The organism is Amycolatopsis sp. NBC_00345, from assembly GCF_036116635.1.
GTDB lineage: Bacteria > Actinomycetota > Actinomycetes > Mycobacteriales > Pseudonocardiaceae > Amycolatopsis.
On the sequence record NZ_CP107995.1, the window covers coordinates 9020024 to 9077694 of the forward strand.

Below are 57671 nucleotides of genomic sequence, written 5' to 3' on the forward strand. Positions count from 1 at the left end.
GAGCGCCTTGGCGCGGACGTGCGCGGGGCTGTGGCGGAACTCCTTCGCCACTCCGGCCGCCGCGGCCACTGCGCGTTCCACTTGTTCCGGGCCGGGGACGGCGACGGTCGCGACCTCGCTGCCGTCGTACGGGTGGTGCACCGTCAGCGTGGCGACGCCCTGCTCGGGCCGCCCGGCGATCCACGACGGCCGCGGTTCCGGGGTGATCATGTCCATACGTACCAAGGTATTCGGGCCGGGGCCCGGCCGGGCGGACCCCCACCCGTCCGGGGCAACGCGCGCGTCGCCCCGGACGCCGGGTTCATGGCTTGACGAGCACTTTCAACGCCTCGCGGTCGGCCATCGCCTGGTAGCCCGCGGGCACGTCGGACAGGCCGATCGTGCGGTCGAAGACCCGGCCGGGCTGGTAGCGGCCCGACAGCACGTCGGGCAGCAGCTCCGGGATGTAGCGCCGCGCGGGGGCGACGCCGCCGGTGATGGTGACGTTGTTTATGAAGACCGGCCGGCCGATCGGGCCCTCCGGGTACTGCGGCACGCCGACGCGGCTCAGCGCGCCGCCCGCGCGCACCACGCCGAGGCCCATCTCGAACGCCGGCTTCGTGCCGACGCACTCCAGCACGGTGTGCGTGCCGCGGCCGCCGGTCAGCTCGCGGACCAGCGCGATGCCCTCCTCGCCGCGCTCGGCGACCACGTCCGTCGCGCCGAACTCGCGGCCCAGCGCGGTGCGCTGCTCGTGGCGTCCCATGAGGACGATCCGCTCGGCGCCCAGGCGGTGCGCGGCCAGCACCGCGGACAGGCCCACGGCACCGTCGCCGACCACCGTGACGGTCTTGCCCTTCGTCACACCCGCGGTGACGGCGGCGTGGTGGCCGGTGGAGAAGACGTCCGAGAGCGTCAACATCGACGCCAGCAGGTCTTCGTCCTCGGTGTGCGGCAGCTGCACGAGCGTGCCGTCGGCCTGCGGCACCCGCACGGCCTCGCCCTGTCCGCCATCGACGCCGGGCTCGCCCCAGTTGCCGCCGTTCAGGCACGAGGTCTGCAGGCCCTCCCGGCAGAACTCACAGGTGTTGTCGGAGTACTTGAACGGCGCGACGACGAGGTCGCCCTTGCGCACGCTTGTCACCTCCGCGCCGGTCTCCTCGACGACGCCGAGGAACTCGTGGCCGATCGGCCGGCCCTGCTCCTGCGCCGGCATGCTGCCGTACGGCCAGAGGTCGCTGCCGCAGATGCACGACCGGACGACGCGGACCAGGGCGTCGGTCGGCTCGACCAGCTTCGGGTCCGGCACCGTCTCCACACGGACGTCGCCGGCGCCGTAGATGAGAGTCGCTCGCATGAAGATCCTTTCCCGGGGGTTCGGCTTCACCCTGTTGAGAGTCGATTCGGCCCCGATTCATTCCACGTGACGCATGCCGTGGGCGACTGGTGACAAATGTCGGGGGTACTCCGCGGCGGCCGGACCTACCTTTCAGAGCATGAGCACTTCGGTGATGTCGCGCTGGCACGGGAACCCGATCGTGGCCGTCTTCGACCGGATCGGCACCGGTCGCAAGCCGGTGCTCACCGGGGTCGTGGCCGTGGTCACCGCCGCGGTGCTCGTCGCGCAGCTCGTGCACCCCGCCCTGTTCGGCCAGTTCCGCCGCGACGGCGCGGCCATCGACGCCGGCGAGTGGTGGCGCCTGGTCACCGGCATGTTCTTCCAGGACGGCAAGCTGCTCGGCGGGCTCTTCAACCTGGTGGCCCTGGTCGTGGTCGGCACGCTGGCCGAGGGTTATTTCGGCCGGGCGCGGTGGTTCGTCCTGTACTTCGGCTGCGGCCTGTTCGGGCAGTTCCTGAGCTATGTCTGGCTGCAGCCGGTCGGGGCGGGCAACTCGATGTGCGTCGCGGGCCTGATCGGGGCGCTCGCCGTCGCGCTGTACCGGGCGCCGGCGCGTCACGGGGTGCAGCTGCCGTCGCCGGCCTTCGTCGCGCCGCTGCTGGTTCTTTCGCTCGCGCTGCTCGACACGCTGCTGCACGACAACCACGGGATGCCGGCGCTGCTGGGGATGGCGCTGGGGTTCGCGCTCCTGCCGAAGGCGTCCGTTAAGGCCTCCTTACCCGCGTCCGACGCGGGTAAGGAGGCCTTAACGGACTAAGGGGGACGCTGGGGGTAGGGCGGTCCGGTCCGTTCGCCGAGGGGGCGAGCGGACCGGACCGCCTTGTTACGTCAGTGCCCGGGCCGGTTGCGGTAGAGGTCGCGCAGCAGCAGGACCTCCGCGCCGTGGTGGATCGCCTCGCGGGTGATGTGCAGGACCAGCGTGGCCATCGGCGATTCCGCGTACGGGCCCTCCGCCGGCCCGACCGGGCGCGCCAGTGCTTCGGCGTCCAGGTCGCGGACGCCCGCGATCCAGGAGGCGTAGGCGTCGTCCAGCTGCTTGACCGCCTCGGCCGCGGTGCCGGCGTACGGGAACGATTCGTAGCTCATCGGCGGGCCGCCGAAGTGCGACGCCGCGCGCATGCCGAACACGCCGACGGTGACGTGGGCCATCCGCCAGGCGATCGTCGTCACCGGGGGCGGCTCCGGCTCGGGGAAGCTGAAGTCGATCGTGAAGTCCCCGGAGCCCGGCCCGTCCGGCCGCTCCGCCCGCGGGCGCACGGTCCAGCAGCCGTCGACGGGCTGCCACAGGTACTCGTCGTCGGTCAGCCCGTCCAGGCGCGGGCGCACGTGGTTCGACCAGTGCCAGTCGAGCTGTTCGTGCAGTTCGGTGGTCCAAGCGACAGTCATGAGGGGACCGTAAGCCCCATCGAGGACAGCCCGCGTCCTCGTTCGTGGGGCAGCGGCGGCGTGACGGGGCCCACCTGGGACGATGGGGGCACAAAGCGCTCACCGCCTGGAGGTCTTAGGTGCCCAGTCCCACCGGTCCGGTACTCGTCATGGACTTCGGGGCGCAGTACGCGCAGCTGATCGCCCGCCGCGTGCGGGAGGCCCAGGTCTACTCCGAGGTGGTGCCGTCGAGCGCGACCGCGGAGGAGCTGCTGGCCAAGAACCCGTCCGCGATCATCCTGTCCGGCGGCCCGTCGAGCGTCTACGCCGAGGGCGCGCCCGGCATGGACCCGAAGCTCGTCGAGGCGGGCGTGCCGATCCTCGGCATCTGCTACGGCCACCAGCTGCTCGCGCGGGCGCTGGGCGGGGTCGTGGAGCCCACCGGCGTCCGCGAGTTCGGCCGCACCGACGTGCGGATGGTCGGCGAGGGCGGCGTGCTCCACACCGGCCTGCCTTCGCACCAGACGGCGTGGATGAGCCACAACGACAGCGTCACCAAGGCGCCCGAGGGCTCCGTGGTCACCGCGTCCTCCGACGGCGCGGCGGTGGCCGGCTTCGAGGACGTCGAGCGGCGCTTCGCCGGCGTGCAGTACCACCCGGAGGTGGCGCACTCGCCGCACGGGCAGGAGGTGCTGCGCCGGTTCCTGCACGACATCGCGGGCATCCGTCCCCAGTGGACGACTTTGTCCATTGTGGACGAGCAGGTGCAGCGGATCGCGGCTCAGGTCGGCGACGGGCGGGCGATCTGCGGCCTGTCCGGCGGCGTGGACTCGGCCGTCGCCGCGGCGCTGGTGCAGCGCGCGATCGGGGACCGGCTGACCTGTGTGTTCGTCGACCACGGCCTGCTGCGCGCCGGTGAGCGGACGCAGGTGGAGCGCGACTTCGTCAACGCCACGGGCGTCAAGCTCGTCACCGTCGACGCGCGCGACCGGTTCCTCGACGCGCTCGCCGGGGTCACCGACCCCGAGCAGAAGCGCAAGATCATCGGCCGTGAGTTCATCCGCGTGTTCGAGCAGGCGGAGCGCGACCTCAAGGCGCAGGGCGACTTCAAGTTCCTCGTGCAGGGCACGCTGTACCCGGACGTCGTCGAGTCCGGCGGCGGCGAGGGCACGGCGAACATCAAGAGCCACCACAACGTCGGCGGCCTGCCTGACGACCTGCAGTTCGAGCTGGTCGAGCCGCTGCGCCTGCTGTTCAAGGACGAGGTGCGGCGCGTGGGCCTGGAGCTGGGCCTGCCGGAGACGATCGTGCAGCGCCAGCCGTTCCCCGGCCCGGGCCTGGGCATCCGGATCATCGGCGCGGTCGACGCGTCGCGGCTCGAAACGCTGCGCGCGGCTGACGCCATCGCCCGCGAGGAGCTGACGGCCGCGGGCCTCGACCAGGAGATCTGGCAGTGCCCCGTGGTGCTGCTGGCGGACGTGCGCAGCGTCGGCGTGCAGGGTGACGGCCGGACCTACGGTCACCCCATCGTGCTGCGCCCGGTGTCGTCGGAGGACGCGATGACCGCCGACTGGACCCGCCTGCCGTACGAGGTGCTGGAGCGGATCTCGACGCGCATCACCAACGAGGTCGCGGAGGTCAACCGCGTGGTGCTCGACGTGACGAGCAAGCCGCCGGGCACCATCGAGTGGGAGTGACGGATGTGGGTCCTGGGGGTCCTGCTGGTCGTCGCGGCCGTGGCGGGTTTCGTCTGGATGCGGGCGACCAAGAGCGAGCTGCACGCGATGATCGGCACGGAGACGTTGAGTTTCCCGGAGCTGGAGGAACTGCGCCGGGTCTCCGATGAGCTGGGCGGGCGCGGCGGGTTCCGCAAGGTCACCGAGGTGGTCGGCGCCGCGCACCCGAGGCCGGAGGGGCCGCTGATCGCGGAGGTCAGCAAGACCCCGTGCGTCTGGTACCGCTACCAGGTCGAGCGCGAGTACGAGCACGTTGTGTACCGCGATGGCCGGCGCCGCCGGTCCAAGCGCACCGAGAAGGTCGCCGACCACACCTCGAACGAGGGCTACGCGCTGATCGACGAGCAGGGCCGCACCATCGGGGTCGCGCCGGACGGGACCCGGCCCGAGGCCGTCGAGCAGACGGTGGACCGGTTCGAGCCCTACCAGGGTGGCGACCAGTCGTTCGAACTGTTCGGCCTCCGGCTGCCGGCCCTGCTCGGGGGCAGCCGGGATTCGACCCTCGGCTACCGCTACCGGGAATGGCTCATCCGGCCGGGCACGCGCCTGTACGTCCTGGGCGAGGCGCACGACAACGCCGGCCCGCTGGTGATCGGGAAACCCCGGGAGCGCGGGCATTTCCTCATCGCGGCCAAAACCGAAGAGGAGCTGCGGGCCGACCGGACCCGCCGCCACAAGCTCCTCGCGGCCGGTGTGCTGATCGCGTTCTTCGGCGGAATCGCGCTGACCGTGGTCGGGATCGTCCGGTAGGGCGCGTCTGTTCGAACTGGACATGAAGAAGGCCCCGGACATCGCGTCCGGGGCCTTCTTCGTTGGTATGAGTGGGTTTTCCCGTGGTTACGGCCGCCGCTTGCGGAACGACGCGCCCAGCAGCAGCACCCCGACGAACACCGCGCCGCCCGCGAGGATCCAGCGGAAGTCGAAGGTCGGCATCCAGCTGGCGCCGTCGGAGAGGACGTACGCGGACACCAGCAGGGTCACCAGGCCGACGATCAGGCTGAACACGTCCACGCCGCGTCGCGCCGGGCGGGTCTGCTGCTGCTCGGATTCCGGGTAGGCGTAAGGGTTTTCAGCCACGTCGCACCTCCAAATTGCCCACGCCGTTCGAGACGTGCAGGGTGATCTTCTGTCCGCCGGGGCCGTCGTCGCCGAGGTCGGTGCCGGTGATGGGGGACTGGCCGACGCCGTCGGCGGAGCGGTTGAAACAGGTCACGTTGCCCGCGGTGTTCTTGCAGTCGAACGTGACGTCGGCGTTCGCGGGGACCGTCACGACGGTGTTGCCGGCGCCGTTGGACACCGTGGTGGTGATCGGGCCGGTGAGCGGCAGCTGGGTCAGGTCGACCCGGAGGTCGCCCGCCGCGTGCTGGTAGACCGGCTGCAGCTCCGCGGCCGAACGCGGGGTGGCGTTCAGGTCGCCGACGCCGCCGCGCAGGTCGAGGCCGGAGAACGGGCTCGTGGTGAGGACCATCCCGACGATCGCCAGCGGCACCGCCAGCCCGATCAGGCCGCGTGAGCCGCGGACGAACGCGCCCGCCACCAGCCCGACACCCAGCACGCCGAGCACCATGCCGACGATGTGCCGCACCGAGAACCAGTCGACGCCGTTGAGGTTCAGCATCACGCCGATGCCGGCCACGAGCACGGCCGCCCAGAACGTCATCGAGCCGATCTTCGACCGCGGCTGACGGGGCTGGGGCTGGTAGGAGCGCGGTTCCTCGGAGTAGGACGGGGCAGGCGGTGGTGGCGGCGCCGCCGGGTCGGGCAGGTCCCAGCCCCCGGGCGCGGCCGCGAGCGGGTCCCAGCCGGGAGCGGCCGTGCCCGCCGCGGTGGTGTTATCGGTCATCGTGAAGGCTCCGGTTCCGGACGAGGCCTGCGCCGCCGCGTAGGAGGCGACGGGTGCCGGGCGGTTGTACTGACCGCGGCTGCGGTGCAGGAGGTAGAGGCCGATGGAGAGGAGCGCGAAGCCGATCAGGCCGCCGCCGTCGAACAAGCCGCCGTCGAACCAGCCACCGCCGAACGTCCAGGCGACGGCCGGGATCAGGGCCACGCACAGCACCACGGTGAACGCCGTCGTCATCGACGAGCGGCCCCGGCCGACCATCGACTCGAAGCCCGACACGTCGTCACCCTCGCTCGGGAACAGCAGCCAGCCCAGCAGGTAGAACACCAGCCCGAAGCCGCCGAACACGGTCGCCGCCACCAGCGCGACCCGGATGACCACGGGGTCGACCCCGTACCGGTCGCCCAGCCCCGCCGCGACCCCGGCCACCTTCCGGTTGGCGTGCGGCCGCCGGGGCCTGCTGACCCAGAAGTCCTTGACCGTCTCCTCGAACCCGTTGAGGGGATTCGTCTTCGGAGCCCGCGCCTCATTCGCACCACTCATACCGAAAAGCATGCGGGACGAGCGGGGCCGCCACATCGGGGATGGTCCCTGATGTTTCGGCTCAGGGTCAGGCCCACTCCTACCGGGCCGAACTGTCCTTACGGTGCACGGCCTCGATGCCGGCCAGGATGAGGTCGATGCCGGCGAGGAACTGCTCGCGGTCATCGTGTTCGCGCAGTTGAGTCCTGGCCCGGTGCACGGACGGGTACCTGGCGGGGTCGAGCTGCGCCCACCGTGCGGCGACGGAGGCGAGGAAGGCCGACCGGTCCATCTTGCTGTTGGCGAGCGCGCGGACGTTGGCGGCGTTCTGCCCGGCGACGCCGAGGATGTAGTTCACGAGCACACCCGCGGAATCGGACAACGCCCGCTGGGGCACGTCGAGTGCTTGCAGCTGCCGGCTGATGCTCTCGTAGATGTCCAGCAGCGCCGGCCGCCAGGGCTCCTTGGTGAGCTGGGCGCCGACCCAGGGGTGGGCGTCGATCGCATCGAACAGGCCGAGCGCGACGGCACGCAGCGTTTGCCGGGGCCCGGCGCCGGCGGCGAGGTCGGTCACGATGCCGGCGATGACGTGGTCGGTGGCCGCCGCGAGCAGGTCGTCCCGGTCCGTGACGTGGTGGTAGATCGCCCCGTACCCGGTGGCCAGGCGCACGGTGAGCGCCCGCAAGGTCAGCGCGTCCTCGCCGTCGGCATCGAGCATTTCGGTGGCGGCCTTGACGATCACGTCCCTGGACAGCGCCTCCTTGCGTCGGGGGGCCCGTGCGGGCTTGGTCGCCATGGGCCTCATCCTGCCATAAATGGATCGCCGCTCCAAACTTCTGCTAACGTCGTTGGAGCGACAATCCAATGAGTTTCGGAGGAGCACGATGACTACCCCGATCACCATCGTCGGAGCCGGCCTCGGCGGCCTCGTCCTGGCCCGCGTCCTGCACGTACACGGCATCCCGGTCACGGTCTACGAAGCGGAGGCCTCGGCGGCCGCGCGCACCCAGGGCGGGCTGCTCGACATCCACCCCTGGAACGGCCAGCCGGCGCTCGAGGCCGCCGGCTTGATCGAGAAGTTCCGCGGCCTCGTCCTGCCCGGGCGTGAGTCCTATCGGGTGCTGGACCAGGTCGGGACGGTTCTGCTCGACCGGCCCGACGACGGCACCGGCGAGCGTCCCGAAGTGTCACGCGGCGAGCTGCGGCAACTGCTGCTGGACTCGCTTCCGGACGGCATCGTGCGATGGGGACGCAAGGTCAGCGGCGTGCAGGCCCTCGGCGACGGCCGCCATGAGTTGCGTTTCACCGACGGCGCCACCGTTCCCACGAGCGTGCTGATCGGGGCGGACGGGGCGTGGTCGCGGATCCGTCCGCTGCTGTCCGACGCCACCCCGGAGTACGTGGGCGTCACGTCCGTCGAGTACTTCATGTTCGACGGGGACACCCGCCATCGCGCCACGGCGGAGGCGGTCGGCGCCGGGTCGTTGTTCGCGCTCGCGCCGGGCAAGGGATTCCTGGTTTACCGGGAAAGAGGCGGCACTCTGCACACGTACGTCCAGATCAAGGCGCCACGGGGCTGGCTCGCCGGCACCGACGATGGCGCAGCCGTGTCGACGCGGATCGTCGCCGAGTTCGACGGGTGGGCGCCCGAGCTCACCGCGCTGATCACCGACAGTGACACCGCGCCGGTCATCCGCCCGCTCCACACCCTGCCGGCCGGGCACCGCTGGGCTCGCGTGCCGGGGGTGACCCTGATCGGCGACGCCGCCCACCTCGCGCCCCCGAACGGCGAAGGCGCGAACACGGCCATGCAGGACGGAGCCGAACTCGGCCGGGCCATCGCCGCGCACCCCGACGACGTCGAGGCCGCGCTGGCCCAGTACGAGCAGGCCATGTTCCCGCGCGTCGCCGCCGAGGCGGGAGGCGAGGACATCTACGACCTCATGCTCGGCGACGACGCGCCCCACAGCTGGATCGCCATGATGAGCGCCGACGCCCCTCCGGCACCAAGTCGTAGCGGAAAGTAGCCGGTCGGATACCCGCACGCCGGATTCGCTCGATCGTGGAAGGTGGCAGGATCGACGGCCCTCCACGTCATGGAAGGTGGTGCCGCGATGGCACTCGGTATCGACATCTACCGGTCGTTCCAGACGGTGACGAGCTGGCCCGCAGTACAGGGCGCCGGGGTCGAGTTCGTTTACGTGAAGCTGTCCGACGGTGGTGGCATGCCGGTCGGCGGCACCGGGGACAACGAGGTGAACGGCGCCAGGTCCGTCGGCATCCCGGTCGGCGGTTACCACTTCGTCCAGCTGAACCCGGCCCCGGAGACACAGGCGGACATCCTGCTCGGCGAGGTCGCCCGGCTCGGCGCCACGGGCTGCGTCCCGATGCTGGACCTCGAGGACAACCCGGCGTCCTCAAGCCTGCCGAACATCCCGAACGACCAGAAGGCCGCGTTCGGCACGGCGTTCTGCAACCGCCTCGCGGCGCAGGGGTATCGGCCGGGCGTGTACCTGAACAACGCCCTCGCGAAGATCATCCGCCCCGACACGTGGGCCGTGCCGGACCTGGTCATCTGGATCGCCCGCTACGGCGCGCGCCCCGACGCGGCGGCCGGCCGCTACGACATCCACCAGTACAGCTCGAGCGGCTCCATCGCCGGCATCAACGCGCAGGGAGTCGACCTCGACTGGAGTTACACCGACGCCTACCTCACCACCACCCACGTCTCGGAGGACGACATGCCCGATCGCGAACTGCTGCCCACGGACGGCGCACGGACCCGATCCGTCACGCTGGTCGTGCCGAAGACCGCGGCCGAGCTGGTGATCACCGTCGGCTGGGTCAGCATGTATGTGGCGAAGGTGGCGCTCTTCGGCCCGACGCCCGACACCGGGACCAACACGCTCCAGACCCTCGACTACACCGAGGACCCGTTCCCAGTCGATGCCGGCCGCCCCTGGCAGATTCCCTTGCAGGGCGCCCGCGGCGCAGGCGATCTGGTGTCGGCGGAGATCACGTACTCGATGGCCCCGGCCCCGGCGGACAAGCCCGAAGTGATCGCGACGGCCGGCTTCCGCTGACCCCGCGCCCGGGCGCTGCCGCGAACTCGCGCGGCCGAATATGTATCACCACCACCCTTCGCGGGCTCCTTCCTGCGAAAGGTGGTGCAGCCATGAGGACTTCCCAGAACGGCTACAGCGCTCCGATCGGCCCCGTCAGCCGCAACCTGCCCGGTGGCACCGTCCCGCTCCGGGCGGGTGTGACCGGTGACCTGCTGGCGTGGGTCGGCGAGCAGTTCCACAGCCGGGTCGAGGCACTGGAGTGGCCGGGTTGCTGGGGCTACGCGTTCCGGGACGTGGCCGGCGGCCACGACCTGTCCAACCACGCCAGCGGCACCGCGATCGACCTGAACGCGCCCCGGCACCCGCTCGGCACCGCGCCGTCGGCGAACTACAGCGCGGCGCAGATCGCCGAGATCCACGCCCTGCTCGCCGAGGTCGCGGGCTGCGTGCGCTGGGGCGGCGATTACGTCGGCCGCAAGGACTGCATGCACTTCGAGATCGTCGCGACCGAGGCCAGGTGCGCAGCCGCGCTCGGCGACCTCGGGGCGCGGTTCAGCCCACCCGAACAGGAGAACGACATGCCAGGCCCACAGGACCACGAGTACCCGCCGAGCGGGGATCGGCAGTTCCACCATCGCACCATCGAGACGCGCAAGACGTCGCAGATCGTCGGCGACGTCTGGTTCGCCCTCAGCGCCGGTTATCAGGACATGGCCGACCTGCACCTGTACTTCAACCACGAGCACGAGCCGATCGCGCTGGCGAGCGTCCCCAAGGACACCCGCAAGTGGTGGCCGGTGCCGGATGGCTGCGAGTCGATCAGCTGGGACTACGTCTGCCCCGGCCCGTCGTCGTCGAGCCTGGTCTACGGGCCGCGCTGACCGGCTCGGGGTTGTGGATCAGGGGCTTCCCCGATGCCACGGGACGTCGTGCCGTGTGACCATGGACGGCGTGCAGGACTCCCTCGACAACGGCACCGCCGAACCGGTGGCGGAGCCGGCCGCGACTGACCCGGCCGTGACCGGGCCGACCGCGTCCGCCACCGCCGGGCCGCCTACTGGCGAGCCCGCTGCTGTGCCGCGGACCGGCGAGGCCACGGCTGTGCCGCCCGCCGGTAAGCCCGCTGCTGTGCCGCCCACCGGCGTGCCGACCGCTGTACTGCCCACGGCCGTGGGCGTGCCCGAGGCCGTGACGCGGCCGAAGATGTACCGGCGCCGGTCCGGTCGCGCGGTCGCCGGCGTCGCCGGTGGGCTCGCGGACCACCTCGGCGTGCCGGTGGTGTGGGTCCGCACCGCGTTCGCCCTGCTCGCGGCCCTCAACGGCGCCGGGATGCTCGCGTACGGCCTCCTGTGGGTCTTCGTGCAGCAGCGCGCCGAGGAGGGCGAAACCCCGAAGGTCAACCCGAAGGACCGTCAGCAGGCGTACGGCCTGATCGCCCTCGGCATCGGCCTCGCCATCGCGTTCAGCACGCTCACCGGCGCCATCCGCGGCTGGGTCGCCGTGCCGTTGGCCGTGGTGATGCTCGGTGCGGCGGTGGTCTGGCGGGAGGCCGACGAGTCGCAGCGCCGCCGCTGGCGGGCCGGCGCGAAGGACGGCGTCACCGGCGCGCTGGTCGGCGGGGGCGGCCGGCGCTCGGCGATCATCCGGATCCTGGCGGGCGTCGCGCTGGTGGCCACCGGCATCGGCGTGGTCGTGTTCCAGAGCGGCAGCTTCGACCAGGTCCGGTTCGCCCTGATCGCGGTGCTGGCGACGCTGTTCGGCGTCGCGGTGCTGACGGTCCCGTTCTGGCTGCGCCTGGTCCGCGACCTCGGCGACGAGCGCCGCGCGCGCATCCGCACCGACGAGCGCGCCGAGATCGCCGCCCACCTGCACGACTCCGTGCTGCAGACGCTGGCGTTGATCCAGAAGCATTCCGACCAGCCGCGTGAGGTCGCGCGGCTGGCCCGCGGCCAGGAGCGCGAGCTGCGCGGCTGGCTGTACGGGCCCACCGGCTACGGCAAGCCCAGCGAGAAGAAGCCCGAGGAACAGGACGAGGGCGGACGTCAGCTGTCCGAGGCGCTCGCCGCCGCCTGCGGGGAGGTCGAGGACCAGTTCGCGATCTCCGTCGGCCAGGTCGTGGTCGGCGAGGCGGAGCTGAACGAGCCGTTGACGGCGCTGGTCCAGGCCGCGCGCGAGGCGATCGTCAACGCGGCCAAGCACGCCGGCGTCGACGAGGTCAGCGTGTACGCCGAGGTGGAGCCGACGTCGGTCACCGTGTTCGTCCGCGACCGGGGCAAGGGCTTCGACCCGGACGTCGTCCCGGCCGACCGCCACGGGCTCGCCGACTCGATCCGCGGCCGCATGGAGCGCCACGGCGGCACGTGCAAACTGCGCACCGCGCCGGGCGAGGGCACCGAGGTCCAGCTGGCCATGCCGGTCAAAACCGGTAAGGGGGCGGCGTGACCTCGCTATGCTCTGACGGGAGTACCCAGAGCGAGGGAGTGGTGTCGTGACGGAGAGCCAGCGGGAGCCGGTCAAGGTCTTCCTCGTGGACGACCACGCGCTCTTCCGCGCCGGGGTCCGCACCGAGCTCGATTCCATCACCGACGAGGTGCGGGTGGTCGGCGAGGCGGGCTCGGTGGCGGACGCCGTCGCGGGCATCGTGCGCACCAAACCGCAGGTGGTGCTGCTCGACGTCCACATGCCCGACGGCGGTGGCGCCGAAGTGCTCCGCCGGGTGCGCCCGGACCTGCCGGACGTGGTGTTCCTCGCGCTATCGGTCTCGGACGCGGCCGAGGACGTGATCGCCGTGATCCGCTCCGGCGCGCGCGGCTACGTCACCAAGACGATCTCCTCGAAGGAACTGGTCCGCGCGGTGGTCCGCGTGGCCGACGGCGACGCCGTGTTTTCCCCGCGCCTGGCCGGTTTCGTGCTCGACGCGTTCGCCGACCGCCCCGGCTCCGCGCCGATCAGCGACCCCGAGCTGGACCTGCTGACCCCGCGTGAGCGCGACGTCCTCCGCCTCCTAGCGCGCGGCTACGCGTACAAGGAGATCGCGTCGGAGCTGTTCATCTCGGTGAAGACGGTGGAGACGCACGTTTCGAGCGTCCTGCGCAAGACGCAGCTGTCGAACCGCTATGAGCTGTCTCGCTGGGCTTCGGACCGCCGCCTCGTTTAGACCCGCTCCGGCGCCGCCGTCGCGGTGGTGGATTCGAGCGTGGGCAAGGCTTTGCGCTTCAACCGCGTCAACGCGACGCCCGCGAGCACCACCAGCATGCCCACGATCACGCCCACGTTCAGCTGCTCGTGCAGGAACACCGCGCCCAGCAGCACCGAGACGACCGGCAGCAGGTAGCCGACCACGGACGCGGCCACGGCGCCCTCGCTGGCCAGCAGCTGGTAGTTGAGCGCGAACGCGATCCCGGTGGAGCCGGCGCCCAGCACCACGATCGCGATCACCGGCAGCGGGCTCAGGTGCACCGGGGTCAGTCCGCCGAACGGCATCGCCAGCAGCAGGAAACCGGTGGCCAGCAGCATTTGCCCGCCGGACAGCGCGTACGGCGAGTACCCCGTGTCCGACAGGTAGCGGCCCTCGTAGACGAACGCGAAGCCGTAGCTCGCCGCCGCCGCGAGGCAGCCCAGCGCGCCCCAGCTCAGCAGGCCCGAGGCCTGCCACGGGGCGAAGATCAGCAGGATCCCGGCGAGCCCCAGCACCAGGCCGGCCACCCGCGTCGCCGTCATGCGGTTCGGCACGCCCAGGAACGGCGCCACCACGAGCACCCACAGCGGCGTCGTCGAGTTCAGCACGCCGGTGATGCCGGAGTCCACAGTGGTCTCGCCGATCGCGAAGAGCAGGAACGGCAACGCATTGTGGAAGAACGCGGCCACCAGCAGGTGTCCCCAGGTGCGCTTGTCCGACGGCATCCGGTGCCCGTAGAGCCGGCACAGCGCCAGCAGCACCACCGCGCCGAGCACCAGCCGCGCCAGCACGAGCTGTACCGGCGACAGCGCCTCCAGGCCCAGCTTGATCCAGAAGAAGCTCGAACCCCACATGAGCGCCAACGCGGCGATCCTGAGCAGGGTTTTCGTCTCGCCCACCAGTGTCCTCCTTACGATCAAGCGCCAGCTTCGTCGTGCCAAGACGTAAGGACAAGCGAGATTAGCTGCACGAACACTTAAGCTCAGCTGTAGAATCGGGGCCATGCTCGACGTGCGGCGAATGCAGGTGCTGCGCGCGGTGGTCACCAGTGGGTCGATCACCGCCGCGGCCAGGAACCTCGGGTACACCCCATCGGCGATCAGCCAGCAGCTCTCGACGCTGGAACGTGAGGCGGGCACCGAATTGCTGGAGCGCGTCGGCCGCGGGGTCCGGCCCACCCCGGCCGGCACGCTGCTGTGCGAACACGCCGAGGCGCTCAGCGTGGAGCTGGCGCGGGCCGAAACCGCGCTCACCGAGCTGAAGGAGGGGCGCACCGGCAAGCTGGCCGTCCGGTACTTCGCCACCGCCGGCGCGTCGGTCGTGCCGCACGCCGTGGCCGCCGTCCGCCGCGAGCACCCCGGCGTGTGGATCGACCTCAAGCTGGTGGAGCCCGAGGACCCGCTGCCCGAGGTCGAGACGGGCCGCGCCGACGTGGCCATCGTCGTCTTCCCGCGGTCGAACCCACCCGCCAAGGGGATCGAGCTGCTGCACCTGCTCGACGACCCGTACCGCGCGGTGCTGCCCCGCGCCCACCCGCTCGCGCGCAAGCGGGTGCTGGCCCTGGCGGAGCTCGCCGACGAGCCGTGGGTGGGCGTCGACCCGATGCCCGGCATGTGCCGGGAGATCCTCGACAGCGCCTGCGCGTCCGCGGGCTTTACCCCGAACATCGTGGTCGAGTCCGAGGACTACCAGACCGCGCAGGGGTTCATCGCCGCCGGGCTGGGCGTCGGCCTGGTGCCGGAGCTGGGCCTCGGCGCGCCGCACCCGGGTGTTGTCGTGCGCCGGATCCGCAATCCGGAGCCGTGCCGGATGATCTACGCCGCCGTCACCGCGCGGGCGGCGGGCAGCCCGGCCGTGCGCACACTCGTGACGGCCATGCGCGAGGCGGTCGGGAAGGCCCGCTGACCAGGCTCAGACGAACAGCAGCTGTGAGACGCCGATGCCGATCAGCACGGCGCACAGGATCGCGGCCACGGTCATGATCAGCTTCCGCCGCGCCGCCGCCTTCTGCGCGGCGGCCTCCGCCGAAGCCGCCTGCTGCGCGGCCGAGGGGACGAACCGGGCCGTCGGCGACTGCGGCGGCATGGGCTGCTGCTGCGGCGGGATCTGCTGCGGTGGAATCTGCTGCGGTGAAATCTGCTGGGTGGGCTGCTGGGCCATCGGCTGCGGCGGCGCCGGCGCGTAAGGCACCTGCTGCACCGGGACCTGCATCAACGGCGCCTGCTGCGTCGGCTGCTCGGAGAACGGCTGCTGCTGCGGACCGGACGGCGGTCCCTGCTGCTGAAGCCCCTGCTGCGGGCCCGCGGGCTGAGCCGGCAGCGGCCACGACGCGGGCATGGTCGGCATCGCGGGCGCCGTCGGCGGCACGAACGCGGTCTGCTCGCGGCCCTCGGTGATGGCGCTGAGCGCGCTCACGGTGTCGGCCATCGTCGGCCGGGTCGTCGGGTCCATCCGCAGCATCTTGCGCAGCGCGCCGTTGAGCACGCCCGCGTTCTGCGCCGGCCGCTCGGACGAGTCGCCGTCGTCGCCGAACGGCGGCACTCCCTCGACGGCCGTGTACAGCGTGGCGCCCAGCGAGAACACGTCCGCGGCCGGCGACGGCGCACCGCCGCGAGTCACCTCGGGTGCGCGGTAGGCGGCGTGCGGTCCGCCGCCGGTGATGCCGATGTCGGTGAGCTTCACCCCGCCGTCGTCGGCGAGCAGCACGGTGCCCGGCTCCAGCGTCCGGTGGATGATGCCGGCCCCGTGGATCGCCGCCATCGCGTCGCCCAGCAGGATGCCCAGCGACGCGGCCTGCTCGGGCGTCAGCCGGCCGTGCTCGGAGAGGAACGTCGACATCCCGCGCGACGGGATGTACTCCATCACCAGCCACACGTCCTGGCCGTCGGGCAGCACGTCGAACACGGTGATCGCGCACGGGTGCTCGATCCGCGCCGCGTCCTTGCCCTCCTGCATCGCCATCGCGCGCGCCTGCTCCGCCCGGTCGGGCGGCAGGCCCACGGGCAGGTACATGCGCTTCATCGCGACCGTGCGGAACAGCCGGGTGTCGAACGCGAGCCACACGATGCCCGCGCGCCCACGGCCGATCGGCTGGTCCAGCCGGTACCGGCCGCCGACGATGCTGCCTTCAGAACTCAAATCTATTCCTGGATCAGTTGTTCGGCGGTGCGGACGAGGAAGACGGCGGCTTGTTGGAAGACGGCGGCTTGTCCGGAGTCGTCTGCTCTTCGGATGAGGCGTCCGAAGTCTTCGGCGGCTTCGTCGGGCTGTCGCGCGTCGGGGTGTCCCGAGGCTCCGATCGCCGCGAGCTGGCCCGTCCAGAGGTCGACGCCTGTGCATTGGACGTCTGGTCGGAGCTGCTGGTTGCGTCGCTCGTGGAGGGGAACGTGTCCGTGGTCGGGACCACCATCGAGGAGGACGGCGCCGGGGCCGGCTGCTGGGAGGCGTCCGGCGGGTTGTTGGAGCTGAGCAGCCACACACCGAGCGCGACCAGGCCCACCACCACGATGCCGCCGATGATGGCCGGCTTCTTCCAGGCGCCGGGGCGTTCCTCGTCCTCGTCGTGCGGGCTCGTGTGGGCTCGCGTGGGCGGGGGCTCGTCGTCGTAGTCGTCGTACGGCTCGTCGTAGCCGTCGTGCCCACCAGCACCGGCGCCACCGCCGACCGGGACGGCGCGGGTGGCGGCCAGCCCGTTGCGGCTCGGGTCGCCGTAGAGCGGCGGCTCCTGCTGGTACTGGTCGTACCCGTCGTAGTCGTTCTCCGGGTAACCGGTGCCCGCGGGGTACTCGTCCTCGTCGTAGTACTGCTGCGCCGGGCCGGGCTCGCCGAGCAGGGTGCCGGAGTGCCCGGCGGGCATCTCCTCCTCGCCCAGCATCCGGGTGGCGCCCGCGCCCGCGACCGCCGCGGCGCCCAGCGTGCCCGCCATCGGCGTCATCACGGTCTCGTCCGCGGACCCGCCGAGCGGGGTCTCGCCGCGCGCGACGGCGGAGAGCAGCTCCTCGCACTCGTCGGCGGTCGGCCGGTGCTTGACGTCGGGGTGCAGCAGCACGGCGAGCACGCTGGCGAGCGGGCCCGACTGCCGCGGCGGGTTGATCTGCCCGGCCGCGACCGCGTGGAGCAGGCTCAGCGTGTTCTCCGACAGCCCGAACGGCGGCTGGCCCTCGCAGGCGGCGTACAGCGTGGAGCCGAGCGAGAAGACGTCGGACTCGGGGCCGGGGTCGCCGCCGATGGCCACCTCGGGCGCGAGGTACGCGGGGGTGCCGGCGATCATCCCGGTCTTGGTGACCGTGACGTCGTCCTTGGCGCGTGAGATGCCGAAGTCGGTGATCTTCACGGTGCCGTTGTCGGCGAGCAGGATGTTGCCCGGCTTGATGTCGCGGTGCACGATCCCGACCGCGTGCGCCTCGCGCAGCGCCGCCGCGATCTGCGCGCCGATCGCCGCGACCTCCAGCGGCGGCAGCGTGCCGTGCTCCTGCAGCACCTCCGCCAGGCTGGTGGACTTGAGGTACTCCATGATCAGGCAGGGCTGGCCGTTGTCGTCGGTGACGACGTCGAAGACCGAGATCGCGTTGGGGTGGTGCAGGCGCGCCGCGATGCGGCCCTCGCGCATGGTGCGCTGCCGCGCGTCCTCGGCGGCGTTCTCGTCGAGGCCCGGCTGCAGCAGCAGCTGCTTGATGGCGACCGTGCGGCCAAGGACATCGTCGTGCGCCTGCCAGACGGCGCCCATCGCGCCCGAGCCGATCTTGCCCATGACGCGGTAGCGGCCGGCGACCAGACGACCCTCGTCGCTCACGCGACCTCCCTTTGGGGCTCCGACTTCCCGGGGCGGGACCTGCCCACCCCGAGGGGGCGGCCAATCCGCCGCAGCACCGGAGCGTAGGCACCTGTCGTGGGCCGTGTGCCGGTTTTTCCGAGACCGGCCCGTGACAAGGCTAGGCGTTCACTCTGTGCACACACACTCGGCACGCTCTGGTCGCCTTCCCGGCACGTGATATGCGCAGGTCACGCGAAGGCGACGGCCGACAGTACCCGGGCTTCCGAGATGACGTCGTGCCCGGTGACGCCGAACAGCTGCGTGACCCGCACCAACGTCCCGTCGGCCTGGTGCAGCACGGCGACGGCGAGCACGGTGCCGTCGTCCTGGACACGCACGTCCTGGACGTCGATGGCGTTCATCGCGCTCCACGCGCGGACCAGGCTGCCCGCCTCACCGCCGGCGAGGGCGGGAGTGAGCAGCGAGAGCGCCGTGTTCGGGCTCTGCTCGATCGCCGCGTAGAACTTCTTCACGGCCGCGAGCTTGTTCCCGGCCGTGGTCGGGGTGGTGCTCGCGGACTCGCCACTGTTTTGCGACGAGGTGGCGTCCGACGAGGTGGACGAGCTGGGCCCGGTGCTCTCACGGGTGAGGCCGCCGGTGTCCGGCGTGGTGACGGTGGTGTCGCCGCCCGCCGCGGACGGCGTGCCCTCGCGGTGGCCGGGGGTGGTGCCGCCGGAGCCGTGGTGCTGCTCCGGCACGGCCGCGCCGCCGAGCGCGGCGGCGCCGCTGAACCCGACGGGGACGGAGTCCTCGGCCGTGACCGGCGCGGTCGGGCGCGGACCGCCGCTGAGCAGCGACGCGGTGACCACAGCGCCCGCGACGAGCGCTCCGGCGCCGACGAGGCCCACCAGCTTGGCGCGGCGCGCGAACCGGCTCTCGGGCTCCTCGGCCGGCTCTTCCGGACGCTTGGCCATGGCCGCTCGCCGCGACCGCGGCGGCAGGTATTTCTGCGGCTCGCGGAAGACCTGCTCGAGGTAGTCACGATCCTCGTCGCCGACGCCGTCGAGCAGGTCGGGAGGGATCACGTCCTCGACGCGTACGGCGTCTGGTTCACGCCGTGTGCGCTGCCGATCAAGCACGAAGTTCCTCGCTCTGGGGTTCCGGGGGACGGCGATGCGGCCGTTCGGCCGTATGCCGTTGGTCCGGACCGCCGATTCATGGTCGGCTGCCGGACCCGCTGTCGTCAGATAACCCTGCGACGACCGGCACCCGCCAGGCTCTGTCGCCGGAATGCCGTCGCCATACGACGAGCGGCAGCTTATGTCACCCAGCCGGGCCATGGACAACCGCTTACCGCACCGCACGTGCATCGGAACGGGAACCCTGCACTTGCATGAAACGCAGGGTCTGACCTGGGCGATCACGCGGTTTTCAGGCGCCGTCGTCGGTGATCTTCTCGTCGTCGCCGAAGGTGAGCGTGCGCTGCTCCGTGGTCTTGCTGCCGTCGGTGTGGGTCACCTCGACGGTGTTCACCGTGACGTCGCGGTCCGGGTCGATGGTCACCTTCTTGACCTCGAAGTACGCGACGTCGGAGTACCGCTCGCGCAGGCCCTTGGCGCCCTGGTCGTGCAGCTGGCCGGTGGTGACGGCCGACGCCTGGCTCGGGTCGGTGGTCACGGTGTTGAAGAACTTCTCCGAGTTGTCGCCCATCTTCTTGGGGTCCACCGCGGTCGAGTAGAAGGGGTCCTGCGGCTCGGTCTCGCGAGGGGCGGGCGTGACCGGCGGCTTCCGCGGTGGGCGCGAGGACGAGCCGGTGGTGACCGGGCCGGACGAGGAGCCGCCGCGCACTGGGTCGGAGGACGTCACGTCGTCGCTCGTGGAGCCGCCGTAGCCGGCCGCCTCCGGGTGCGTGCGCGGGTCGTCCGTGGCGGAGTCCCGGCTGCTGCTGGCGCCGCCGGTGGCGCTGTGGTGCGTCTCGCCGGCCGTGCCGCCGTGGTGACCGGTGGGGGAGTCGGGGATGAGCAGCGGGTTGCCGCCGTTCTGCCGTCCGGGCCAGCCCCCGCCGAGCGCGTCGGTGGTGGTCGTGGTGGTCGGCCCGCCGACGAGGAACGTCCCGGCGAACAGCAGCCCCACGACCACCGCGCCGGACGCCCCGGTGGCGAACCACGCCGCCTTGCGCCACGACTTCGGCGGGGTCACCGACGCCGGCACCGAGCCGAGGTCGAACGTCCCCAGCCCGTCGACGGCCGGGGCGGCGTACACACGCACCTCGTCGTCTTCTTCGCGCTGGCACAGCCGTGTGGTGGGCGTCCGCAAGGTGACGCGCTGCCGCTGCGGGGGCTCGGCGGGGTCCTGGGCCGCGTCGGCCTCGTCGGTCTCGCCGTCGAAGGGCAGGAGGTCTTCGTCGTTCTCGGCCCACTGGGACTGAGGCTGGGACGTCTGCTCGTCGTCGGCCCGGCGCTGCAGCGAAGCAGAGGTCGCGGCGACCCGCTCCCGCCGGCTTCGCGGCGCGGGCTCACCCGGCAGCCGGCCGGACACCGGCGCCGACCCGAAGTCGACCCGCTCCCGCCGCGGCTGGAACCCGGTGTCCTCCGGCTCCGCGAGCCGCTGCGGCTGGGGCAGTTCGAACGCCCCGGACCGCTGCGGCGGCCGGAACGCCGCGTCATCCGGGCCCGTGCCCAGTTGCCCGCGCGCCGCCACGGCCGTACCGGCCTGGTGCTGCTGGGGGAAACGCTGCGGCTGCGCACCGGCGTCGGCCCGCTCGGGGGCCGGCGGCCGGAAGGCCTCGTCACCGCGCCCGCGCGAGTGCTGCGAAGGGAAGGTGTTGTCACCGCGCTCGCACGGCTGCTGCGGCTGGAAGGCCTCGCCGACGTGCCCGTGCTGGAAAGTCGTGTCGCCCTGCGCCGGGTGCTGCGGCCGGAAAGCCTGGTCAGCCTGCGGTAGTGCACCGGCATCGCGGCGCGAGGCCGGCGGCCGGAAGGCGTCGTCGGACGGTGTTGTCCGGGACGGGCTCTGGGGTTGCGGCAGCGGGGCCGCCAGGAAGTCGGGCCGTCCCTGCGGGGCCGGCAGCGTCCCGCGCGCCGAGGGGAAGGCCGCCCGCGCGTCCGGCTGCTCGCCGCGCGGAGGCGGGAACGCCCCGACGGCCGACGGGTCGATCTTGTCCGGTCCGGGGCGGTGCCGGTGGTTCCCGCCGGTCCGGCGCGGCACGGCGGGCGTCCAGGCGTCCGGCCCGTGCGGCCGGTGGCGGCCCGGCATCGTGACCTCGGCAGCTGCCATCGTGTCCGGGTGACTTGACCCGCCCATCGCGTTTCCGGTCATGCCCGTCCGACCCCTCCCCGGTGTGGTCGTGACGGAGTCCGTGCCTCGGTTAAGCCGAACGGAGCAGGCGCGCCTGCGGAGTCACTTGCTTCCACACTTGCGGACTCCTGAGCATCTGCACGCGCATCCGACAGTGGGCGCACGGCGCCGCAGCTGCCGCGCGTCCGACGGCCGTATCCCGACCCAGACGCAAGGGTCCTCACGGGCCCAACAGTAAAAGACCCACCGGGCGAAAGTCTCGGGGCAAACTGCAACTTGCACAGGTTTCACCCTGTCGGGCGCGCCCAAACGGGCGCGGCTCACGCTACGCAGTGCTATCAGCGCAGGTCGCGCTGCTTACCCTCCGCTGCGGTACTTCGTCTGGGTCGACTGAAGGGACTTCATGGCCACCGCACCACTACCTACGGCAACGATGATGGCGATGATGTCGAGGCCGGTTCCCCCACTCGTGAAGAGCCAGGCCAGCAGTGATGCCGCAGTGGTACCACCGGCGACCGCCCAGCGGCTCCGGACGTACTGCGCGACCGGCGCACCACCGGCGCGCTTACCCGCCGCGTTGTTCAGCAGCGCGAGGTAGCCGACATGGCCCAGTGCCGCCAGCACGCTCGCGATGGCGATGATGATGGCGATGACGTTAATCATGGGTCCAGTCTGCCTGGTTCCGCCGCCGCGTGAATCGGGGAAGTCCCCGATGCCACCCGAAATTCACCGGCCCAGCCGCCCACGGCCCAGATTGAGCAGCGCCATCGCCAGCTGCCGGCCTTCCGGGCCGAGCTCGCGGTAGCGGGCCAGCACGTCCATCTCGCGGTTGTAGACGATCCTCGTGCCGCCGGCGGCCATCCGGGCGGCGCCGACCGTCTTCGACACCTCGACGCGGCGTTTGACGAGCCGCAGGATCTCGGCGTCGAGCCAGTCGATCTCCTTGCGGAGCGAGGCGATGTCCTCGCCCGCGGTGGTGTTCTCGGCGGGCTGTCCATCGGCGTTCTGCGTCTGCGCGTTCATCGGGACCTCTCTGAAGTCCGGACTCCCAGCGGGCCCCTGGGACGGCGAAAGCCCCGGGTCCGTGGACTCCGGGGCTGCGGGTGATGGCGGGTGTGGCACTACGCGATCACGGGAGCCGGAGTCCGGGTCCCGTAAAAAATCGCTCACTGCAGTGCCGCACCCGGTCAGTATGGCACAGGCTCGCCGCTCCGCCGCCGAACTGCGCCCCGCAAAGAACGCACGCGCGCGTGTGCGAGGACGCTCATGAAGAGCCAGAACATCGGGATCGCCGGCCAGAAGAATTCGGCGCCGGACACCGCCCACCGCACGATCAGCAACACCGCGATCGCCACCACGATCCCGAGGTGGACGCGCAGCGCCGGGTGCCGCAGCGCGTCGCGGACGAACGGCCGGCGCTCGGGCTGCGGCCGGGGCAGGTCGGTGGTGAGCTCGCCGAGCTCGTCGGTGAAGCGGGTCGCGTAAACCGTGCTCAGCCGGTCTTCGACCTCTGCCAGGGTGAGCCGTCCTTCGGCGCCGGCAGCCTGGATCGTCGCGGCGACGCGCTCTCGGTCGTCGTCGGAAGCCCTGAGGCGGGCGGGAATCTTGTCGTCCATACCGTTTGATGCTCCGCCGCGCGCCGCCTCCGCGCGTCGGTCGCCAGGCGGCACCGCGGCGTACGTTCACAAGCGCAGCCGGCCGCTGTGTCTGTCGAATAGCCGTCTGTCGAATAGCCGCTGTGGCTGTTGAATACCTGTCGTACCCCAGGGGTAGCGTGGACAGACGATGGACACCCTCTTCGATCTCCCCGCCGAACTCCCCGACGAAAAGCGCGTGCCCGCCCGGAACGGGGTGGCCGACCTGCTCGAGGACCTCAATCCCGCGCAGCGCGAGGCCGTCAGCCACGCGGGCGGGCCGCTGCTCGTCGTCGCCGGCGCGGGCTCGGGCAAGACCCGGGTGCTGACCCGCCGGATCGCTTACCTGCTGGGGCAGCGGGGCGTGCACCCCGGCGAGATCATGGCGATCACGTTCACCAACAAGGCCGCGGCCGAGATGCGCGAGCGCGTCGCGGCGCTCGTGGGCCGCCGGGCCAACGCGATGTGGGTGTCCACCTTCCACTCCATGTGCGTGCGGATCCTGCGCCGCGAGGCGAAGACGCTGGACATGTCGTCGAGCTTCTCCATCTACGACTCCGACGACACGAAGCGGCTGATCACGCTCGTCGCGCGGGACCTCGACATCGACCCGAAGAAGTACGCCGCGCGCACGCTCGCGGTGAACATCTCGAACCTGAAGAACGAGCTGATCGGCCCGGAGGACGCGGCGGCGAACGCGGCGAACGACCTCGAGCGCCGCGTGGCCGAGGTGTACGGCGAGTACCAGCGCCGGCTCGACCAGGCCAACGCGTTCGACTTCGACGACCTGATCATGCGCACGGTGTCGCTGCTGCAGACGTTCCCGGACGTCGCCGAGTACTACCGGCGCCGGTTCCGCCACGTACTCGTCGACGAGTACCAGGACACGAACCACGCGCAGTACACCCTGGTGCGTGTGCTGGCGGGCACCGAGCCGAGCGACTCCGGCATCGCGCCGGCCGAACTGTGCGTGGTGGGTGACGCGGACCAGTCGATCTACGCCTTCCGCGGCGCCACGATCCGCAACATCGAGGAGTTCGAGCGCGACTTCCCCAACGCGCACACGATCCTGCTGGAGCAGAACTACCGGTCCACGCAGACGATCCTGTCGGCGGCGAACGCGGTGATCGCGCGAAACCCGAACCGGCGCGCGAAGCGGCTGTGGACCGATTCCGGCGACGGCGAGAAGATCGTCGGCTACGTCTCGGACAACGACCACGACGAGGCGGCTTTCGTCGCGGGCGAGATCGACGCGCTGGCGGAGAAGGGCGAGGCGGACTACTCCGATGTCGCCGTCTTCTACCGCACCAACAACCAGTCGCGGGTGTTCGAGGAGATCTTCATCCGGCTCGGCCTGCCGTACAAGGTCGTCGGCGGCGTGCGGTTCTACGAGCGGCGCGAGGTCCGGGACATGCTGGCGTACCTGAGGGTGCTGGCGAACCCGGAGGACACGGTCAGCCTGCGCCGCATCCTGAACGTCCCGAAGCGCGGCATCGGCGACCGCGCCGAGGCCGTCGTCGCGACGCACGCGGAGCGCGAGCGGATCTCCTTCGCGGCCGCGCTGCGCGACGCCGTCGAGGGCAAGGTGCCACTGCTGAACCCGCGCTCGGCCAAGGCGATCACCGGTTTCGTGTCGCTGCTCGACGACCTCGGCGAGGTGGCCGCGTCCGGCGCGGAGGTGCACGACCTGCTGGAGTCCGTGCTGGAGCGCACGGGTTACCGCGCGGAGCTCGAAGAGTCCGACGACCCGCAGGACGCTTCGCGGGTGGAGAACCTGACGGAGCTCGTCACGGTGGCGCGGGAGTTCACCGAGTTCACCGCCGAGGTCACCCAGGACGAGAACGCCGAGCTGGTGCTGGACGACGGCGTGCCGGCGCCCGGTTCGCTGCCGGCGTTCCTGGAGCGCGTGTCGCTGGTCGCGGACGCCGATTCGATCCCGGCCGCGGACGGCGGCGAGGAGGGCGACGGCGGTGCGGGCGTGGTCACGCTGATGACCGTGCACACCGCGAAGGGCCTGGAGTACCCGGTGGTGTTCTGCACCGGCTGGGAGGACGGCGTCTTCCCGCACATGCGCGCGCTCGGCGACCCGGCGGAGCTGGCCGAAGAGCGGCGGCTCGCGTACGTCGCGATCACGCGGGCGCGGCAACGGCTGTACGTCTCGCGCGCCCTGGTGCGGTCGGCGTGGGGGCAGCCGCAGATGAACCCGGCTTCGCGGTTCCTCGACGAGCTCCCGCCGGACCTGGTCGACTGGCGGCGGCTGGAGCCGTCGTCGGCGGGCTTCGGAAACTTCGGGTCGTCCTCCGGATCCTCGTCCTCGGGCCCGCGGGCGGCGACCACGTGGGGCCGGCGGTCCCCGTCTTCGTCCACCTCGTCGACGTCGCCGTTCGGCAAGGCGTGGAAGGACACGGTGGCCCTGAAGCTGGACGTCGGCGACCGCGTGAGCCACGACAAGTACGGCCTCGGCACAGTGGTGTCCTGCGACGGCGTCGGCCCCCGCTCGACGGCGACCATCGACTTCGGCGCGTCGGGCAAGGTCCGGCTGATGCTGATCGGCAGCGTCCCCATGGTGAAGCTCTGAGGCTCGTCTGTGGCGTTTTTGTCGGACCCCTTCGCTAACCTCAACTCAGTCGAACACAAGTTCGATTTGATGGGGTAGGCTGGTGCTCGCGCCGGTGCCCCTGGGGAAGGGGGAGGACGAGGGGTGTGGACGCGATCTTGTTTGGTGTCCTGGCCGGTGGGGTACAGGAGTACTTGCAGGGAGTCGTGGGGACGACTAAGGGCCAGGGCCAGGGCCGGGGTGGCGCTGGCCCAGGGGAAGCACCAAGGCTGGCCGCCGCCTGGCGGGCGCTGCTCCGGCAGCACGAGCTGGGCGCGGATGGCCGCTGCCTGGCTTGTGGCCGGGGCCGGTGGACGACGAGGTCGGTTTCGGCCCGCTCATCGTTGGCCCACCGCGATCCAGGCCTGGCTGACTGTGGCTCGGGCCGGTCCGGCTGGTGGCCGGGCTGGCCGAATCGGTTCGGCTGGTGGCCGACGCGGCGGCAGAGTGGACTGTGCACCGTCTGGCAGGTGGCTGTCGCGTACTTCATCCGACGGCTGCCGAACGGCGAGCGCTAGCGAGTGTCCGAGCCCAGGCAAGTGGCGGACCGGGGCGCTGTGGCCGTCTCAGTCAGTTTTCGCATGGCCTGGTGAAGGCGCGTCGCCACGGAATCGGGGCCGTGGACTCCTGCTATGCGGAAGCGTGGGGACAAGCGAGCCGTTGCGGTGGCGGGTAGTGCGGCCGCAACGGTCGAGTGAAGCTGTGTCCATCGGATCTGCCTGCAGCCTTTGCAGGGGCTCCGACTGGTTTGGTGGCCTTGGTTCCGCCGCGTCGAGACTGCGGTCGACCTAGGCCGACTCAAGCGATGCCGGGCCGACTCAAGCCGCGATACGGGGCTGGGCCAGACCGTTATTGCTGGGCTGGGTCAGACCGTGATGCCGCGAGCCGCGAGCCACGGGCGCGGGTCGATCTTCTTGCTGCCGTTCTGCCAGACCTCGAAGTGCAGGTGCGGGCCGGTGCTCTCGCCGCGGTCGCCGATCTTCGCGATCTGCTCGCCGCACTTGACCTTCTGGCCCTCGTGGACCGAGAAGCTGTCCATGTGGCCGTAGACCTGGATGGTGCCGTCCTCGAGCTGGACGCGGACCCAGAGGCCGAAGCCGCTGGCCGGGCCGGCCTGGATCACGGTGCCGTCGGAGGCGGCGTAGATCGGCGTGCCGATCGAGTTCGCGATGTCGATGCCGAGGTGGCTGGTGCCCCAGCGGGCGCCGAAGCCGGAGGTGAACGTGCCGTTGGCCGGCAGGCAGGTCTTCGGGCGAGAGGCCTCTTCGGCAGCCTTGCGCGCGGCGTCGGCCTCGGCCTGCTCGCGGGCCTCGGTGACCTTCTGGTTGTCGGCCATCTTGGCGGCCTCGGCGGAGGCATCCATGCCGTGGCCGGCGGGCAGCAGCTCGGGGGCGCCACCGGAGCCGGCGCTGCCGAGGGTGAAGGAGGCACTCGCTTCCTGGGCGTTGGCGAGCGGGGTGACGGCGGCGTCGGAGTCCGCGGTCACGGTCTTGAGCGTCTGGCCTGCGGCGGCTGCGGCGAACGCGCCTGCCGCGACAGCGGCGACCACGACCCGCCCACGCAGGGCGGAAGAGGGCGGGGCGATGCGGTGCGAACCCCGCACGCGGATGACCGCACCGTCCAGTGCGTCCTTCAGCGCCGGGGAAGGGGCTTGGCCGCCGGGGGAGCGGTGTGAAGCCAAGACAGGGCCTTCCATCGTCGGGGAGCCGGATCTGCGAAGACTGCGGGCGGGGGAACCCGGTGAGCCAACCTCGGGGGTGGTTCGCTCGTCGTCCTGCTTTGTGACCTGACTGTAATGGGGACCGTGGGACAGTAACCAAGCGACACCGCCGACGGCAAGGCGTCGCCCGCGAGTCGGCCGAACGAGCGGCCCCGATCCGGCGGCTAGCTGTGGGGATTACTCAAAGTTAATCCGGAACTACTCCGAAAGGTGTGACTTCGGTTACAGGTCTTTCGGGCGATCGGCTCTCCGGGTAGGCCTCCGGCCCCCTCTGAAGGCCTCCGCCTCCGAAATAAACGATTACGGCCCGCTGTTGAGGCGCATTCACCTCGCAACGGGGCTGATTGCGCCTGTTTTGTCCGCTTGAGACCCGTGGTGCGCCGATCGCCCGACTACCCCATCCGATGGCACCTCGTTACGCCGCTCGCACCACGACGACCGACGGCACCCGCAGGATCCCGCCGAACGCGGCCACCTTCGTGCAGGCCGCCATGAAACCCGTGACCGCACCCTCCCCGGCTGTGACCGCACCCTCCCCGGCTGTGACCGCACCCTCCTGCCCGCGAGTGCACTCTCCTGCCTGTGACCGCGCCGTCCCGCCAGCGACTTGCACTCTCCCGCCTGTGACCGCGCCCTCCCGCCAGCGACTTGCACCCTCCCGCCCGTGACCGCGCTCTCCTGTCAGTGACTGCGCCCGCCCGTGACCGCGCCACCGCGCCGCTCGGTGTGACTGCACCTCGACCAGTCCCCTCCGACTGGCCTCTTGGCGGCTTCGACCGGTCCTCTTGGCTGCCACTCCGCTGTCCGATCGGTGGTGGCCGCTGCCCGTCGCTCCTGCCCCGATGCCGTGTTCTTGTCGACCTGTTCCACCGCTGTGGGTGCCCAGTCGTGTGGGTGATGGTGTGGCTTGTCCGGCGGCGGCGCGCCCTCGGCGGGCTGGCTTGCTAGCGTCGCGTCCGATGAATTCGCCTTCAGGGCCCCCCGACGGGGACCCATCCGCGGTCCGGCCTGATTCCGGTCAGGACAACCCCGGGTCGCCCGCCAGTTCGCGGCGGCCCAGTCTTGCCGAGCGCAAGGCCGCCGCCCGTGAGCGCGCCCGGCGTGACTCTCGCCGCGGCCGCGGCACTCGGTCCGAAGCCTCCGACACCGCAGACAGCCCCGCCGCCCCAGATGCCTCCACCACCACAGGCGGCCCAGCCACCACAGGCGGCTCCGCTGCCTCCACCACCACAGGCGGCCCCACTACCCCCGCCGCCACAGACGGCCCGGCTGCCTCCGCGGGCACGGGCGACCCTGCAGCCCCAGTCGCCACGGGCGACTCCGGCGGCCGAAGTGGTCCCGACGCCGAGCTTGACCGATCAGCCTCGCGCGACCGGTCTGCCTCGGGTGACCAATCGGCTTCGCGTGACCGATCAGCTTCGGGTGACCAATCAGCCTCGCGCGACCGGTCGGCCTCGCGCGACCAGCGATCCTCCACTGGCGACTCCGCCCAATCGGGGACAGCTGGTGGAGTGTCGTCGCGGTCCTATGTCGACAGTTCGGACCCGGCGGCGCGCACCCACTCCGAGAGCGGCCAAACCCAGCCCCAGTCCCGAACCCAGTCCCGAACCCAGCCCAGCACCGCACCCCAAGCCCACTCCCAGCCAGAACTCGAGTTCGCCGAGCGGCGCCCCTCCGCGGCCCTCGCCGCGGCTGTGTGGCTCACCGTGGCCGGGGCCGTCGCGCTGACCGTCGGGGCGGTGCTGCCCGTTTCGCCCGATGCCGGGCCCGGGTATCTCAGCTGGCCGCTTCTCGCGGTGCTCGCGCTGGTGCCCGCCGGACTTGCCGTGTGGGCCGCGTACACCGGGCGGCACGGGCTGGCCGCCGGGCTGATCGCGGGGCTCGCCGCGCTTGCTCCGGGGCGGTTGCTGCTCGACGTCCAGTTCTTCGCCAACGGCTCCCTCACCGTCCGCCCCGAGCTGTACCTGCCCGACCGTCTCCTGGACCGCAGCGGGGTGGCCGCCGGGTTCTGGCTGCTGGCCATCGGGCACCTCCTCACGATCGCCGCCGGGTTGCGGGCCGCGCGCGTGGCCCGGGAGCTCAACGAGATCGCGGGCAGTTCGCCCGGACAGCGGCGGTGGCGGCTCGTCGTGCCGCTGCTCGCCGTGGTCACCGCCGTCGGGCTGCTGATGTCGCCGGTGGTTTCCACCGACCCGTACCTGCTCGCGCGCTCGGCGTTCGAAGGGCCCGGCGCCGCGCTGGCCGGGTACGTCCTGCTCGCCGGGGCGCTGCTGATCGCCGCGGTGCTCGGGTTCTCGTCGGCGTCCGACGGGGTGGCGCGCGGGACGCTCGGCGGGGCCGCGGCCGCGGTGTTCGCCGTCGCGCTGCCCGCGGTGGTGGCGGGGCTCGTGGTGCCGGACCTGCACGTCGCGTGGGGGCCGTGCATGGCCGTTGTCGCGACGCTGCTCGTCCTCCTGCTCACCCCGCTCGCCACTCCCCAGCAGACGGCGGCCGAACGCACCGACCTCGCCGGCGAAGCCCGCGTACCCGGCCTCACGCTCTGGCGCACGGCCACCGGGCTGCTCGCCGTCCTCACCGCCGTCGCCGCGGTGATCGGCGCGCTCGCCCCGCAACTCGCGGGCCAGACCCAGACGGACAGTCCCGCGCGCTGGCTGCTTGTCGTCGCCGCGGGACTCGTGCTGCTGCCCGCGCCGTTCCTCCTCGCCGCGAAGACGGCACGGGCGGCGCGCGGTTTCCTCGCCGTGCTCTGGGCCGGCGTCGTCCTCGCCGGGACGGCCGTGCTCAGCACCGCCATCACCGCGTCGGAGGCGACCGGGCTGGGCGGGCTCGGCGGCGCCATCAGCTACCACCTCGGCGCCGGCGCCGTCTTCACCGCGATCGCGCTCGGGTTGGCGGGCCTGACGGCACTCGCCGCGACTGTCACCGGCGTCGTCGAACGTGACGACGAAGGCACGGAAGGCCCGCGCCCCAACGTTCTCATCCCCGTCGTGGCGGCCGCCGTGCTCGCCGTCGCCACGTTCGGGACGCCGGTGTTCACCGCGCCGGACTACCCGTCGCCCGGGCTCTGGTCCGATTTCGACACCCCGTCGTGGGGCCTGCTCACCGCGGTCCTCGTGGTGCTGGGCGTGCTCGCGCTGGCCGTCCGCTCCCGGCCTGGCGCCGCGGCCGCCGCGCTCGGCGGGGCCGCGCTGGTGCTGGCCCTGCACGTCGCCGAACTCCCGCTCGTCGGCTCCGCGATCGACGGATCCCGCCCTGGCATCGGGTTCTGGCTCGGTCTCGCGGCCGTCGTCGCCACCGTGGTCGCGGCCATCACAGCGGCAGCGGGAGCCAAAACAGCGGAGACCACCGAAACCGCGAAGACCCGGCCGTGACCCGAGTGCGGCCGCGCGTGCTGCTCGTCGAACTCACCGAGACGCCGGAGGCCGCGCGGCTCAGCCGTCTCCTGCGGGACGCCGGCGTCGAGGTGATCCACGCCGGCGTGCTCGCCGGGGCCGAGCCGATCCTCCGCACCGCCGAGCAGGAGGACCCGGACGCGCTCGGCGTCTTCGGCGGCGCCGCGCCGGCGGGCCTGGCCGACGGGCTCGGCGACGTTCACCTCTTCGTGGTGGGCCCCGGAAACACCGACGACCCCGAAAACCCGGCGGAACCGCTCGAAGCACTGGCCGAACGGCTCGCCGGTGGGCGGTCTCACACCGCCCGCATACCGTCTGACCGCGCACGGTGACCGACTTCACCAGGTGCGGAGTGCCCTGCGTCTGCGCAGGTCGCTAACCTCGACTGGTCCGACAGCGCGGTCCGTTCAGGGACCACCACAGTGGCGTGTCGTCAGGAGACTGGAGTAGTGGACCTCTACGAGTACCAGGCGAGGGATCTCTTCGCCGCCCACGGAGTACCGGTTCTGCCGGGCTCGGTGGCAACAACCCCCGAAGAAGCCAAGGCTGCCGCGGAGCAGATCGGCACCCAGGTCGTCGTCAAGGCGCAGGTGAAGGTCGGTGGCCGCGGAAAGGCCGGTGGCGTCAAGCTGGCCCAGACGCCGGACGAGGCGAAGGAGAAGGCGGAAGCCATTCTCGGCCTCGACATCAAGGGCCACATCACGCATCGCGTGCTGGTGGCCGCGGCCTCGGACATTGCCGAGGAGTACTACTTCTCCTTCCTGCTGGATCGGTCGAACCGCACCTTCCTGGCGATGGCGTCCTTCGAGGGCGGCATGGAGATCGAGCAGCTCGCGGTCGAGCGCCCCGAAGCGCTCGCCCGGATCCCGGTCGACGCGATCGCCGGGGTCGACAAGGCGAAGGCCGTCGAGATCCTCACCGCGGGCAAGTTCCCGGAGAAGGTCCTCGACGAGGCGGCCGACGTCGTCGTCAAGCTGTGGGAGACCTTCGTCGCGGAAGACGCGACGCTGGTCGAGGTCAACCCGCTGGTGCGCGACCCCCAGGACAAGATCATCGCCCTCGACGGCAAGGTCACCCTGGACGAGAACGCGGACTTCCGTCAGCCGGGCCACGAGGCCCTGGTCGACAAGCAGGCCGAGAACCCCTTGGAAGCCAAGGCGAAGGCCAAGAACCTCAACTACGTCAAGCTCGACGGCCAGGTCGGCATCATCGGCAACGGCGCGGGCCTGGTCATGTCCACTTTGGACGTGGTGGCGTACGCGGGCGAGAAGCACGGCGGCGTGAAGCCGGCCAACTTCCTCGACATCGGCGGCGGCGCGTCCGCCGAGGTGATGGCGGCCGGTCTGGACGTCATCCTCAACGACACCGACGTGAAGAGCGTGTTCGTCAACGTCTTCGGCGGCATCACCGCCTGTGACGCGGTGGCGAACGGCATCGTCGAGGCGCTGAAGATCCTGGGTGACGAGGCCAGCAAGCCGCTCGTCGTCCGGCTCGACGGCAACAACGTCGTGGAGGGTCGCCAGATCCTGGCCGACGCCAACCACCCGCTGGTCACCGTGGTGGACACTATGGACAACGCGGCCGACAAGGCCGCCGAGCTCGCCGCGGCAGGTGCGTGAGATGTCGATCTTCATCAACGAGAACAGCAAGGTCATCGTCCAGGGCCTCACCGGCTCCGAGGGCATGAAGCACGCCACCAAGATGCTGAAGTCCGGCACCGACATCGTGGGCGGCGTCAACGCCCGCAAGGCGGGCCAGACGGTCACCATCGAGGGCAAGGACCTCAAGGTCTTCGGCACGGTCGAAGAGGCCATCAAGGAGACCGGCGCCGACGTGTCGGTCATCTTCGTGCCGCCGAAGTTCGCCAAGGACGCCGTGCTCGAGGCCATCGACGCCGAGATCCCGCTGGCCGTGGTCATCACCGAGGGCATCCCGGTGCACGACTCGGCCTACTTCTGGGCCCACGCGGGCGCCAAGGGCAACAAGACCCGCATCATCGGGCCGAACTGCCCCGGCGTGATCACCCCGGGCAAGTCGAACGCCGGCATCATCCCGGCCGACATCTCCGGCCCCGGCGGGATCGGCCTGGTGTCGAAGTCCGGCACGCTGACCTACCAGATGATGTACGAGCTGCGTGACATCGGCTTCTCCACCGCCGTCGGCATCGGCGGCGACCCGATCATCGGCACCACGCACATCGACGCGCTCGAGGCGTTCCAGAACGACCCCGAGACGAAGGTCATCGTGATGATCGGCGAGATCGGCGGCGACGCCGAGGAGCGGGCGGCAGACTACATCAAGGCCAACGTCACCAAGCCGGTCGTCGGCTACGTCGCGGGCTTCACCGCGCCCGAGGGCAAGACGATGGGCCACGCCGGCGCCATCGTCTCCGGCTCCTCCGGCACGGCCGCCGCGAAGAAGGAGGCCCTCGAGGCCGCCGGCGTCAAGGTCGGCAAGACTCCGAGCGAGACCGCTGTGCTCGCACGTGAGCTGTACAACAGCCTGGGCTGACCCGCCGGTCGGCTCAGGCTGACCTGCGATGACACCCTCCCGGAGGCCGGGCACCACGTCGGTGCCCGGCCTCCGGTGTTTCCGGCGGCAACCGATCGGGTGGTCCGCACGTCCAACGGCCCGAACAGGGGTGTGTCCGAATGCGCTAGCGTTCGGGTGCCCGGCCGTCTTCGCCGGACCGGGTTGCCGCACGTCCCGCTACTTGCCGGCCCCAACGACAGGAGAGCTTCCGATGACCTACCCCAGCGGCGGGCCCGGTTACCCCCAGCAGGGTGGCGGTCAGCAGCCCCTTCAGGGCCCGCCCCCGTCCGGCCCGTTCCCGCAGCAGGGCCCGCCCCCGTCGTCGGGCGGCCCGGCGCTGCCGCAGAACCTGCCGACGCTGCTCGCCCTCGTGGTGGCCGTGCTCGGTGTCGTCCAGTACTTCATCGGCTTCTCCGACGAGGCGGGCGACGTCGGCCAGGACACGGTTTTCCTGCTCGTCGGCGGCCTGCTCTCCGCGCTGCACGTGCTGCCGAAGGCCCCGAAGGTGCTGCCGTTCGCCGCGCTGTTCAGCGTGGTCGGCGCGCTCGGGGCGCTGGACACGGTGGTGGCCGAGACGAGCACGCCGGGCATCGTCACCGTCGTGCTGATCCTCGGCATCGTGCAGCTGCTGGTCTCCGTCGGCGGGCTGCTGCTCGAGTACGGCGTGCTCAAGCTGCCGGCGCCGAAGCCGGCCACGCCGCAGTACCACCAGCCGCAGTACGGCCAGTCCGGTCCGGCCGGCCCGTTCGGCCAGCCGCAGCAGTACCAGCCCGGTGCGACGCCGCCGGCTCCCGGCCAGCAGCCGGGCTCGACCCCCGGCCAGCAGCCGGGCGCCACGCCGCCGCCGGGCCCGGGGCAGCAGGCGACCACGTACGCGCCGCAGCAGGGCCAGTTCTTCCAGCAGCCCCCGGCCGACCAGCCGAAGCCAGGCTCGGGCACGGGCACTCCGCCGGGTGGTTTCGGCCAGCAGGGCTGACCGCGGCTCCGGCGAAGCGCCCGAATGCCACATTCGGTGCGTTGAACGCACCCAATGTGGCATTCGGTGCGTTGGACGCAACCAACGCCACATTGGGGCGCTTGTCGCAATCACAACACCCGCTGTGACTCTCCGTGTCACAGCGGGTGTTTTTGTTGTCCTGGGGGACCCGGTCGGGTGGGTTAGGTTCGCCACGCCACCCGGCGGCGGCGTGCCTCACCCGGACGGACCAGCGCGGATGTCATGGTCAACTCATGCAGCTGCTCACCAGTTCCGGACGCCCGCCGGGCGACGGACCGGTGGCGGACTCCCCTGAACTCGCCGCGGAAGTGACTCCGGCGACGCGGGTGCGGGTGTTGTTCTCCGCCGCCGTCGGGCCGCTGATCACGGGATACGCCCTGGTCGCGACCCTGATCGCGCTCGTCACGCTGACCGCCGACCGGTTCTCCGCCGCGGGCGCGCTGCTCACGGCCGGGCCGGGCTGGCTCGCCGCGTACCAGGTGCAGCTCGGCATCGGCGGCCACCCGCTGGGCGTGCTGCCGCTGCTGCCCACGGCCGGTGCCGCGTTGCTGGTCGCGCGGACGGCGTCCGGCGCCGTCCTGCGGCTGGGCTTCACCCGGCCGGGGCAGGCCATCCCGCTGGTCGCCGTGATCGCCGGTGCGCACGCGCTGTTCGGCCTGGTCATCGCGTTGCTCGCGCTCGGCGCGCCGGTGCGGGTGAACCCGGCGCTCGCGTTCGCCGTGCCCGGGGTGCTGGCCGCGCTCGCCGCCACCGCCGGGGTGGTGCGCCGCTGCGGCCTGCCGCACGCCCTCGCCGAACGGCTGGACCCGCTGGCCGCGCGCGGCGTCCGGGCCGGCGCCCTCGGGCTCGCCGCGCTGGTGCTGGTGGGCGCGCTGGTGTTCACGCTCGCCACGGTGCTGTCGATGTCCACTGTGGACGACCTGTTCGAGCCGTCGGTCGGCAGCAGCCTCGGGCTGTTGCTGCTTTCGGTGCTGTACCTGCCCAACGCCGTCGTGGCGGCGCTGTCGTTCGTCACCGGGCCCGGGTTCACGATCGGCTCGCTCGACGTCAGCCTGGTCGGCTACCACGGCGGCGACGTGCCCGCCCTGCCGCTGCTCGGCGGCATCCCCGCGCACGCCGCCGTGTGGTGGCCCGCGCTGCTGGTGCTGCCGGCCGCCGTCGGCGCGCTCGTCGGCTGGTCGGTCCGCCGGGTGGACGACGACCCGGCCGCGCGCATCCGCGTCGTCGCCGTCGCGGGCGCCGTGGTCGGCTTCGGCTGCGTGGTGCTGGGGACGCTCGCGGGCGGACGGCTCGGCGACGGCCCGTTCGACCCGGTCAGCGTGCCTGTCGGCGTCGCCTCGATCGTGGCGTTCTGCTGGATCGTGATCCCGGGCGGGTTCGTGGCGTTCTTCGCCGGGGCACACGCGCCGGCCGCACCGCCGACCACGCTGGACGTCGAGCCCGACGAGGTCTTCGACGACGAGCTGGTCGAGGAAGCCGAAGAGCCCGAGGAGTCCGAAGAGGACACGGCCGAGGACGCGGACACCGAGACCGACGCCGCGTCGGAAGAGCCCGAAGACCCCGATGAGCCGGAGACCGAGCCGGACACAGCCGAGTCCGATGAGTTCGATGAGTTCGACGCCGAGGCCGACGCGGAACTGGGCCTGGAGCAGCCGGAGGACGTGGTCCTCGACGAGCCGGAACCCCTGCTCGAGACGCCCGGCGAGACGCCCGGCGCTGTGACCGGGTCCACCGAGGCCTCCGTCGACGAGAAGCCCCGCGAGGACGACCGTTAGGGTTGGGGTGACCTGCTGAAGCGCCGTGCGCCCGAGGCGTGCCGCCGTGCAAGGAGCCCGTTCTGGCCAGTCGTTTGGACCTGCCCACCCCGGTGAAGATCGTCGTGCTCGCGTCCGGTTCCGGCACACTGCTGCAGGCCCTGCTCGACGCCGTCGCGCGCCCCGGCTTCCCCGCGAACGTCGCCGCGGTCGGTGCCGACCGCACCGGCATCGAGGCGCTGACCAGGGCCGAGCGCGCGGACGTGCCGTCGTTCACCGTCCGCGTCGCCGACCACCCCGACCGCGCGGCCTGGGACCAGGCGCTGACCCAGGCCGTCGCCGTCTACCAGCCCGACCTGGTGGTGTCGGCGGGCTTCATGAAGATCCTCGGCCCCGAGTTCCTGTCCCGGTTCGAGAACCGGGTGGTCAACACACACCCGGCGCTGCTGCCGTCGTTCCCGGGGATGCACGCGGTCGCCGACGCGCTGGCGGCCGGCGTCAAGGTCACCGGGTCGACCGTGCACTTCGTCGACGCGGGGGTGGACACCGGGCCCGTCATCGCCCAGGAGGCGGTGCTGGTGGAGGCCGAGGACACCGAAGACGTCCTGCACGAGCGGATCAAGGCCGTGGAACGCAGGCTGCTGGTTGAAACGATCGAGCGACTCGGCCGTGGTGGCTGCACCGTGGACGGACGAAAGGTGAGGTTTTCGTGAGCACTGCAGAAGGACGACGCCCGGTCCGGCGCGCGCTGATCGGCGTCTCGGACAAGGCCGGCCTGCTCGAGCTCGCGACCGGTCTGCACGCGGCCGGCGTGGAGATCGTGTCGACCGGCGGCACCGCGAAGGTGATCGCGAACGCGGGAGTCCCCGTCACTCCGGTCGAGCAGGTCACCGGGTTCCCGGAGTCGCTCGACGGCCGGGTGAAGACGCTGCACCCGCGCGTGCACGCCGGGCTGCTCGCCGACCGGGGCAACGACGACCACGTGGCGCAGCTCAAGAAGCTCGACATCGCGCCGTTCGACCTGCTCGTGGTGAACCTGTACCCGTTCACGCAGACCGTCGCGTCGGGCGCGAGCCCCGAGGACTGCGTGGAGAACATCGACATCGGCGGCCCGGCGATGGTGCGCGCGGCCGCGAAGAACCACGGCAGCGTCGCGGTGGTCGTGGACCCGGCGCGTTACGCCTGGGTGCTGGAGCGCGTCGCCGAGGGCGGCTTCGAGCTGGCCGACCGTAAGCGGCTCGCGGCGCAGGCGTACGCGCACACGGCGGCGTACGACACGGCTGTCGCTTCGTGGTTCGCGAACACGTACGCGCCCGCGGACGACTCCGGCTTCCCGGACTTCACCGGCGCCACCTGGGAACGCGCGGACGTGCTGCGCTACGGCGAGAACCCGCACCAGAAGGCCGCGCTGTACAAGAGCGCGCAGCCGGGGCTGGCGCACGCCGAGCAGCTGCACGGCAAGGCTATGTCGTACAACAACTACGTCGACACCGACGCCGCCCGGCGCGCCGCGTTCGACTTCGCCGAGCCCGCCGTCGCGATCATCAAGCACGCGAACCCGTGCGGTATCGCGGTGGGCCTGGACGTCGCCGAGGCGCACCGCAAGGCCCACGCGTGCGACCCGGTTTCGGCCTACGGCGGCGTGATCGCCACGAACCGGCCGGTGACGGTCGAGGCCGCGGAGCAGATCGCCGAGGTGTTCACCGAGGTCGTGCTGGCGCCCGACTTCGAGCCGGAGGCGCTGGAAGTCCTGCAGCGCAAGAAGAACGTGCGGCTGCTGAAGCTGCCGGTGATCGAGCGGCCGGCGCCGATCGAGTTCCGGCCGATCTCCGGCGGGGTGCTCGTGCAGACCGTCGACGCGATCGACGCCCCCGGCGACGACCCGGCCAACTGGCAGCTCGCGACCGGCGCCCCGGCCGACGAGCAGACGCTCGCGGACCTCGAATTCGCGTGGCGCTCACTGCGCGCGGTGAAGTCCAACGCGATCCTGCTGGCGCACGAGCGCGCCACGGTCGGCGTCGGCATGGGCCAGGTCAACCGCGTCGACTCCTCGCGGCTGGCGGTCGCTCGCGCGGGCGACCGGGCGAAGGGCTCGGTGGGCGCGTCCGACGCGTTCTTCCCGTTCCCGGACGGGCTCGAGGTGCTGATCGAGGCCGGCGTGCGCGCCGTCGTCCAGCCCGGTGGGTCCATTCGCGACGCCGAGGTGATCGCGGCCGCGGAGGCCGCGGGGATCACGCTGTACCTGACGGGCACACGCCACTTCGCGCACTGACCACAGGTTTTCCGAGGGCCGGCCGGGGTTTCCCGGCCGGCCCTTTTGTCATCCCTCGCGCAGGAGGCCGTAGACGACCACGTCGCGGTTGGCGCCGTCGCGCCAGGCCGCCTGGCACAGCAGGCCTTCGCGGTGGAAGCCGGCCTTCTCCAGCACCCGCTGCTCGGCGACGTTGTCGTCGTCGGTGAACGCCTCCAGCCGGTGCGCGCGGGTGAAGCGGAACAGGTGGTCGACGAGCAGCCGGTGCGCCTTCGTCCCGGTGCCGTGGCCGCGGTGGTCGGGCAGCAGGGTCAGGCCGATCTCGTGGCAGCCGCCGGCCGGCCCGCCGCGGTCGGCGGCCCGCCAGCTGGCCATCCCGGCCAGGGCGCCGTCCACCGTCACGGCGATGAAGCTCGATGCCCCGCCGAGCAGACCGTCCTCGGCGAAGCGGCGGCGGCGCGCCTGCGGATCGGCGAAACCGTTCCACTGGAACGCCCCGAGCACCTCGGGGTCGGTGGCGAACCGGTCGAGGACCGGCAGGTCGTCTTCGGTGAAGGCGCGGAGCGCGATGTGTTTCACTTCAAGCCCACCAGTTTCGTCAGGTAGCGGTCGATCTGATCGAGCGCGGGCGGCCAGTCCAGGTCCGGCTCGTTGATGCGCTGGGAGAGCATGCCGTTGACGGCGGTGCGGAAGTCGATCGTCACGGTGGCGGCGTCACCGGGCGGGGCCACGCCGGCGTCCATGCAGCGCTGGACGGCCGAGCGGGTGCGCTCGAGCAGGACTTCCTTGAACGGCATGCCGAGCCGCCGGTGCACCGTGCTCTCATGGAGCACCTTGTAGAGGCCGGGGTGCGCCTGCGCCCACTCGAACTGCGAGACGGTGCGGGCGCGCAGCTGGGCCGCCGGGTCGCCCTCGTGCGCCCGTTCGGCCTCGTCTCCGCCCTGCACGAGCTCCTCGTTGCAGCGCTGCATGGCGGCGAGCACCAGCGCGTCGCGGTCGGGGAAGTGCAGGTACACCGACGTCGCGGCGATCGACACCTCGCGCGCGACGGCCCGCAGTGACAGCGCCTCGTCGTCGGCCAGCTCTTCGAGCATGCGGACGGCGGCCGTGACGATCTCGTCGCGCAGCAGCTCGCCGTGGCCGCGGGCGTTGGGGCGGCGTCGGGGGGTCTTCTCCATGGCGTCCTCCAGTGTAGCTGGACACCTATCGCGCTACAGGTGTAGCGTCACTTCGGGCTACAGGTGTAGCGCTACGGATGTACAAGACGAGGAGTACTGCTGTGGCAACGGTTTCCGAAGTTATGAGCGATCTTGATCGGCTGACGGCGCTGGACCCGGCGTTCGCGCGGATGGCCGAGGCGACCGCCCGGTTCGTCGGGGCGGTGCCCGGGCTGACCGAGCGGGAGAAGGTGTTCCTGCGTGTGGTCGCGGACGTCTGCCAGCCGAGTCTTGGCCTGCCGTTCGAGGCGCACGTCCGCGCCGGCCTGGCGGCGGGAGTGTCGGTTGTGGACATTCGCACGCTGCTGCGGTTCATCGCCTACGACACGGGTTACCCGGCGGCGGCGGCCGGCTTCGAGCGGCTCGTCGAGCTGGAGGAGACGCTGGGTCTGCCGCGGCCGGAGCTGCCCCTGCCCGCCGAGGACCTGCTGGCGCCGGGGCCCAGCCCGCTGCCGCCGCCGGTGCGGGCGCAGCTGGCCGAGCTGGACCCGCACTTCGCGGAGTTCTTCGACCTGCAGTCGAGGATGCGGACCGACCCCGGTTTCGCCGGCCTGAGTGAGCGGGAGCGCGGATTCGCGACCATGAGCGTCGACATCCACTACCAAACCCTGGGGGAGACTTTCACGGCCCACGTCGGCCGGGCTCTGCGTGGCGGCGCTTCGCCGGACGACGTGCGCTCCGTGCTGCGGTTCAACGCCCAGTTCGGGGCGACGCGGGTTTGGCAGGCTTGGCAGGTGTTGAACGTGTTGCTGGCCGGGTGAGTGGTGGCGGGTCTTGGTGCTGGGGCTGTGGGGCTGGTGCTCTCGCGGCTTCGGTCGCTTCGGTCGCCGCGGTCGTGTGGCGATCGGGGCGTGGTCCGGGTGTGATCTGGAGATGGCTCCGGGTTGGTCCGGCGTGAGGGGGACTTTCGCGCCAGGGTCGATATTCCTTGGCGGACAAGGGAATCCGGGCCGCGTGAGGGTGGACACCCCGCGGCCCGCTTGACAGGGATTCCGGGTCTGAGGTCTACTGGATGCATCGAACAGGTGTTCGATGCAGGGTGTTGGAGCCGCCTTCCCCGCGGTGAAACGGCGCCTCGTCCGTCCCATGGTCCTTCCGGCGTGGGGGCGGGCGGTGCGCCGGTGCGTGTCATGGCGTTCGGCGTCATGGCGTGCCGTGGCGCGACGCACGTCGTGTCCGCGTTCGAGTCGCCGCTTTCGAGCGGTCGCTGGTGAGCGGTCACTTTTGAGTGGCCGCTTTGAGTGACCGCTTTGAATGACACAGGGGAGGTGGATGTGGTGACGGCTGTGGTGGAACCGCCGGTCGCGCGGCTGGCGGCGTTGCCCGGTGTGAGCACGGCGAGCCGGGTGGCGGCCCAGGCCGCGCACGCCAGGACGACGGGAAGGGTGCTCCCGGTGTCCCCGGCGCTGTCCGGTCTGCTGCCCGCCTCGGGGCTCCGGCGCGGGAGCACCGTGGCGGTCCACAGCTCCACCTCGCTGCTCCTCGCCCTGCTCGCCGAGGCCACCGCCGCCGGGTCGTGGGCGGCGGTGGTCGGCGTGCCTTCGCTGGGGGTGGCCGCGGCGGCCGAGCACGGCGTCGCGGTCTCCCGGCTGGCACTGGTCCCACGTCCGGGCGCCGAGTACCCGGCCGTGATGGCCGCCCTCCTCGACGGCGTCGACCTGGTCGTCACCGAGCCCCGCTCGATCCAGCCGTCGATCGCCCGGCGCCTCTCGGCGCGCGCCCGCCACCGTGGCGCCGTCCTGATCTCCCTGGGCCCCTGGCCCGCCGCCGACGTCGAACTCCACTGCGCCCGGGGCCGCTGGTCAGGCCTTTCGCAGGGCAACGGCCATCTGGAGTCCCGCCCCGTCGTGGTCCACGCCGCGGGCCGTGGCGCCGCGGCCCGCCCGCTGTCCGCCTCACTGACCCTGCCCACCCCGGCGGGCCGGGTCGCCCCGGCTCTGGTGGACCCGGTGGCGGAGCCGATGGGGGTGCCGGTGGGGGTGCCGGTGGGGGTGCCGAGCCAGCTGACCCGCGCGGAGGCCGCGGAGGAGACCTTGGCCGCCCCGCCGCACCTGATCCCCGAGGAGGCAGTGGGATGACCACTCCCCGCCCCGGTTTCCACGGGTCTGTCCATCCGGCCGCCGTCGCCGTTCCTGCTGCCGCAATCGCTGCTGCTTCCACGGCCGCTCCCGCAGCTGCTGCCGTTCTCTCCGCCGCCGCCACCGCCACCGTTCCCACCGCCACCGCTGCTGCCATCGTTCCCACCACCACCGCTGTCACCGTTCCCACCACCACCGTTCCCACCACCACCGTTCCCACCACCACCGTTCCCGCCACCACCGTTCCCGCCACCACCACCGTTCCCACCGCCGCTGCCGCCGTCGTTGCTGTCACCGGCACCGTTCCCGCTGCCGCCGCTCCTGCCACCGTTCCCGCTGCTGCTGTCGTTCCCGGGGCCGCCGTTCCGGCTGCTGCCATCGTTCCCACCACCGCTGTCGTTCCCGCCGCCGTTGCCGTCACCGGCACCGTTCCCGCTGCTGCCACTGCCACTGCCACTGCCCCTCCCACTGTCGTCGCCTCACTCCGCGGTACCCGGGTGACTGCTCACCACGTCGGCCCACGCCCCGCCCGTCCCGGCGCTGCCCGAACCGCTGATGTCCGTACCCGCGCCGGATCCCGCCGCCGGACCACATCCGTCCACAATGCACACTCGCGCGGGGTGGTGACCTCATGAGCACCTTGCCCACCCGCCTGCTGGTCCTCTGGTGCCCGGACTGGCCGGCCGTCGCGGCGGTGGCCGCGGGCGGGGTGGCGGTGACGAGGCCCGCCGCGGTGTTCCTGGCGAACCGCGTCGTGGCGTGCACGGCCGTGGCGCGGGCCCGCGGGGTCCGCCGGGGGATGCGGCGGCGCGAGGCGGAGTCCCGGTGCCCCGAGCTGGCCGTGTTCGGAGCGGACGACGGGCGGGACGCGCGGCTGTTCGAGGCCGTCGCGAGGGCGGTCGAGGAACTGGTCGTCGGGCTGGAAGTGGTGCGGCCCGGGTTGATCGCGGTGCCCGTGTCCGGCGCGGCGGGGTACTTCGGCGGCGAGATCCGGCTCGCCGAGAAGCTGCTGGACCAGGTCGCCGCCGAGGCCGGGGTCGAATGCCAGGTCGGGGTCGCGGAGGGGCTGTTCGCCGCGACCATCGCGGCCCGGCACGGCGAGTTCGTCGAGCACGGGGAGGCGGCCGCGTTCCTCGCGCCGCTGCCGGTCGCCGAGCTCGACCAGCCGGGCAGCGACCGCGCGGAACTCGTCGGCCTGCTCACCCGCCTCGGCCTGCGCACGCTCGGTGCCTTCGCCGCGCTCACCGAACGCGACGTGCTGGCCCGCTTCGCGTTCGACGGCGTCCTCGCGCACCGGCTCGCCCGCGGCCTGTCGGAGCGGCCGCCGTTGCGTCGCCGTCCTCCGCCGGAGTTGTCGCTGACCGAGTCGTTCGACCCGGTGCTGGAGCGGGTCGACGTCGCCGCGTTCGTGGCCCAGAGCATCGGTGTCCGGTTCCACGCGGGCCTCGCCGAGCGTGGCCTGGCCTGCACCCGGCTCGGGATCTACGCCATCACCGAGTCCGGCGAGCAGCTCGGCCGCGTCTGGCGTTGCGCGGAACCCCTGACGCCGCAAGGAGTTTCCGACCGGGTGCGCTGGCAGTTCGAGGGCTGGCTGCGGGCCGCACCCGGTTCGCGGCCCACCTCGGGCGTCGCCCGGCTGACCTTGGAGCCGCAGGAGACCGTCGAGGGCCGGTCCCTGCAGCTCGGCCTCTGGCGTGGCGGCAACCCGGCCGCGGGCCCCGACGAGGACGAGGAGCTGACGCTGGAACGCGCCGGTCGCGCCTTCGTCCGGGTCCAGGGCTTGCTCGGACCGGAGGGGGTCGTCACGCCACTCCTCGACGGCGGGCGCGACCCCGCGGGCCGGGTCCGCCTCGTCCCGTGGGGAGACGCCCGTGACCCGGTTTCGCCCCCGGACGCGCCGATGCTCGCCCCGCCGACACCGCCCCGCGAAGGCTGGAGCCACGACAACGGCCCCACCGCCTGGGGCGAAGCACTCGGCGCAACCTGGCCGGGCCGCCTGCCGACGCCCTCGCCGGCGACGGTGCTCGTCCGGCCACTGCCCGCCGAGGTCGTCGACGCCGAAGGGCAGCTCGTGGGCCTGACTGCCCACCGTCGCCTGACCGCGTCCCCGAGCCGCCTCAGCATTCTCGGCGAGCCGTCGAGGATGGTGCTCGACTGGTCGCGGGTCTGGCCGATGACCAGGGTGGCCAACCGCGCGCCGGGCCCCCCGCGCGCCCGGGTGCAGATGCTGATCGCCGGTGCCCCGGACGAGCCGCCCGAGGCGGTCCTGCTCCTGTGCGCGGGCATCGAAAATCCACTGTGGACAGTAGAGGGAGTGTACGACTAGGTGAACGACGACTACGTGCGCCAGGTCCTGGCCTGGCTGCGCTCCGCACTCCCGCTCCGGCCGGAGATCCTGGACACGGCCTGGTCGAGCCGCGCCCGCCTGCCCGCGATTCCGCGGCAGGGGGAGAGGCCGGACGGCGCCGGTGCACGCCTGCCCGCAGTCCCGCCCCGAGGGGAGAGGTCGGACGATGCTGGTGCCCGTCTGCCCGCGGTCCCGCCCCGAGAGGAGAAGCCGGACGGAGCCGGTCGTCTGCCCGCAGTCCCGCAGCAGGGGGAGGGGCCGGGTAGGGCCGGTGTTCGCCCGCTCACGATCTCGCCGCAGGAGGTAGGTCTGGGAGAGGTCGGTGCCCGCCTGCCTGCGATCCCGCCCCGAGGAGAGCGGCCGGACGGCGCCGGTGTTCGCCTGCCCACGATCCCGCCGCAGAGGGCAAGGCTCGATGGTGCCCGTGCCCGCCCGCTTGTGGTTCCGCCGCAAGGGAAACGGCAACCCGGCGCTCGGACGCCGGTGGTACCGGTTCGGCGCGAGCGTCGGGAAGGACCGGGCGCCCCCAACCCCAACTTCCTCATCCCATCTCCCCGGCTCCCGTCAGAGAGATAGGTCGGACAGATGGGCTGGAACAATCCACCGGTTCCGTGGAAGGACCTCGCCCGGGCGTTGTCCGGTGCCTTGCCGCCCGGGGACCATGGGGACAGTCCGGCCTGGGGGAGGCGCCGTGACGGGTACCAGCGGCCCGAGCGGGTGGCGCCGCCGCGGAGTGATCTCGAGGTGGCCAGGGCGCGGGTGCCGTATGCCGAGTTGCACTGCCACTCCAACTTCAGCTTCCTCGACGGTGCCAACCATCCCGAGGAGCTCGTCGAGGAGGCCTTGCGGCTCGGGCTCGATGCGATCGCGCTGACCGACCACGATGGGATGTACGGCGTCGTCCGGTTTGCCGAGGCGGCGAAGGAGCTGGGCGTCGCGACGGTGTTCGGGACTGAGCTGAGTTTCGGGCTTTCCGGGCCGCAGAACGGTGACGCCGATCCCGAGGGCGCGCACCTCCTGCTGCTGGCCCGCGGCGACCAGGGGTACCGCAGCCTGTGCCGCGCCATCACCGCCGGGCAGATGCGCGGGCACGACGGCCGCACCGCACCCGAGCTGCACGCCGAGAAGGGGCGGCCGGTCTATCAGTTGCGCGAGGTCGCCGAGGAGGTCGCCGGGCAGTGCGCCGTGCTCACCGGGTGCCGCAAGGGCTCGGTCCGCACGGCGCTCGTCACCCACGGGCCCGCCGCCGCGGCCGAGCGGCTGCGGGAACTCGTGGAGCTTTTCGGCCGTGACAACGTGTACGTCGAGCTGACCGACCTCGGCCTGCCGCTCGACGACACGCACAACGACCTGCTCGCCAAGATGGCCCGGGATTTCAGCCTGCCCACCGTGGCGACCACCGCCGCCCACTACGCCTGGCCGGAGCGAGGTGCGCTCGCCGACGCGCTCGCGGCCATCCGCGCGCGCCGCAGCATCGAGGAGCTGGAGCCCTGGCTGCCGCCGGACTCCATGGCGTTCCTGCGTTCCGGCGCGGAGATGGCCGAGATCTTCGAGCGTTACCCCGGCGCCGTCCAGCGGTCCGCGCTGCTCGGCCGCGAGTGCGCCTTCGAACTGCACCACCTCAAGCCGAAGCTGCCGCCGTTCGACCTGCCGGACGGGCGCACCGAGGCGGAGCACCTGCGCGTCCTCACCATGAAGGGCGCGGAGGAGCACTTCGGCGGCAAAGACCACAAAGAACGCGCGTACCAACAGCTGGAGCACGAGCTGAAGATCATCGAGGACCTGAAGTTCCCCGGCTACTTCCTGATCGTGCACGACATCGTCGAGTTCTGCCGCCAGGCGGACATCCTTTGCCAGGGCCGGGGATCCGCGGCGAACTCGGCCGTCTGCTACGCGCTCGGCATCACCAAGATCGACCCGGTCCAGTACAAGCTGCTCTTCGAACGGTTCCTCGCCCCGGACCGCGACGGCTACCCGGACATCGACCTCGACATCGAGTCCGACCGCCGTGAGGAGGCCATCCAGCACGTCTACACGAAGTACGGCCGGCTCAACACCGCGCAGGTCGCCAACGTGATCACCTACCGCGCCCGCTCGGCGATCCGTGACGCCGCCCGCGCGCTCGGCTACTCACCCGGCCAGCAGGACGCGTGGGGCAAGCAGATCGACCGCTGGGGTTCGTTGCGCAGCACCGAAAAGGACCACGACCACGACATCCCCGACGACGTCGTCCAGCTCGCGTTCGCGCTCGAGGACTTCCCGCGGCACCTGGGCATCCACTCCGGCGGCATGGTGATCTGCCACGAGCCGGTGAGCCAGATCTGCCCCGTCGAGTGGGCGCGGATGCCCGGCCGCAGCGTGGTGCAGTGGGAGAAGGAGGACTGCGCCACGGCCGGGCTGGTCAAGTTCGACCTGCTGGGCCTCGGCATGCTCTCGGCGCTGCACTACATGCTCGACCTGATCCGCGACTACAAGGATGTGCACGTCGACCTCGCCGACCTCGACCTGACGGACCAGAAAATCTACGACATGCTCTGCCGCGCCGACGCGATCGGCGTGTTCCAGGTGGAGAGCCGCGCACAGCTGGCTACGCTGCCCCGGCTGCGGCCGCGGGAGTTCTACGACCTCGCGGTGGAGGTCGCGCTCATCCGCCCCGGCCCGATCCAGGGCGGCTCGGTGCACCCGTACATCCGCCGCGCGCAAGGCCGCGAAAAGTGGGACTACGACCACCCACTGCTGGAGAACGCGTTGCACAAGACCAAAGGCGTCCCGCTGTTCCAGGAGCAGATGATGCAGATCGCCCTGGACGTCGGGGGTTTCACCGCCGCGGAGGCCGACCAGCTGCGCCACGCGATGGGCTCCAAGCGGTCGGTGCGGAAGATGGAACGGCTGCGGCAGCGGTTCCTCGACGGCGCCGTGGCCAACGGCGTCGAGCTGGAGCTGGCGGAGCAGATCTTCCTGAAGCTCAAGGCGTTCGCGAACTTCGGCTTCCCGGAGAGCCACGCGCTGAGCTTCGCGCACATCGTGTTCTCCAGCGCGTACTTCAAGTACTACCACCCGGACGCCTTCTGCGCGGGGCTGCTGCGCGCGCAGCCGATGGGCTTCTACTCGCCGCAATCACTGGTGGCCGACGCGCGCCGGCACGGCGTCACCGTGCTCGGCCCGGACATCAACCTCAGCCTGCCGCACGCCACGCTGGAACCCTTGCCGGACAAGGGAGAGCTGCGGGCCGTGCGCAACGGGATCGGCACCGTCCGCACGGTCGGCACCGCGGTCGCCGAGCAGATCGTGGCCGAGCGCGAGGAGCACGGGCCGTACGCGAGCATGTCCGACCTCGCCCGCCGGGTGCGGCTCACCACGCCGCAGCTGGAGGCGCTCGCCACGGCGGGCGCGTTCGCCGGTTTCGGCCCCGACCGTCGCCAGGCGCTGTGGTCGGCGGGCGCGGCGGCCCAGGACCGGCCGGAGAAGCTGCCCGGCACGGGCACCGGGGTCGACGCGCCGACGCTGCCGGGCATGGACGCGCTGGACGTCGCCGCCGCGGACGTCTGGGCCACCGGCCTCTCACCGGACAGCTACCCGACGCAGTTCATCCGCGAACGCCTCGACGCGCTCGGCGTGGTCACCGCCGACCGGTTGCTGGGGTTGGAGGACGGCGACCGCGTGCTCGTGGGCGGCGCCGTCACGCACCGCCAGCGCCCGGCCACCGCCGGCGGCGTCACCTTCATCAACCTCGAAGACGAGACGGGCATGGTCAACGTCATCTGCACACTCGGCCTGTGGCAGCGCTTCCACCGCGTCGCGCGCTCCAGCGCGGCGCTGCTGGTCCACGGCGTCCTCGAAAAGGCGGACGGGGTGGCGAGCGTCCGGGCCCTCAAGCTCGAGCCCTTGCCCCTGCGCATCACGGCGAAGTCCCGTGATTTCCGCTGAGCGCGTGGCCGGTGCTGTTCAGATCGGTCGGGGCGGCGCCTGCAGACCGGAGAAAACGGCGGCGATCAGGCGTCGTCCCTGAGCCATGCCGTCGTCGTTGTCCGCCACCCGCCACAGGAAGCTCATCAGCATGATGATGTCGGCGGGGTCGTGCCCGGCGGCGATGCTCCCCTCGGCCACGCAGGCGTCGACCAGCTTGGCCACCGCCGCGGTGGTCGGCGCCCAGGAGGCGCTGATCACGTCCTGGGCCGCGGCGCTGTGCAGCGCGTCGCCAAGGCCGTGCTTGATGCGGATGTAGGCCGACAGGGTCTCGAACCATTCGACGAACGCGGCTTTGGCCGACGAGTGGCGGGCCAGCACCTGGTCGGCGGTGGTGGTCAGGCGTTCGATGTCGTGCTGGTAGGCCGCGAGGATCAGGTCCTCCCGGGTGGGGAAGTGGCGGTAGAGCGTCCCGGCGCCGACGCCCGCCCGCTTGGCGACCTCGCTCAGCGGCACGAGCGGGTTGTCCGCGAACAGCTCGTGGGCGGCCTCGATGATCGCGACACGGTTGCGCGCGGCGGCCTTGCGCTGGGTGCCGTAGGTGCTCGGCGTCTGGTCGGTCATCACTTGATGATGCCTGCCCTTTGACTTGCGGACAATCCTCCGCTAGTTTCAACGGTACTTGCGGAGAATCCTCCGCAAGTTTCCCTCGGCAGGAGCCACCCATGCGTTACGTGAAACTCGGCCGCACCGGCTTGGACGTCTCGCCCGTCGCCATCGGTGCGATGACCTACGGCGAGCCCGGCCGCGGCCACCCCGTCTGGTCGCTGGGGGAGGAAGACGCCCGCCCCCTGGTCAAGCACGCCGTGGACGCCGGCATCAACTTCTTCGACACCGCCAACATGTACTCGAACGGGTCCAGCGAGGAGATCCTCGGCCGCGCGCTGCGCGACTTCGCGAACCGCGACGACGTGGTGATCGCGACCAAGCTGCGGCATCCCATGCGTCCCGGCCCGAACGGGAAAGGCTTGTCGCGCAAGGCGATCATGACCGAGGCCGACCATTCGCTGCGGCGGCTCGGCACCGACTACATCGACCTCTACCAGGTGCACCGCAACGACCACGCGACCCCGCTGGAGGAAACCCTCGAAGCGCTGCACGACCTGGTCAAGGCCGGCAAAGTCCGCTACCTCGGCGCGTCGTCCATGTTCGCCGGGGAGTTCGCCAAGGCCCTGCACCTGCAGAAGCAGAACGGCTGGGCGCGGTTCGTGTCCATGCAGGACCACTACAACCTGCTCGCCCGTGAAGAAGAACGCGAGATGATCCCGCTGTGCCTGGACGAGGGCGTCGGCACCATCATCTGGAGCCCGCTCGCCCGCGGCCGGCTGGCCCGGGCCTGGGACGACGCGAAGTCCACCGCCCGCTCCGGAAGCGACGGCTCCTACGCCGACGCGCTCTACTCGCCCGAGCAGGAGACGTCCAACCACGCCATCATCGACGCGGTCGGCCAGGTCGCGGCCGCCCACGGCGTGAGCCGCGCGTCCGTCGCACTGGCCTGGCTGCACCGTCAGCCGGTCGTCACCGCCCCGCTGGTCGGCGCCGGTTCCATCACGCAGCTCGACGCCGCGATCGCTTCGCTGGACGTCGAGCTCACCGACGAGGACGTCCGCGCCCTCACCGCCCCCTACACGCCGCGCTACGACTGGCAGGGCGTCTCCGATGAGGAGACCCTGAACGCGATCCGCGCCCGTATCCCGGGAATGGCCCTGAGTTGAGGCCGAACACCGAGCAGAGCGAGGCAACGAGATGACGCAGGTTCTGGTCACCGGCGGAACCGGGTGCATCGGCGGTTGGGCGATCGGTTGGGCTTCGCCTACGCGGACCTGACCAAAGACGACGGGTGGGACGCCGCGATGGACGGCGTCGACTACGTCCTGCATGTCGCGTCACCCCCCCCGGCGAAGGGGGCGACAAGAAGGCCGACGAGCTGATCGTTCCCGCCCGAGACAGCGCGGGTGAAACGGGTTGTGATGACTTCGGCCGCCAACACGGCCAGCCCCATGTCCTACACAACGGAGGGCGTCACCGACGAGACGCTGTGGACCGTCGACGACCCGTCCCTGCCGGCTTACCGGCGCTCCAAGACGATCGCGGAGAAGGCGGCATGGGACTTCATGGCCGATTACGACGGCCCGACCGAGCTCACCACGGTGCTGCCCGGCGCGGTGCTCGGCCCCGTCCTCACGCGTGACACCGTTGGCACGGCGTCGATCATCCAGCGGATGCTCAGCGGGCAGATGCGCGGCGCCCCCAAGATCGGCCTGGAGGTCGTCGACGTCCGCGACCTCGTCGACCTCCACATCCGCGCCATGACCTCACCCGACGCGGCCGGCCAGCGGTTCCTCGGCACCGGGCCGTTCATCTGGATGGCCGGCATCGCCCACGCCCTCCAGGCCGCCCTCGGCGACAAGGCGGCGAAGGTTTCCGCGCGGGAGCTACCGCAGCGCATTCTCGGCTGGACGCCCCGCCCCGCCGAGCAGACCGCCGTCGAATGCGCCGAAAGCCTCATCGGCCGCGGTCTCGCCTGAGCCGTTCGCCTGCGCCGCCCGCCTGCCCGCCGGCGCGGCTGTGACATCCTGTCGGGGTGATCGAGACGGGTGAGGACTACCGCGACGCCGTGCTTTCCGGCCAGTGGTGGGAAAAACGCCAGTTCGTCGGCTGCGACTTCGCCGAGGCGGACCTGCGGGACCTGCGCACCCGGGGCTGCACGTTCGACGACTGCGACTTCACGAGGGCCGACCTCGCGGGCTCGCGGCACGACGCGTCGGCGTTCCGGTCGTGCAAGTTCGACCGGTCGGTGCTGGCCGACAGCCGGTGGTCGTCGTGCTCGCTGCTCGGATCGTCCTTTATGGACTGTCGGTTCCAAGGCATCGCCTTGACGGAGTGCGACCTGTCGCTCGCGTCGCTGGCGCGGGGACGGCTGCGCAAGCTCGACCTGTCCGGGCTGCGGCTGCGCGAGGCCAACCTGACCGAGGCCGACCTCACCGACACGGACCTGCGCGGCAGCGACCTGAGCGGCGCCCGCCTCCTCGCGGCCAAGCTGCCCGGCGCCGACCTGCGCGGCGCGGTGCTCGACGCGAACGCGCTGGTGCAGGCCGACTTGCGCGGCGCGTACATCGACCCGGAGACGGCCGTCGCCTTCGCCGCCGCCCACGGGCTCGTCGTCAAGTAAGCCCGCAGAACGGCGAAGGCCCCCGGCGGAAACCGGGGGCCCTCGCCGTGACAACGGTCAGTCGATGGGCGGTTCGCCCGGGTCCAGCTCGATCAGGTCACCCTCGGCGACCAGTTCCTCGATCGACGCCGGCAACAGGTACGCCGACCCGCCGCCCGGCTGGTTGAACCACGGGATCGCGACCCCGGCGAGCGTCTCCAGCGGACGCTGCACCCGGTACACGTGGTACGGCCGGTGCACCCACTCCGGCACCAGCGAGCGCTCCTCGAACGGCGTCCCGGCGGCGTAGGTCAAGTTGCCGTTCGGGCCGCCGAAACGGTCGAGCTCACTGCCCGCGGGCAGCTCGCGCAGCTCCTTGCCGCGGAACAGCGTCAGCGGCGGCTCGCCCGAAAGCGGCGAGATCGGCCACTGCTGCCCGGCTCCGCCACCACCACCGTTGACGGCGCGGCCGCCCACGCCGTTGGCGGCGGCGCGGACCGGCTCTTCCCGGCGCGGCGGCGGGGACATCGGCGGCAGCGGTGCCGCCAAAGGTGCCGACATCGGCGGTTCCCGGCGCGGGGGAGCGGCGGGCGGCGCGGCCTGCGCCTGTGCCGCCACGGGCTGTTGCGCCGGAACCGGCGGGGCGAGCGGAGCCGGCGGACGGGCCGGCGGCTCGTCCTCGCCCAGCAGCTCTTCCGCCGAGGTGAACGCGGTCTGCTCCTGCGGCGGCACGTCGTCGCGCGGCCGCACCGGGAACGAGCCCGTGGCGACGGCCGGCGACAGCGTCGCCATCACCGGCGGCTTCGGGGCGTCGGCCACCGGGTCCTCGACGGGCGGCGCCGGTGGCGGCTCCTCCTCGACCGGCGCGTGGCCGTCCGGGTGCATCAGCACCTTGCCGAGCATGAAGGCCGCCGCGTCCTCGGCGTCGCCGAACACGGCCGGGTTAACCAGATCACCGTCATACCAAGCGACGCGCCAGCCTTCCTCGACCTGCTCGACGCTCCAGCCGCGGTCGGTCGCCTCGCCGAGCCGGTAGGCCTCCTCGGGCACGTCGAGCTGGTCGAGCTTGTCCTGCAAGCCAGCCAGCGCGGGCTCGGCGGGCCGGGCCCGGCGTGACCGGCGCGGCTGCGGCGGGGCGGCCTGCTGCTGGACCGGCTGAGGCTCGACGGGCCGGAGATCGGCCTGCGGCTCCTCGGGCGCGTCCGGCTCCTCGGACCGCATCGCGTGGCCACCGCGTACCGGCAACGGCGCCTCGGGCACCGGCAGCACTCCGGGCACCGGCGGCACCCCGGGCACGGACGTGTCGGCGGTCATCAGCGAGGTCGGCGGACCCGCGTCGAACTCCGGCTCCTCCTCGCGCAGCTGGTGCCCGCCCTCGTCGCCGTACTGGCCGCTCTCGTCGCTGTACTGGTCGACGTGCTGGCCGCCCTCATCGCCGTACGGGTCGGTGTGCTGCTCGTCCTCGTAGTGCTCGTCGTGACCCGCGCCGGATTCCGGACCCGTGTACAGGCCGTGCTGCTCGTCGAGCTGCTCTTCGTCCTGCGGGCCGGTGTACAGGCCGTGCTGGTCCGCTTGCTGCTCGTCCTGCTCCGCGGGTGCGTACAGGTCGTCGTGCCGGCCACGCGGATCGGCTTCCGGGTCGACCGGTGCGTATAGCTGCGTGTGCTGCTCGTCGTGCTGGGGCACGGGCGGGCCCGCGCTCGGGTCGACGGGCGCGTACAGCGCGGTCTCTTCGGCGGGGTGCGGCTGTCCGGGTGCGTCGACCGGGGCGTAGATCTGCGTGTGCTGCTCGTTGTCGAGCTGCGGCGCGGCATCCACGGGCGCGTAGAGCGCGGTTTCCTCGGCCGGGTGCGGCTGCCCCGGTGGGGCGGCGTTCGGGTCGACCGGGCTGTACAGCGCGGTCCGCTCGGCCGACGGCGTCGCCGACGGGCCGTTCGAGTCCTGGCCGGGCTCGAACTCGGCGTGCTGCTCGTCGGCGAAGCGGTTGTCGAACTCGTCCCCGTAGCCCTCGGCTTCGTGGTACTGCTCTTCGCCGTACGCCGGGGCGTCTTCGTGATGCTCGTCCGGGTAGTCGTCGAAGGCCTGCTCGAACGGCGGTTCGTCGCGCTGCTCCGGCTCCGCGGGCGGCGTGTGCACCGCGAGCGGGACGTCCACCGGCGCCGGCGCCTCCTGCTGCGACGGGCCACCGGAGCCAGCCAGCGCGGCGGCACCCGCCGCACCGATTCCTGCCGCACCGAGGCCCGCGGCCCCGAGCGCCGCGGCGCCGAGGCCGGGCCCACCGGGTCCGCCCGGAGCACCAGGCCCACCGGGACCGGCCTGACCGGGACCACCCGGCGCACCGGGGCCACCGGGACCGGGCTGGCCGCCAGGGCCAGCCTGACCAGGACCACCGGGTCCGCCAGGACCGGTCTGGGGCCCACCGGGACCAGCTTGACCAGGACCACCGGGCCCGCCAGGACCAGCCTGGGGCCCACCAGGACCAGCCTGACCAGGCCCACCAGGACCACCCTGGCCGGGCCCACCAGGTCCGCCGGGTCCGCCCTGACCGGGCCCACCGGGCCCACCCTGCGGCATCGGCGCCTGCTGCCCCTGGGGCGGCGGTCCGGGCCGCTGCTGCGGCGGCTGCTGCTGGTTGCCACGGGTCAGATACGCCGCGGCGCCCTGCAGCGCCAGGTCGTCGACCGGCGGGAGCTGGAAGCCGTTCGAGCGGATGTGCTCGATCAGGTCCGACTCGGGCGAGACGCCGTACCGCTGCAGGTAGAAGTTCACCGCCGCGGGCCAGATCCACTGCCCGTCGCTGTGGAACGCGACGGGCACGGTGGCCTCGGGCGCCGGCGCGAGCCGGTCGATGTCGTACCCGCGCTCCTGGACGACCAGGGGCGCGTGGTCGAGGTAGTCGAGCAGCCGGTCCTGCTCCGCCACCTCCAGGTCGGGACGGTTGATCACGGGACGGCCGGCCGGCCCGATGGTGTCGAAGATCCGCGCGATGCGGAAGTGCGGGCCGGGCTGCTCCGGGCCGAGGCCGGACATGCGCCGGATCAGCCACTCGGGCACATTCTCCTCCGTGCGGGGGAACATGCGCAGCTCGTCCTGGTAGGCCTGCGGCGGTGGAGCGAGGTTCCACGGCGGTTCGTCGCGGTTGTACTCGAGGTTGTAGCTGGAGGGGTGGTCGAGCTGGTAGCGCGCGTTGAACCAGGTGCCTCGGCCGTCCCGGTACATGCCGCCGCGCAGCCGTCCGAAGAGGGTCGCGATGTCGTGGGTGGCGACCCACTCCTGACTGGTCCCGTCCTCGGTGAGGATCTGGCCGGTCAGCTCGTGGTACCTCCCGACAGCCCGGTACTCCGCGGTGACTTTGCGCCAGTCGCGCGGTGCGGCGCGCAGCAGGGCCAGTCCGATCTGCTTGACCAGTGTGTCCTGCTCCGTCGCGTTCAGCTGCGTCGTCGGTTGTGCCACGATGACATTTTGACTGTTCGCGCGCACGAACGCACCCCGCATGCGGGTTTTGCCACTCGGGGGCAAGCCGGCATGCGGTCTGACCTCGGCCGACGCCGTATGCGGAAGATCACACGCCCGTGCGAGGCGAGCCGCGGAGCCGGTGGTGGGGTGACGAGCAGTGTACGGGCAGTGGCGATGCGAGCCCGGTCGCGACGCGCGGGGTGATCGTGATCCGCCCCGGGCGGTCCGCGCGGGCCGGGTTCCTCCGGGCAGACTGCGGCCCCCGGCGCCGCTTTGCCAGAATGGGCGTCGTGACGGCGAAGATTCTGGACGGCAAGGCCACGAAGGACGCCATTTTCGCGGAGCTGGGCCCGCGGGTGGCCGCGCTCGCCGAGCGGGGGGTGGTCCCCGGGCTGGGCACGGTGCTGGTCGGCGAGGACCCCGGCTCGCACTCGTACGTGAAGATGAAGCACGCGGACAGCGCGAAGATCGGCGTCAACTCGATCCGCCGCGACCTGCCCGCCGACATCTCGCAGGAGAAGCTCGAGGCCGTCATCGACGAGCTGAACGCCGACCCGGCCTGCCACGGCTACATCGTCCAGCTGCCGCTGCCGAAGCACCTCGACGCGAACCGCGTGCTCGAGCGCATCGACCCGGACAAGGACGCGGACGGCCTCGCGCCGGTCAGCCTCGGCCGGCTCGTGCTCGGCGAGAAGGGCGCGCTGCCCTGCACGCCGTACGGGATCATCGAGCTGCTCAAGCGCCACGGCGTGGAGCTGAACGGCGCGCGGGTCACCGTGGTCGGCCGCGGCATCACCGTCGGCCGCACGCTCGGCCTGCTGCTCACGCGCCGCAGCGAGAACTCCACCGTGACGCTCTGCCACACCGGGACCCGTGACCTCGCCGCCGAGGTCCGCCGCGCCGACATCGTGGTCGCGGCCGCCGGCGTGCCCGGGATCATCACCCCGGACATGGTGCGGCCGGGCGCGGCGGTGCTGGACGTCGGCGTCTCGCACGTCGACGGCAAGCTCACCGGGGACGTCGACCCGGCCGTCGCCGAGGTCGCCGGCTGGCTGTCGCCGAACCCCGGCGGCGTCGGCCCGATGACCAGGGCGATGCTCGTCAGCAACGTGGTCGAAGCCGCGGAACGCGCGGTCGCGGGCTGATGGCGATGGCGGGCGACCGGCGCCGCGCCGGGCGGGGCTGGGCGGTCCACGCGCCGTTCGCGGTGGTGCTGCTGCTCCTCGCGGTGGCGGCGCTGCGCACCTTCCAGTACCACTGGCGCGAGGGCGCCATCCTGGTCGCCGTCGCCTTGTTCGTGGCCGGGCTCCTGCGCGCGGTGCTGCCCGCCGAGAAGGTGGGCCTGCTGGCGATCCGCGGCAAGAAGGTCGACCTGGTCACCTACGCCGCGCTGTGCGCCGCGGTCCTCTACATCGCGCTGACGATCACCGGCGGCCCGTTCGACCTGTCGTCCTGACCCCAACAGCTCGTGAGTGTTTATGACGGTTCTAACCGTCATAAACACTCACGAGCAGGTCAGGAGGCCAGCGCCAGCTCCCGCTGTTCCCGCTGCTCGGCCTCGCGGGCTTCCCGCCGGTCGAGCGTGCCGGAGAACAGGGCGATCGAGAGGCCGAGCACCGCGAGCGACGCGCCGACCCAGTTCGGCGCGACCAGGCCGAGGCCGCCCGCGATCACCAGTCCGCCGAGGGACGCGCCGATCGAGTTGGCGATGTTGAACGCCGACTGCACGGCCGCGGAGACGAGCGACGGGGTGCCGCCGGCCTTCTCCATGATCCGCGCCTGCATCATCGGGCCGATCATGAAGCCGGCCACGCCCACGAAGAAGATCGTGATGGCGGCGCCGACCTTGCCCTGCGCGGTGATCGTGAAGATGCCGAGCACCGCGGCCAGTGAGAGCAGCGCGGCGTACAGGCCGGGCATCAGCGCCCGGTCCGCGAGGCGGCCGCCGAGGTAGTTGCCGAGGGTCATGCCCACGCCGGCCAGCGAGAGCAGCAGGGTGACGTTCGACGGCGAGTATCCGGCGACGTCGGTGAGCATCGGCGTGATGTAGGACAGGCACGCGAACACCCCGCCGAGGCCGAACGTGACGATGGCCAGCGCCAGCCACACCTGCGGACGGCGGAACGCGCCCAGCTCGCCGCGCAGCGACGTTTCGGCCGGGCGGCCCTGGTGCGGCACCAGCTTCGCGATGGCGGCCGCGGCCACCAGCCCGATCACGGCGACCACGCCGAACGTCGCGCGCCAGCCGACCTGCTGGCCCAGCAGCGTGCCCAGCGGCACGCCGATGACGTTCGCCAGGGTCAGGCCCATGAACATCATGGACACGGCCTTGGCGCGCTGGCCCGGCTTGGCCATGCTCGACGCGACCACCGCGCCGGCGCCGAAGAACGCGCCGTGCGGCAGGCCCGCGAGGAAGCGGAACGCCACGCCGAACTCCTGGTTCGGCGACAGCGCGAACAAGCCGTTGCCCAGCGTGAACAGGCCCATCATCGAGAGCAGCATGGTCTTGCGCGGCAGCCGGACGGCGACCGCGGTGAGCAGGGGGGCGCCGATCACGACGCCGAGCGCGTAGGCGGAGATGAAGTAACCGGCCGTGGGGATGTCGATGTGGAAGTCCGCGGCGGTCTGGGGCAGCACACCCATCATCACGAACTCGGTGGTACCGATGCCGAAGGCACCGATGGCGAGTGCGAGCAACGCGACGGGCACGGCTCTCCTTCCTTGAGAAATCGATTACTCAGTCCGGGCCTAACCCGTTCTGAAGCGCTTTAGTACGAGGGCAAAAAACAAGACAGCTGTGCGGCCGCGACGCCGTCGAGCTGTCTCGTTCCAGTTCAACCGAACCAGTGCCGGTTTGTCATCCCGGTATTCGGGTGAGCCTCTTCACGCCGCCCGCCCGCGCTAGCGCCGGGCGGCCAGCACGCCGTCCAGCAGGCCCGGGAAGAGCGCGTCAAGATCGTTGCGGCGCAAGGAGTTGTACCGCGTGGTGCCCTCCTGGCGTCCGGCGACGACACCCGCCTGGCGCAGGATCCCGAGGTGGTGCGTGACTGTGGACTTCGTCACCGGCACCTCGAGCACGCCGCACGCGATCTCGGTGCCGGCTGCGGCGAGCTGGCGGACGATCCCCAGGCGGACGGGGTCGGCGAGCGCGCGCAGCACGGCCTCGACGGTGATCTCGTCGCGCGCCGGATGAACGAGCGGGGTCAGGTGCACAGTGTCGGCCACGGGCCCATTGTACGACGCCCGTCGAAATTGTCGGTGGGCCGTAGTACGGTCGAGATCGAACTACGACGTTCGTCGAACCAATCACTTGTTCACCTTTGGGGGCACGTCCATGTCCACCGTCCCGTCCTCGGGCACGTCACGGAACGCTGTGCTGGCGTTCGGCGCCTTCGGCGTCGGCACCAGCGGCTACATCGTCGCCGGGCTGCTGCCGTCGCTGACCG

At 71.8% G+C, this 57671-nt stretch carries 49 protein-coding genes (2 of these 49 running past the window's edge); 28 read left to right on the forward strand and 21 right to left on the reverse strand.

The features are described from left to right. On the reverse strand, nucleotides 1-216 hold the beginning of the coding sequence (locus tag OG943_RS41110) for an aldehyde dehydrogenase family protein (protein ID WP_328606276.1). The gene continues 1230 nt to the left of window position 1, outside the view; 216 of the gene's 1446 nt are visible here — the first part of the coding sequence; it begins with the start codon at nucleotides 214-216; the stop codon falls past the left edge of the window. An 85-nt stretch (nucleotides 217-301) separates the two neighbouring features. Next, nucleotides 302-1336, reverse strand: a complete 1035-nt coding sequence (locus tag OG943_RS41115) for a zinc-dependent alcohol dehydrogenase family protein (RefSeq protein WP_328606277.1) — start codon at nucleotides 1334-1336, stop codon at nucleotides 302-304. 139 nt (nucleotides 1337-1475) lie between these two features. Between OG943_RS41115 and OG943_RS41120 the strand changes: the two genes are divergently transcribed. Then, nucleotides 1476-2135 carry a rhomboid family intramembrane serine protease gene (locus tag OG943_RS41120; protein ID WP_328606278.1) on the forward strand — a complete coding sequence of 220 codons (660 nt, stop codon included), beginning with the start codon at nucleotides 1476-1478 and terminating at the stop codon, nucleotides 2133-2135. 71 nt (nucleotides 2136-2206) lie between these two features. Here OG943_RS41120 and OG943_RS41125 read toward each other — a convergent pair whose 3' ends face one another. Beyond that, on the reverse strand, nucleotides 2207-2764 hold the full coding sequence (locus OG943_RS41125; RefSeq protein WP_328606279.1) for a DinB family protein: 558 nt from the start codon (nucleotides 2762-2764) through the stop codon (nucleotides 2207-2209). Nucleotides 2765-2883: 119 nt separating this feature from the next. On the opposite strand from OG943_RS41125, the gene guaA reads away from it, so the two are divergent. Beyond that, on the forward strand, nucleotides 2884-4440 hold the full coding sequence (gene guaA / locus OG943_RS41130; protein ID WP_328606280.1) for a glutamine-hydrolyzing GMP synthase: 1557 nt from the start codon (nucleotides 2884-2886) through the stop codon (nucleotides 4438-4440). A gap of 3 nt (nucleotides 4441-4443) precedes the next feature. Further along, on the forward strand, nucleotides 4444-5229 hold the full coding sequence (locus OG943_RS41135; RefSeq protein ID WP_328606281.1) for a GIDE domain-containing protein: 786 nt from the start codon (nucleotides 4444-4446) through the stop codon (nucleotides 5227-5229). An 87-nt stretch (nucleotides 5230-5316) separates the two neighbouring features. Here OG943_RS41135 and OG943_RS41140 read toward each other — a convergent pair whose 3' ends face one another. From OG943_RS41140 to OG943_RS41150, 3 genes are all read right to left on the reverse strand, one after another. Continuing rightward, nucleotides 5317-5556 (reverse strand): hypothetical protein, encoded by a 240-nt coding sequence (locus OG943_RS41140; protein WP_328606282.1) that lies wholly within the window; start codon nucleotides 5554-5556, stop codon nucleotides 5317-5319. Next, entirely contained in the window at nucleotides 5549-6862 is a 1314-nt protein-coding gene (locus tag OG943_RS41145) for a PspC domain-containing protein (RefSeq protein ID WP_328606283.1), read from the reverse strand. The genes OG943_RS41140 and OG943_RS41145 overlap by 8 nt, the downstream gene beginning before the upstream one ends. A 79-nt stretch (nucleotides 6863-6941) precedes the next feature. After that, nucleotides 6942-7637, reverse strand: a complete 696-nt coding sequence (locus OG943_RS41150) for a TetR/AcrR family transcriptional regulator (protein WP_328606284.1) — start codon at nucleotides 7635-7637, stop codon at nucleotides 6942-6944. Between the two features lie 88 nt (nucleotides 7638-7725). Here OG943_RS41150 and OG943_RS41155 point away from each other — a divergent pair, with 88 nt between their 5' ends. The 5 genes from OG943_RS41155 (at nucleotide 7726) to OG943_RS41175 (ending at nucleotide 13063) form a co-directional block, all read left to right on the forward strand. Next, complete coding sequence (locus tag OG943_RS41155) at nucleotides 7726-8868, forward strand: FAD-dependent oxidoreductase (protein ID WP_328606285.1); 1143 nt, start codon at nucleotides 7726-7728, stop codon at nucleotides 8866-8868. 87 nt (nucleotides 8869-8955) lie between these two features. Beyond that, nucleotides 8956-9924, forward strand: coding sequence for a glycoside hydrolase family 25 protein (locus OG943_RS41160; protein ID WP_328606286.1), 969 nt, complete (start codon nucleotides 8956-8958; stop codon nucleotides 9922-9924). A 92-nt stretch (nucleotides 9925-10016) separates the two neighbouring features. Further along, the gene (locus OG943_RS41165) at nucleotides 10017-10787 is read left to right on the forward strand and encodes a M15 family metallopeptidase (protein WP_328606287.1); all 771 of its coding nucleotides are present in this window, start codon (nucleotides 10017-10019) and stop codon (nucleotides 10785-10787) included. A 61-nt stretch (nucleotides 10788-10848) separates the two neighbouring features. Continuing rightward, nucleotides 10849-12348 (forward strand): PspC domain-containing protein, encoded by a 1500-nt coding sequence (locus OG943_RS41170; protein WP_442874641.1) that lies wholly within the window; start codon nucleotides 10849-10851, stop codon nucleotides 12346-12348. Between the two features lie 46 nt (nucleotides 12349-12394). Next, the gene (locus OG943_RS41175; RefSeq protein ID WP_328606288.1) at nucleotides 12395-13063 is read left to right on the forward strand and encodes a response regulator transcription factor; all 669 of its coding nucleotides are present in this window, start codon (nucleotides 12395-12397) and stop codon (nucleotides 13061-13063) included. Here OG943_RS41175 and OG943_RS41180 read toward each other — a convergent pair. Then, nucleotides 13060-13983 carry a DMT family transporter gene (locus OG943_RS41180; RefSeq protein ID WP_328606289.1) on the reverse strand — a complete coding sequence of 308 codons (924 nt, stop codon included), beginning with the start codon at nucleotides 13981-13983 and terminating at the stop codon, nucleotides 13060-13062. The genes OG943_RS41175 and OG943_RS41180 overlap by 4 nt on opposite strands. Nucleotides 13984-14086: 103 nt before the next feature. Here OG943_RS41180 and OG943_RS41185 point away from each other — a divergent pair, with 103 nt between their 5' ends. Continuing rightward, the gene (locus tag OG943_RS41185; RefSeq protein WP_328606290.1) at nucleotides 14087-14989 is read left to right on the forward strand and encodes a LysR family transcriptional regulator; all 903 of its coding nucleotides are present in this window, start codon (nucleotides 14087-14089) and stop codon (nucleotides 14987-14989) included. 6 nt (nucleotides 14990-14995) lie between these two features. Here OG943_RS41185 and OG943_RS41190 read toward each other — a convergent pair whose 3' ends face one another. The 7 genes from OG943_RS41190 to OG943_RS41220 form a co-directional block, all read right to left on the reverse strand. After that, the gene (locus OG943_RS41190) at nucleotides 14996-16222 is read right to left on the reverse strand and encodes a serine/threonine-protein kinase (protein ID WP_328606291.1); all 1227 of its coding nucleotides are present in this window, start codon (nucleotides 16220-16222) and stop codon (nucleotides 14996-14998) included. 13 nt (nucleotides 16223-16235) lie between these two features. After that, nucleotides 16236-17876 carry a serine/threonine-protein kinase gene (locus OG943_RS41195; RefSeq protein ID WP_328606292.1) on the reverse strand — a complete coding sequence of 547 codons (1641 nt, stop codon included), beginning with the start codon at nucleotides 17874-17876 and terminating at the stop codon, nucleotides 16236-16238. A gap of 209 nt (nucleotides 17877-18085) precedes the next feature. Then, a complete protein-coding gene (locus OG943_RS41200) occupies nucleotides 18086-18922 on the reverse strand; it encodes a hypothetical protein (protein WP_328606293.1) in 837 nt (278 codons plus the stop codon). Between the two features lie 346 nt (nucleotides 18923-19268). Then, complete coding sequence (locus tag OG943_RS41205) at nucleotides 19269-21155, reverse strand: hypothetical protein (RefSeq protein WP_328606294.1); 1887 nt, start codon at nucleotides 21153-21155, stop codon at nucleotides 19269-19271. 336 nt (nucleotides 21156-21491) lie between these two features. Then, a complete protein-coding gene (locus tag OG943_RS41210) occupies nucleotides 21492-21797 on the reverse strand; it encodes a hypothetical protein (protein WP_328606295.1) in 306 nt (101 codons plus the stop codon). A gap of 63 nt (nucleotides 21798-21860) precedes the next feature. After that, a complete protein-coding gene (locus tag OG943_RS41215; RefSeq protein WP_328606296.1) occupies nucleotides 21861-22157 on the reverse strand; it encodes a chorismate mutase in 297 nt (98 codons plus the stop codon). Between the two features lie 164 nt (nucleotides 22158-22321). Next, nucleotides 22322-22750, reverse strand: a complete 429-nt coding sequence (locus OG943_RS41220) for a DUF1707 SHOCT-like domain-containing protein (protein WP_328606297.1) — start codon at nucleotides 22748-22750, stop codon at nucleotides 22322-22324. A 169-nt stretch (nucleotides 22751-22919) separates the two neighbouring features. Here OG943_RS41220 and pcrA point away from each other — a divergent pair, with 169 nt between their 5' ends. Continuing rightward, nucleotides 22920-25346, forward strand: coding sequence for a DNA helicase PcrA (pcrA, locus tag OG943_RS41225; RefSeq protein WP_328606298.1), 2427 nt, complete (start codon nucleotides 22920-22922; stop codon nucleotides 25344-25346). A gap of 883 nt (nucleotides 25347-26229) precedes the next feature. Here the strand turns inward: pcrA and OG943_RS41230 are convergent. Further along, nucleotides 26230-26913, reverse strand: a complete 684-nt coding sequence (locus tag OG943_RS41230; protein ID WP_328612296.1) for a M23 family metallopeptidase — start codon at nucleotides 26911-26913, stop codon at nucleotides 26230-26232. A gap of 1877 nt (nucleotides 26914-28790) precedes the next feature. Between OG943_RS41230 and OG943_RS41235 the strand changes: the two genes are divergently transcribed. The 8 genes from OG943_RS41235 to purH all read left to right on the forward strand — a co-directional run bounded on the left by OG943_RS41235 (nucleotide 28791) and on the right by purH (nucleotide 38031). Beyond that, nucleotides 28791-30455, forward strand: coding sequence for a hypothetical protein (locus OG943_RS41235; protein WP_328606299.1), 1665 nt, complete (start codon nucleotides 28791-28793; stop codon nucleotides 30453-30455). Then, entirely contained in the window at nucleotides 30452-30808 is a 357-nt protein-coding gene (locus tag OG943_RS41240; RefSeq protein ID WP_328606300.1) for a hypothetical protein, read from the forward strand. The genes OG943_RS41235 and OG943_RS41240 overlap by 4 nt, the downstream gene beginning before the upstream one ends. Before the next feature lie 117 nt (nucleotides 30809-30925). Further along, complete coding sequence (gene sucC / locus OG943_RS41245) at nucleotides 30926-32095, forward strand: ADP-forming succinate--CoA ligase subunit beta (protein WP_328606301.1); 1170 nt, start codon at nucleotides 30926-30928, stop codon at nucleotides 32093-32095. 1 nt (nucleotide 32096) lies between these two features. Beyond that, nucleotides 32097-32987, forward strand: a complete 891-nt coding sequence (gene sucD, locus OG943_RS41250; RefSeq protein WP_328606302.1) for a succinate--CoA ligase subunit alpha — start codon at nucleotides 32097-32099, stop codon at nucleotides 32985-32987. A 232-nt stretch (nucleotides 32988-33219) separates the two neighbouring features. Beyond that, the gene (locus OG943_RS41255) at nucleotides 33220-33984 is read left to right on the forward strand and encodes a DUF5336 domain-containing protein (RefSeq protein WP_328606303.1); all 765 of its coding nucleotides are present in this window, start codon (nucleotides 33220-33222) and stop codon (nucleotides 33982-33984) included. 254 nt (nucleotides 33985-34238) lie between these two features. Then, the gene (locus OG943_RS41260) at nucleotides 34239-35780 is read left to right on the forward strand and encodes a cell division protein PerM (protein WP_328606304.1); all 1542 of its coding nucleotides are present in this window, start codon (nucleotides 34239-34241) and stop codon (nucleotides 35778-35780) included. A 74-nt stretch (nucleotides 35781-35854) separates the two neighbouring features. After that, entirely contained in the window at nucleotides 35855-36472 is a 618-nt protein-coding gene (purN, locus tag OG943_RS41265) for a phosphoribosylglycinamide formyltransferase (RefSeq protein WP_328606305.1), read from the forward strand. Continuing rightward, complete coding sequence (purH, locus tag OG943_RS41270) at nucleotides 36469-38031, forward strand: bifunctional phosphoribosylaminoimidazolecarboxamide formyltransferase/IMP cyclohydrolase (protein ID WP_328606306.1); 1563 nt, start codon at nucleotides 36469-36471, stop codon at nucleotides 38029-38031. Before purN ends, purH begins: the two co-directional genes overlap by 4 nt. A gap of 48 nt (nucleotides 38032-38079) precedes the next feature. On the opposite strand, the gene OG943_RS41275 is transcribed toward purH, so the two are convergent. Both OG943_RS41275 and OG943_RS41280 read right to left on the reverse strand, forming a co-directional pair. Next, nucleotides 38080-38589, reverse strand: a complete 510-nt coding sequence (locus OG943_RS41275) for a GNAT family N-acetyltransferase (RefSeq protein ID WP_328606307.1) — start codon at nucleotides 38587-38589, stop codon at nucleotides 38080-38082. Then, complete coding sequence (locus OG943_RS41280; protein WP_328606308.1) at nucleotides 38586-39188, reverse strand: TetR/AcrR family transcriptional regulator; 603 nt, start codon at nucleotides 39186-39188, stop codon at nucleotides 38586-38588. Before OG943_RS41280 ends, OG943_RS41275 begins: the two co-directional genes overlap by 4 nt. 122 nt (nucleotides 39189-39310) lie before the next feature. Here OG943_RS41280 and OG943_RS41285 point away from each other — a divergent pair, with 122 nt between their 5' ends. The 4 genes from OG943_RS41285 (at nucleotide 39311) to OG943_RS41300 (ending at nucleotide 47579) form a co-directional block, all read left to right on the forward strand. Then, nucleotides 39311-39988: a carboxymuconolactone decarboxylase family protein gene (locus OG943_RS41285; RefSeq protein ID WP_328606309.1), complete on the forward strand. Its 678-nt coding sequence runs from the start codon at nucleotides 39311-39313 to the stop codon at nucleotides 39986-39988. Nucleotides 39989-40504: 516 nt separating this feature from the next. Further along, complete coding sequence (locus tag OG943_RS41290) at nucleotides 40505-41305, forward strand: hypothetical protein (RefSeq protein ID WP_328606310.1); 801 nt, start codon at nucleotides 40505-40507, stop codon at nucleotides 41303-41305. A gap of 631 nt (nucleotides 41306-41936) precedes the next feature. Continuing rightward, entirely contained in the window at nucleotides 41937-43631 is a 1695-nt protein-coding gene (locus OG943_RS41295; RefSeq protein WP_328606311.1) for a DNA polymerase Y family protein, read from the forward strand. Nucleotides 43632-44237: 606 nt separating this feature from the next. Next, a complete protein-coding gene (locus OG943_RS41300; RefSeq protein ID WP_328606312.1) occupies nucleotides 44238-47579 on the forward strand; it encodes an error-prone DNA polymerase in 3342 nt (1113 codons plus the stop codon). 18 nt (nucleotides 47580-47597) lie between these two features. Here OG943_RS41300 and OG943_RS41305 read toward each other — a convergent pair whose 3' ends face one another. Next, entirely contained in the window at nucleotides 47598-48182 is a 585-nt protein-coding gene (locus tag OG943_RS41305) for a TetR/AcrR family transcriptional regulator (RefSeq protein ID WP_328606313.1), read from the reverse strand. A gap of 101 nt (nucleotides 48183-48283) precedes the next feature. Here OG943_RS41305 and OG943_RS41310 point away from each other — a divergent pair, with 101 nt between their 5' ends. From OG943_RS41310 to OG943_RS41320, 3 genes are all read left to right on the forward strand, one after another. Beyond that, nucleotides 48284-49333: an aldo/keto reductase gene (locus tag OG943_RS41310; RefSeq protein WP_328606314.1), complete on the forward strand. Its 1050-nt coding sequence runs from the start codon at nucleotides 48284-48286 to the stop codon at nucleotides 49331-49333. 240 nt (nucleotides 49334-49573) lie between these two features. Beyond that, nucleotides 49574-50146, forward strand: coding sequence for an NAD-dependent epimerase/dehydratase family protein (locus tag OG943_RS41315; protein WP_328606315.1), 573 nt, complete (start codon nucleotides 49574-49576; stop codon nucleotides 50144-50146). 56 nt (nucleotides 50147-50202) lie between these two features. Further along, entirely contained in the window at nucleotides 50203-50790 is a 588-nt protein-coding gene (locus OG943_RS41320; protein ID WP_328606316.1) for a pentapeptide repeat-containing protein, read from the forward strand. 57 nt (nucleotides 50791-50847) lie between these two features. Here the strand turns inward: OG943_RS41320 and OG943_RS41325 are convergent, their stop codons facing one another. Continuing rightward, nucleotides 50848-54222 (reverse strand): glycohydrolase toxin TNT-related protein, encoded by a 3375-nt coding sequence (locus OG943_RS41325; RefSeq protein ID WP_328606317.1) that lies wholly within the window; start codon nucleotides 54220-54222, stop codon nucleotides 50848-50850. Between the two features lie 293 nt (nucleotides 54223-54515). Here OG943_RS41325 and OG943_RS41330 point away from each other — a divergent pair, with 293 nt between their 5' ends. Then, nucleotides 54516-55370, forward strand: coding sequence for a bifunctional methylenetetrahydrofolate dehydrogenase/methenyltetrahydrofolate cyclohydrolase (locus OG943_RS41330; protein WP_328606318.1), 855 nt, complete (start codon nucleotides 54516-54518; stop codon nucleotides 55368-55370). Further along, nucleotides 55370-55681 (forward strand): DUF3017 domain-containing protein, encoded by a 312-nt coding sequence (locus tag OG943_RS41335; RefSeq protein WP_328606319.1) that lies wholly within the window; start codon nucleotides 55370-55372, stop codon nucleotides 55679-55681. Before OG943_RS41330 ends, OG943_RS41335 begins: the two co-directional genes overlap by 1 nt. Before the next feature lie 59 nt (nucleotides 55682-55740). Here OG943_RS41335 and OG943_RS41340 read toward each other — a convergent pair whose 3' ends face one another. Continuing rightward, complete coding sequence (locus OG943_RS41340) at nucleotides 55741-56934, reverse strand: MFS transporter (RefSeq protein ID WP_328606320.1); 1194 nt, start codon at nucleotides 56932-56934, stop codon at nucleotides 55741-55743. A gap of 192 nt (nucleotides 56935-57126) precedes the next feature. After that, entirely contained in the window at nucleotides 57127-57450 is a 324-nt protein-coding gene (locus OG943_RS41345; RefSeq protein WP_328606321.1) for an ArsR/SmtB family transcription factor, read from the reverse strand. Between the two features lie 109 nt (nucleotides 57451-57559). Here OG943_RS41345 and OG943_RS41350 point away from each other — a divergent pair, with 109 nt between their 5' ends. Further along, nucleotides 57560-57671 carry the beginning of an MFS transporter gene (locus OG943_RS41350; RefSeq protein ID WP_328606322.1) on the forward strand. The gene runs 1097 nt beyond the window's last position, so 112 of the gene's 1209 nt are visible here — the first part of the coding sequence; the start codon lies at nucleotides 57560-57562; the stop codon falls past the right edge of the window.

Coding starts and splice junctions, on each gene's coding strand:
- OG943_RS41115 (WP_328606277.1), bottom strand. CDS start 1,336: ATGCGAGCGACTCTCATCTACGGCGCCGGCGACGTCCGTGTGGAGACG.
- OG943_RS41120 (WP_328606278.1), top strand. CDS start 1,476: ATGAGCACTTCGGTGATGTCGCGCTGGCACGGGAACCCGATCGTGGCC.
- OG943_RS41125 (WP_328606279.1), bottom strand. CDS start 2,764: ATGACTGTCGCTTGGACCACCGAACTGCACGAACAGCTCGACTGGCAC.
- OG943_RS41135 (WP_328606281.1), top strand. CDS start 4,444: ATGTGGGTCCTGGGGGTCCTGCTGGTCGTCGCGGCCGTGGCGGGTTTC.
- OG943_RS41145 (WP_328606283.1), bottom strand. CDS start 6,862: ATGAGTGGTGCGAATGAGGCGCGGGCTCCGAAGACGAATCCCCTCAAC.
- OG943_RS41150 (WP_328606284.1), bottom strand. CDS start 7,637: ATGGCGACCAAGCCCGCACGGGCCCCCCGACGCAAGGAGGCGCTGTCC.
- OG943_RS41155 (WP_328606285.1), top strand. CDS start 7,726: ATGACTACCCCGATCACCATCGTCGGAGCCGGCCTCGGCGGCCTCGTC.
- OG943_RS41160 (WP_328606286.1), top strand. CDS start 8,956: ATGGCACTCGGTATCGACATCTACCGGTCGTTCCAGACGGTGACGAGC.
- OG943_RS41165 (WP_328606287.1), top strand. CDS start 10,017: ATGAGGACTTCCCAGAACGGCTACAGCGCTCCGATCGGCCCCGTCAGC.
- OG943_RS41170 (WP_442874641.1), top strand. CDS start 10,849: ATGGACGGCGTGCAGGACTCCCTCGACAACGGCACCGCCGAACCGGTG.
- OG943_RS41185 (WP_328606290.1), top strand. CDS start 14,087: ATGCTCGACGTGCGGCGAATGCAGGTGCTGCGCGCGGTGGTCACCAGT.
- OG943_RS41205 (WP_328606294.1), bottom strand. CDS start 21,155: ATGACCGGAAACGCGATGGGCGGGTCAAGTCACCCGGACACGATGGCA.
- OG943_RS41210 (WP_328606295.1), bottom strand. CDS start 21,797: ATGATTAACGTCATCGCCATCATCATCGCCATCGCGAGCGTGCTGGCG.
- OG943_RS41215 (WP_328606296.1), bottom strand. CDS start 22,157: ATGAACGCGCAGACGCAGAACGCCGATGGACAGCCCGCCGAGAACACC.
- OG943_RS41220 (WP_328606297.1), bottom strand. CDS start 22,750: ATGGACGACAAGATTCCCGCCCGCCTCAGGGCTTCCGACGACGACCGA.
- pcrA (WP_328606298.1), top strand. CDS start 22,920: ATGGACACCCTCTTCGATCTCCCCGCCGAACTCCCCGACGAAAAGCGC.
- sucD (WP_328606302.1), top strand. CDS start 32,097: ATGTCGATCTTCATCAACGAGAACAGCAAGGTCATCGTCCAGGGCCTC.
- OG943_RS41255 (WP_328606303.1), top strand. CDS start 33,220: ATGACCTACCCCAGCGGCGGGCCCGGTTACCCCCAGCAGGGTGGCGGT.
- OG943_RS41260 (WP_328606304.1), top strand. CDS start 34,239: ATGCAGCTGCTCACCAGTTCCGGACGCCCGCCGGGCGACGGACCGGTG.
- OG943_RS41280 (WP_328606308.1), bottom strand. CDS start 39,188: ATGGAGAAGACCCCCCGACGCCGCCCCAACGCCCGCGGCCACGGCGAG.
- OG943_RS41285 (WP_328606309.1), top strand. CDS start 39,311: ATGAGCGATCTTGATCGGCTGACGGCGCTGGACCCGGCGTTCGCGCGG.
- OG943_RS41295 (WP_328606311.1), top strand. CDS start 41,937: ATGAGCACCTTGCCCACCCGCCTGCTGGTCCTCTGGTGCCCGGACTGG.
- OG943_RS41300 (WP_328606312.1), top strand. CDS start 44,238: ATGGGCTGGAACAATCCACCGGTTCCGTGGAAGGACCTCGCCCGGGCG.
- OG943_RS41305 (WP_328606313.1), bottom strand. CDS start 48,182: ATGACCGACCAGACGCCGAGCACCTACGGCACCCAGCGCAAGGCCGCC.
- OG943_RS41310 (WP_328606314.1), top strand. CDS start 48,284: ATGCGTTACGTGAAACTCGGCCGCACCGGCTTGGACGTCTCGCCCGTC.
- OG943_RS41335 (WP_328606319.1), top strand. CDS start 55,370: ATGGCGATGGCGGGCGACCGGCGCCGCGCCGGGCGGGGCTGGGCGGTC.